The organism is Paenibacillus ferrarius (assembly GCF_002027705.1).
Classification (GTDB): Bacteria; Bacillota; Bacilli; order Paenibacillales; family NBRC-103111; genus Paenibacillus_E; species Paenibacillus_E ferrarius.
Genome location: NZ_MBTG01000043.1, coordinates 1 through 44,741 on the forward strand (window position 1 = coordinate 1; position 44,741 = coordinate 44,741).

37 protein-coding genes and 1 pseudogene are annotated in these 44,741 nt (G+C 45.4%); 21 read left to right on the top strand and 17 right to left on the bottom strand.

Annotated elements, in window-relative coordinates; translation table 11 throughout:
• Positions 1–199 (top strand): hypothetical protein (locus BC351_RS43055; RefSeq protein WP_208629714.1); only part of this gene is annotated, 199 nt, incomplete at its 5' end.
• Here the strand turns inward: BC351_RS43055 and BC351_RS31955 are convergent.
• Together BC351_RS31955 and BC351_RS31960 are read right to left on the bottom strand one after the other, a co-directional pair.
• Positions 167–1,489 (bottom strand): IS4 family transposase, encoded by a 1,323-nt coding sequence (locus BC351_RS31955; protein WP_079412048.1) that lies wholly within the window; start codon positions 1,487–1,489, stop codon positions 167–169. The genes BC351_RS43055 and BC351_RS31955 overlap by 33 nt on opposite strands.
• Before the next feature lie 638 nt (positions 1,490–2,127).
• Positions 2,128–2,685: a hypothetical protein gene (locus BC351_RS31960; protein ID WP_079418696.1), complete on the bottom strand. Its 558-nt coding sequence runs from the start codon at positions 2,683–2,685 to the stop codon at positions 2,128–2,130.
• Positions 2,686–3,015: 330 nt separating this feature from the next.
• Between BC351_RS31960 and BC351_RS31965 the strand changes: the two genes are divergently transcribed.
• From BC351_RS31965 to BC351_RS31985, 5 genes are read left to right on the top strand one after another with little or no spacing between them, the layout of a single operon-like run.
• Complete coding sequence (locus tag BC351_RS31965) at positions 3,016–3,681, top strand: Crp/Fnr family transcriptional regulator (RefSeq protein ID WP_158082302.1); 666 nt, start codon at positions 3,016–3,018, stop codon at positions 3,679–3,681.
• A gap of 24 nt (positions 3,682–3,705) precedes the next feature.
• On the top strand, positions 3,706–4,545 hold the full coding sequence (locus tag BC351_RS31970; RefSeq protein ID WP_079418700.1) for an ABC transporter ATP-binding protein: 840 nt from the start codon (positions 3,706–3,708) through the stop codon (positions 4,543–4,545).
• Positions 4,478–5,233 (top strand): ABC transporter permease, encoded by a 756-nt coding sequence (locus BC351_RS31975; protein ID WP_079418702.1) that lies wholly within the window; start codon positions 4,478–4,480, stop codon positions 5,231–5,233. The genes BC351_RS31970 and BC351_RS31975 overlap by 68 nt, the downstream gene beginning before the upstream one ends.
• 24 nt (positions 5,234–5,257) lie before the next feature.
• The gene (locus BC351_RS31980; RefSeq protein WP_079418704.1) at positions 5,258–6,292 is read left to right on the top strand and encodes an ABC transporter substrate-binding protein; all 1,035 of its coding nucleotides are present in this window, start codon (positions 5,258–5,260) and stop codon (positions 6,290–6,292) included.
• 41 nt (positions 6,293–6,333) lie between these two features.
• The gene (locus BC351_RS31985) at positions 6,334–7,251 is read left to right on the top strand and encodes an MBL fold metallo-hydrolase (protein ID WP_079418706.1); all 918 of its coding nucleotides are present in this window, start codon (positions 6,334–6,336) and stop codon (positions 7,249–7,251) included.
• On the opposite strand, the gene BC351_RS31990 is transcribed toward BC351_RS31985, so the two are convergent.
• Positions 7,248–7,862, bottom strand: a complete 615-nt coding sequence (locus BC351_RS31990; RefSeq protein ID WP_244209246.1) for an SCO family protein — start codon at positions 7,860–7,862, stop codon at positions 7,248–7,250. The two genes, BC351_RS31985 and BC351_RS31990, sit on opposite strands and share 4 nt — an antisense overlap.
• A 14-nt stretch (positions 7,863–7,876) precedes the next feature.
• The gene (locus BC351_RS31995) at positions 7,877–8,287 is read right to left on the bottom strand and encodes a FixH family protein (protein ID WP_079418710.1); all 411 of its coding nucleotides are present in this window, start codon (positions 8,285–8,287) and stop codon (positions 7,877–7,879) included.
• A gap of 224 nt (positions 8,288–8,511) precedes the next feature.
• On the opposite strand from BC351_RS31995, the gene BC351_RS32000 reads away from it, so the two are divergent.
• Positions 8,512–9,171 (top strand): response regulator, encoded by a 660-nt coding sequence (locus BC351_RS32000; RefSeq protein ID WP_079418712.1) that lies wholly within the window; start codon positions 8,512–8,514, stop codon positions 9,169–9,171.
• 17 nt (positions 9,172–9,188) lie between these two features.
• Positions 9,189–9,566 carry a c-type cytochrome gene (locus BC351_RS32005; protein ID WP_079418714.1) on the top strand — a complete coding sequence of 126 codons (378 nt, stop codon included), beginning with the start codon at positions 9,189–9,191 and terminating at the stop codon, positions 9,564–9,566.
• Between the two features lie 625 nt (positions 9,567–10,191).
• Here the strand turns inward: BC351_RS32005 and BC351_RS32010 are convergent.
• Positions 10,192–11,880 carry a DUF2339 domain-containing protein gene (locus BC351_RS32010; protein WP_158082303.1) on the bottom strand — a complete coding sequence of 563 codons (1,689 nt, stop codon included), beginning with the start codon at positions 11,878–11,880 and terminating at the stop codon, positions 10,192–10,194.
• 157 nt (positions 11,881–12,037) lie between these two features.
• Between BC351_RS32010 and BC351_RS32015 the strand changes: the two genes are divergently transcribed.
• Positions 12,038–12,316, top strand: coding sequence for a hypothetical protein (locus BC351_RS32015; RefSeq protein ID WP_079418718.1), 279 nt, complete (start codon positions 12,038–12,040; stop codon positions 12,314–12,316).
• A 57-nt stretch (positions 12,317–12,373) separates the two neighbouring features.
• Here BC351_RS32015 and BC351_RS32020 read toward each other — a convergent pair whose 3' ends face one another.
• From BC351_RS32020 to BC351_RS32035, 4 genes are all read right to left on the bottom strand, one after another.
• Positions 12,374–13,249: a carbohydrate ABC transporter permease gene (locus BC351_RS32020; protein ID WP_079418720.1), complete on the bottom strand. Its 876-nt coding sequence runs from the start codon at positions 13,247–13,249 to the stop codon at positions 12,374–12,376.
• 16 nt (positions 13,250–13,265) lie between these two features.
• The gene (locus tag BC351_RS32025; RefSeq protein WP_079418722.1) at positions 13,266–14,195 is read right to left on the bottom strand and encodes an ABC transporter permease; all 930 of its coding nucleotides are present in this window, start codon (positions 14,193–14,195) and stop codon (positions 13,266–13,268) included.
• Positions 14,196–14,267: 72 nt separating this feature from the next.
• Entirely contained in the window at positions 14,268–15,917 is a 1,650-nt protein-coding gene (locus BC351_RS32030; RefSeq protein WP_079418724.1) for an extracellular solute-binding protein, read from the bottom strand.
• A 277-nt stretch (positions 15,918–16,194) separates the two neighbouring features.
• Complete coding sequence (locus BC351_RS32035; RefSeq protein ID WP_079418726.1) at positions 16,195–17,571, bottom strand: hypothetical protein; 1,377 nt, start codon at positions 17,569–17,571, stop codon at positions 16,195–16,197.
• Between the two features lie 89 nt (positions 17,572–17,660).
• Between BC351_RS32035 and BC351_RS44475 the strand changes: the two are divergent.
• Positions 17,661–17,768, top strand: a pseudogene (locus BC351_RS44475) (transposase); the annotation flags it as partial.
• Positions 17,769–17,912: 144 nt separating this feature from the next.
• On the opposite strand, the gene BC351_RS32045 reads toward BC351_RS44475, so the two are convergent.
• Both BC351_RS32045 and BC351_RS32050 read right to left on the bottom strand, forming a co-directional pair.
• Positions 17,913–20,282 (bottom strand): helix-turn-helix domain-containing protein, encoded by a 2,370-nt coding sequence (locus BC351_RS32045; protein WP_158082304.1) that lies wholly within the window; start codon positions 20,280–20,282, stop codon positions 17,913–17,915.
• A gap of 118 nt (positions 20,283–20,400) precedes the next feature.
• Complete coding sequence (locus tag BC351_RS32050; RefSeq protein WP_482811868.1) at positions 20,401–21,816, bottom strand: MFS transporter; 1,416 nt, start codon at positions 21,814–21,816, stop codon at positions 20,401–20,403.
• Between the two features lie 7 nt (positions 21,817–21,823).
• Between BC351_RS32050 and BC351_RS32055 the strand changes: the two genes are divergently transcribed.
• From BC351_RS32055 to BC351_RS32065, 3 genes are all read left to right on the top strand, one after another.
• Positions 21,824–22,057 carry a cold-inducible protein YdjO-related protein gene (locus BC351_RS32055; RefSeq protein WP_079418734.1) on the top strand — a complete coding sequence of 78 codons (234 nt, stop codon included), beginning with the start codon at positions 21,824–21,826 and terminating at the stop codon, positions 22,055–22,057.
• A 130-nt stretch (positions 22,058–22,187) separates the two neighbouring features.
• On the top strand, positions 22,188–22,634 hold the full coding sequence (locus BC351_RS32060) for a DUF2663 family protein (protein ID WP_079418736.1): 447 nt from the start codon (positions 22,188–22,190) through the stop codon (positions 22,632–22,634).
• A gap of 17 nt (positions 22,635–22,651) precedes the next feature.
• Positions 22,652–23,260 carry a carbohydrate-binding family 9-like protein gene (locus BC351_RS32065; protein ID WP_158082305.1) on the top strand — a complete coding sequence of 203 codons (609 nt, stop codon included), beginning with the start codon at positions 22,652–22,654 and terminating at the stop codon, positions 23,258–23,260.
• A 187-nt stretch (positions 23,261–23,447) separates the two neighbouring features.
• Here the strand turns inward: BC351_RS32065 and BC351_RS32070 are convergent, their stop codons facing one another.
• Positions 23,448–23,789 (bottom strand): hypothetical protein, encoded by a 342-nt coding sequence (locus BC351_RS32070; RefSeq protein ID WP_144028590.1) that lies wholly within the window; start codon positions 23,787–23,789, stop codon positions 23,448–23,450.
• A 444-nt stretch (positions 23,790–24,233) separates the two neighbouring features.
• Complete coding sequence (locus tag BC351_RS32080) at positions 24,234–25,436, bottom strand: ornithine--oxo-acid transaminase (RefSeq protein ID WP_079418742.1); 1,203 nt, start codon at positions 25,434–25,436, stop codon at positions 24,234–24,236.
• A 358-nt stretch (positions 25,437–25,794) separates the two neighbouring features.
• Between BC351_RS32080 and aspA the strand changes: the two genes are divergently transcribed.
• Complete coding sequence (aspA, locus tag BC351_RS32085) at positions 25,795–27,213, top strand: aspartate ammonia-lyase (protein ID WP_079418744.1); 1,419 nt, start codon at positions 25,795–25,797, stop codon at positions 27,211–27,213.
• Positions 27,214–27,359: 146 nt separating this feature from the next.
• Here the strand turns inward: aspA and BC351_RS32090 are convergent, their stop codons facing one another.
• Together BC351_RS32090 and rocF are read right to left on the bottom strand one after the other, a co-directional pair.
• The gene (locus BC351_RS32090) at positions 27,360–28,049 is read right to left on the bottom strand and encodes a DUF1361 domain-containing protein (RefSeq protein WP_079418746.1); all 690 of its coding nucleotides are present in this window, start codon (positions 28,047–28,049) and stop codon (positions 27,360–27,362) included.
• 712 nt (positions 28,050–28,761) lie between these two features.
• The gene (gene rocF / locus BC351_RS32100) at positions 28,762–29,679 is read right to left on the bottom strand and encodes an arginase (RefSeq protein WP_208629876.1); all 918 of its coding nucleotides are present in this window, start codon (positions 29,677–29,679) and stop codon (positions 28,762–28,764) included.
• Positions 29,680–29,905: 226 nt separating this feature from the next.
• Here rocF and BC351_RS32105 point away from each other — a divergent pair, with 226 nt between their 5' ends.
• The 4 genes from BC351_RS32105 to BC351_RS32120 all read left to right on the top strand — a co-directional run bounded on the left by BC351_RS32105 (position 29,906) and on the right by BC351_RS32120 (position 34,686).
• Complete coding sequence (locus tag BC351_RS32105; protein WP_158082306.1) at positions 29,906–31,564, top strand: AraC family transcriptional regulator; 1,659 nt, start codon at positions 29,906–29,908, stop codon at positions 31,562–31,564.
• A 120-nt stretch (positions 31,565–31,684) separates the two neighbouring features.
• On the top strand, positions 31,685–32,701 hold the full coding sequence (locus BC351_RS32110) for a FecCD family ABC transporter permease (protein ID WP_079418752.1): 1,017 nt from the start codon (positions 31,685–31,687) through the stop codon (positions 32,699–32,701).
• A gap of 66 nt (positions 32,702–32,767) precedes the next feature.
• Entirely contained in the window at positions 32,768–33,721 is a 954-nt protein-coding gene (locus tag BC351_RS32115) for a FecCD family ABC transporter permease (protein ID WP_079418766.1), read from the top strand.
• 20 nt (positions 33,722–33,741) lie between these two features.
• Positions 33,742–34,686 (top strand): iron-hydroxamate ABC transporter substrate-binding protein, encoded by a 945-nt coding sequence (locus tag BC351_RS32120; RefSeq protein ID WP_425270955.1) that lies wholly within the window; start codon positions 33,742–33,744, stop codon positions 34,684–34,686.
• Between the two features lie 72 nt (positions 34,687–34,758).
• Here BC351_RS32120 and BC351_RS32125 read toward each other — a convergent pair whose 3' ends face one another.
• Both BC351_RS32125 and BC351_RS32130 read right to left on the bottom strand, forming a co-directional pair.
• Positions 34,759–35,991: an aminopeptidase gene (locus tag BC351_RS32125; RefSeq protein ID WP_079418756.1), complete on the bottom strand. Its 1,233-nt coding sequence runs from the start codon at positions 35,989–35,991 to the stop codon at positions 34,759–34,761.
• Positions 35,992–36,059: 68 nt separating this feature from the next.
• The gene (locus tag BC351_RS32130) at positions 36,060–36,839 is read right to left on the bottom strand and encodes a helix-turn-helix domain-containing protein (RefSeq protein ID WP_079418758.1); all 780 of its coding nucleotides are present in this window, start codon (positions 36,837–36,839) and stop codon (positions 36,060–36,062) included.
• 161 nt (positions 36,840–37,000) lie between these two features.
• Between BC351_RS32130 and BC351_RS32135 the strand changes: the two genes are divergently transcribed.
• The 3 genes from BC351_RS32135 to BC351_RS32145 all read left to right on the top strand — a co-directional run.
• A complete protein-coding gene (locus BC351_RS32135) occupies positions 37,001–37,810 on the top strand; it encodes a phytanoyl-CoA dioxygenase family protein (RefSeq protein ID WP_079418760.1) in 810 nt (269 codons plus the stop codon).
• A gap of 299 nt (positions 37,811–38,109) precedes the next feature.
• Complete coding sequence (locus BC351_RS32140) at positions 38,110–41,421, top strand: S8 family peptidase (protein ID WP_079418762.1); 3,312 nt, start codon at positions 38,110–38,112, stop codon at positions 41,419–41,421.
• 21 nt (positions 41,422–41,442) lie between these two features.
• On the top strand, positions 41,443–44,741 hold a 3,299-nt coding region (locus tag BC351_RS32145; protein ID WP_482811869.1), incomplete at its 3' end, for an RHS repeat domain-containing protein.

Sequence of the window (44,741 nt, forward strand, 5' to 3'; positions counted from 1 at the left end):
CAATGTCATTAAGATAAGTTCAAAGACAAAATACGGAATAAAGATGAATCCGAAAACGGCATGGGAAAAATCCCTGTGCCGTTTGTTTTTTATGCAAACAAGGAAAAAAGCGCACAGCAAACAAACGGATGGAATATCCGCTAAAAAAATGGTCTTGTTAAACGATTTATGCTACTCTGTAGACGAAGCTAACAGCTGATTTATAGCGGATTTTGCGCGTATTCTGCTGTCCTGGGCGGATGGGTCGAATCGGCAAAATGTTTTTGTGAATCAACGCTTCAACATCGGGCGGGGGTTCATCATCTTTTGAACGCAGGAAATATCTACAAACGTGAACGGCAACCGTGAAGTTGACTTGGTAGTGGTGCCGTTTATCCATTTGGGAAATGACGACGTGTGAGGTCATCATTTCAGCGAAATTGTACATGATCATTCTTGCGAAAATCTCTTGGATGATGGACTCTTGTTTCTTTGCGTGAAAACTCGTCAATCCGACGGTGTATTTCAACGCTCTGAAAGAGGTTTCAATGCCCCATCGCATGTTATAAATGGACTCCAGTTCATCGGGTGGGAAATCTGCGGCAGAAAGATTCGTGATGACAGTTTCATAGGCGCCACTTGGCAGGACGAAACGAACAACCCGAAAGGAAATCGGGTAATACAAGTTTTCATGCAAATCCAAAAAATCAAATGTTGACTTGGAAGGGATGAACTTGTAAATCTCGGGATGAGCCTTGACCTCTTTGGTTTGTTTTTTTGTGAGTGTCAGATGAACTTCAATATCAAACGAACCGCTAGAGGGCAAACGCAAGCCCGAAAGAATACCATTGGAATCCAAATCCTTTACCCGTATGACGTAGTTCCATCCTTTGCGCTCAATATGCGCGAAATTGTTGTAACTTTCATAGCCTCGATCGGAAATAACAATGATTTTACCTTTGATGGGGGAACGATCAACCATAGCTGCAAGTGCTCTTCCCTCGCTACTCAATCTTCGCGGCTGAACAATGGCATCCACGTAAAGTCTGTTGCAGAGGTCATAGGCTGCGTTCAAATGCAAAAGGTTGTAGCCTTTCGTGTTCGGTTGACTTTGAAAATAGGTGTCCGTGTTGGCAGGGTCCGTTGCGATATGTAAATCCGAACCGTCAATCGCAAGTAATCGATACCCGTGGTAGTCTTTGATATCCGTATGCGATTGAGTAAATTCGTGAAACAGGAATTCCACAGCAGACGGCAGGATTTTATTCCTCTGCTGAACAAAAGCAGAAGTGGTTGCGGTGTTTACATCATAGCCCTGCGACTCCAAGAGTTCCTTATAGATGCTGTTACCGCCCATCGAGATCAGGAGTTGCATAACCGTTTCAAAGGGCAGCTTTTTCTTTCGGGTAAAATCTCTTTCGGGGTTTTTGACATATGGTGCGGGTAGCGCTGACATTTCTCGTATGAGAGATGTCAGCGTTTCTTTTAGCGAATTCGCGTACTCATTCATTGGCGTAACCTCCTCGTTTTTCAAGGGGCTTCGCCACACACTTTCAACTGCTTGTCAAGTTCTTTTTTTCTTTTTCATGCAAAAAAAGAGCGGGCTATCTTTTCAGATAACCTGCTCTTTTTTTGATTTTAACCCTGCGCCTTAACTTAATGACATTGGGCTGTTGCCGGATTCTTTTTTTAAAAGTTCTGTCATATAGATGATTAATTTGTCATCAAAAAGAAATATAGAATTCATCTCTAGTTAACAAAACTTTCGTATAATAAAACTCGACCCCCTTTAAAATAGAATTACTTTAAGACCCTCGGCCCGTTGCCGTGGGTCTCTTTTTGTGCAATGAGGACAAGGTGGCTGCCGGAGGGGCAAAAAAACCTCGCAAACCACTTAGCCAAGTGGAATTGGAGGCTCCTATGCACTTTATATGTCTGAAAGGGAACTGAGATCCGCTAAATGTGGATCAACAGAGGAAATCAGCAGTGAGAAGGAACTATGGTACGTTATTTGTTCAAAAAAACACGTTCCAAGGTGAAACGTAAGCAAATAGCGTACCGTAGTTCCGTTTGAACTGGAAATCAACCATTTTCAAGCAAATAACGTATCCTAGTTCCGTCTCACGCACAAAAGCTAGGTCGACTCGCTTATTTCTTCACTGCATCTGCAAGCACAAATTTGTCATTCACTTTTTTGGCTGTATAAGTAACGCCATCTTTGGTTGTAAAAGCAACCTGATCTTTGGTATTCGCGGCATCAAAAGTGATGTCTTGTTTCTGGGTGTTTAGCAAATTCCCAGGGAAGAACGGCGCTGTATTCGTGATGATAGCTCCATCTGCTTTTTGATCGGTCAAGTAATGGGTCGCTACTTTATCGGCCAATGCCGCATCGAAATAGCTGGACAGGAATTTTACGGCTTTCTCTTTGCTGTCCGCAGCTACGGGGTTAAGAATCAGCTTGCCGTCTTTGGACTTGGCTTCCGCGAAGAGGAAGTCGATTTTCTCTTGCGAGATTCTTGCAGCAATATAACCTTTCAAATTCAAAGCATCTTGACTCTCAGCCGTTGGCGTTGCTTGTGGCGCTGCCGTAGCGGCTGTTGTTGGTGCTGGGCTGGTTGCTGCTTGTTTCGGCTCGGAGGAGCATGCGGCTGCGGTTAGCATCATGGAAAGCAGGATCACGCCTGCTGTCGTTTTTTTCAATGTCATAAAAGTTGATCTCTCCTTGAATTCGTGTATTTATTTGTAAATATGACCAGATTTAGATGTATATATCAACTAGCAAGATTTGAATATATCGCATATGAGCATTGAAATCAATGATTTCAAAGAAAGTTCACATTCATGGAAAAGACTTCTGCATGTGCGGCAGAGGTCTATTTCTGATTCGATTTGCTGGAAACGTTGCAATTATTTTTTTGATTTTGTCGGGAATCCGACATTTTAACCTAGATTCATGTGATAATATATTTATAACACATCGGAATACTCGACATTAAATCATGTGATATGGGAATTAATAAAAAGGGGATTCATCCTATGGACCAATTCAATGAGCTTGCCGATTTGCAAGAGAAAGATCCAACCAAGGAAGTTATGATAGAGGCTTTCCGGAAACATGGGACGCTGCAAAGCTATAAAAAAAATGAGTTTGTTTTTCAAGAAAATGATCAGCCGAGCGGTGCCTATTATGTGGAAGCGGGCTTAATCAAAATCTCCCAATCCTCGGAAGAAGGGCAGGGCATCACGTTGTTTCTTCGCTATGAGGGGGAAATCTTCGGAAATGCGGAAATTTTGACCCACATCCCACGGAAACGATATGCCAGATGCTTGGTAGACAGCCAACTTATTACGCTCGATGCCCGCAAGTTTCTTGAGCTGGCTAAGGAAAACGCGGAGTTTGCCTACTCGCTTGCGGTTCTTGGCGCGCGGCGGCTTTTGCAGACGCAGCAAATGGTCGAAACCTTGATCTGCCGCCCTGTCGCATGGCGTTTGGCGTGGTTTCTCTTGCAGCTTGGCAAACCAACGGATCAAGGCTTGGAGATTCAAGTGCCGCTGAGCCATGAAGAAATCTCTTACGTCATCGGATGCAGCCGGCAAACCGTAACAGAAACGCTGAACAAGTGGCGAGAGCAAGCGCTCATTGATTACTCGAAAAAGAAAATCGTGATCCTTCGTCCGAATCAATTTTTCGCTAGTGTGTAGACATCGTCAGACAGGAGGTGACCCATGATTGCTATCAACAAAGTGAGCAAAAGGTATACTCAGCGGAAAGGAAGCACCTATACAGCTTTGGACGAAGTCTCTTTGACTATACAAAAAGGGGAGTTCGTTTCCATCGTTGGCCCATCCGGATGCGGCAAGTCAACGTTGCTGAATTTAATTGCCGGCTTCGAGCAGGCAAGCAGCGGAAGCATTGCGGTGAATGGTCAGAAGCTGACTGGACCCGGAGCCGATCGCATTGTTGTTTTCCAAGAGCACGGCTTGTTTCCGTGGTTGACGGTGCTGGATAACGTAGCCTTTGGCTTGAAGCAAAAGGGCTTAGCGAAGAAAGCTCGCTATGACCTCGCGCTGGAACAAATTAAAGCGGTGCATTTAAGTAAATTTGTAGATCGTTATCCTCATGAGCTCTCTGGGGGAATGAAACAAAGAGTAGCGATCGCCAGAGCGCTTGTGATGGATCCCGATATTCTTTTGATGGATGAGCCTTTTGCAGCTTTAGATGAGCAAACGCGGATCATTTTACTCAAGGATTTGGAAGAAATATGGCTGAAAACGGGGAAAACGATACTATTCATTACGCACAACATTCGCGAAGCCGTCATGTTATCGGATCGGGTTCTGGTTATGGCGACACAGCCCGGGAAAATCAAGAAGGAGTTTGCCGTGCAGGCGGCAAGACCTCATGAAATGGGCGATCCGCTGATACATGCGCTGGAGAACAAGATTATGGAAGCTCTGACCGACGAGCTCGAGAAGGTAGTCAGAGAGGAGCTTGGCTATGAATACAGCCTTAAGAAGAACGCTATTTCTACTTCTTCTGCTGATCATATGGGAGTTGGGATTTAGAATATTTCAGTGGGGCTGGAAATTCCCTTCACCGCTGCAAACAGTGGAAGCCTTCTATGATGGATTGACACAGGGTCATCTCCTCGGCGCGATAGGAGCGAGCCTTCGCCGCCTGCTCATATCCTTTGCGATTTCGATCGGCATTGGGACGATACTTGGCTATCTTTTCGCACGTTATCGGTATCTGGACGAGACTTTCGGCTTTGTGGTTGTTGCGCTTCAGACCGTTCCGAGCATTGCTTGGCTGCCATTTGCCATCATCTGGTTCGGGCTGAGCGATACGGCGGTTATCTTCATAACGACGATTGGCGCAACTTGGACGATGTCGATGGCCAGCCGAACGGGGATCATGAATATTTCGCCGATTCACCTGCGGGCAGCGCAAATGCTGGGAACAGGCAGCGGCTACCGGTTATTTTTTCAAGTGCAGCTGCCGGCGGCATTTCCGCATTGGATCACGGGCATCCGTGTCGCCTGGGCTTTCGCTTGGCGGGCCCTTGTCGCCGGAGAGCTAATCGCCAAAGGCGTCGGCTTGGGGCAGATGCTTCAGGATGGACGCGGTTTAGGAGACACGGCTACGATTCTATGTGTTGTCATTATTATTGCGGTCATTGGGACGATTTCAGACCATTTTTGCTTTAAACAGCTGGAGGATCGTATTGTTCTTCGCTTTCAGTTAAAGAAATAATAGGTTATTTAAGGGGGATTTTAGATGAAAAGATGGGGTTGGGTCATGAGTTTGGCCATCATCAGCGGATTGGTTCTATCGGCATGCGGACAAAGCAAAGAAGCTGCGGTATCTACTAGTGCGGCCAATATAACTGTGAAAATCGGGATTTTGAAAAATGTGACGCATGCGCCAGGGTTTATCGCGTTGCAAAATAACTACTTCCAGCAAGCCTTTGGTCCAAATGCCAAAATAGAAGTTACCTCTTTTGATAATGGGGCTGATTTTGCAACGGCGATGGCTACGGATCAGCTTGATCTTGGGTACGTAGGTCCGGGTCCGGTTATCAATCAATATTTGAAAAGCAAAAATATCCGAGTGATTTCTGGTGTGAACAACGGCGGAGCTGTTCTGGTCGCGAGGAAGGATGCAGGCATCCGAACCGTGAAGGACCTCGTCGGCAAAACGGTTGCTGTTGCGGCTAAAGGCGGAACCCCGGATCTCTCGCTTCGTTCGCTGCTTCAGCAAGAAGGCTTGAAGGTTTCCACCGATGCCTCCGGCGTGCAAATTGTAACACGTGCTCCCGCAGACACCTTGGTGGCGATTCGGCAGAAAGAAGTGGATGCTACTTTAATTGCCGAGCCGTGGGGCACGCAAATCATTCAAGAAGGAACGGGAACGATTCTAGTGGATTGGAATAAAATCCCGCCGAAGGATGGCAATTATCCGCTAACCATTCTCGTTGCCAATGATAAATTTCTGAAAGATCATCGTGATTTGGCGAAGAAGGCTGTGAAAGCCAACAAGCAAGGCATTGATTTCATTCAGCAAAATCCGGACAAAGCCTATGAATTAATCAGCAGCGAATTGAAGGTTCTGACAGGCAAAGGAATGGAGCCTGCGCTGATCAAAGCGGCAATCGATCATTTGAAGCTTACCCAGGATATCACGTTGGCAGATATTAATGAGCAGGCGAAGATCTCTTATGATGCCGGCTATCTGAAAGTAAAAGCGGAGGAACTGGATTTCAGCAAATTTTTGGACACCTCGCTCTTGGATGAACTGAAGAAAGAAAAATAAAGCAAGACAAATAATTGTTCTGAACGAAGGAGGCTTTTCCCTTGTATTTACAACCACAAGAAAACCTTTTGCCTGATTTCCATGAGCAGATCAAAGCCGTGATACTTGGCACGGGTACACCAAGAGCCTTTTATGGAAGGGCCAAAGCAGGCGTCGCGATTCTTGCCGGAGATAAGACCTTTCTCTTCGATTGCGGCGGTGCGACGGTGGATCAATTGATTAAAGCGGGGATCATGCCACAGCGTATTTCTGACGTATTTTTCACCCATCATCATAGTGATCATAATTCCGGGTTTTTCGATGTATTTATTACAAGCTGGCGTACGCATGTTATTGCGGATCGCGTTTTTGAGGGGCGTAAAGGACCTATGAACGTATATGGTCCCCAAACGACGGAAGCGATTATAGGTAAAATGAGGGATTCCTTCGACTTCGATGTGAACCTTCGAGTGAATTACAATTTCTCCGCCGAAGACGGGCAGGATATTGTCTATCACGAAAGCAATGAGGGCATCGTATATGAGCGGGACGGCGTGAAAATAACGGCTTTCGAAGTGGATCATCGACCTGTATATCCTGCCATCGCGTATAAAATTGAATACAACGGCAAGTCCGTTGTTATTTCAGGAGATACCATCCCGGTTGAGAATATGGTCACACATAGCCGTGGCATTGATTTGCTGATCCATGAATCTTACAACAAGTCATGGCTCGACACACTGATTGCCAAGTTCCCAGAGCAAAAGGTCGGTCTCTCCAATCCGGCCAAGTATCACTCGACCACGCTGGAGGTAGCCGAGATAGCCCGGAAGGCTGGCGTCGCGCATCTGGTGCTGACTCACCATATCCCGGCCCCAGCAGCGAATGAAGAGGCAGAGGGGGCTTACATCGAAGGGATGAGTGACATCTACAAAGGTCCGATCACCATGGCCAGAGATTTAATGGCGTTTGATCTTTAACGCAGAAGCTGGCGGATAGATTTCTCAATCGTTTCGTTATCCATGCTTGCCCCCATTTCAAATATGCTGCGGATATATCCGTTCTGATCAATCAGAAACAAGGATTTGATCGAATGAGCAAATTGCCCATCCTTTTGCTTAACAGCCATGATGCCATAATCATTGGTGGTTTGCAGAACCTGCTGCTCGCTTCCTCTGAGCAATTGCCATCCAGCTCCCTGATCAATGCCCAGCGCCTTAGCATATTTCTCCAGAGCTTCCGGTGTATCGCGCAGCGGGTCGAAAGTGATGCTTAGAAATTCAACCTTATCTCCGAATATCTTTTTTTCCTTGAGGTTATTTTGCATCAAAACCATGTTGGAAGTCGTCGCCGGGCAAATATCCACGCAATTGCCGAAAAAGAACTCTACGATCCTTACTTTTCCGCTGGAATCGCTTAATTGAACCGGCTCCCCCTTTAAGTTCTGGAGTGTGAACTCCGGAGCTTTTTTGATCATGGGCAGCGCTGTATCTTGCCGATACCATAGGACCAAGAATAGACCTACAAGAGCAAGTAAGGCGACAGCTGCGTAACGATAAACCATTTTTTTGGTATGTGTTTGTACGGACACCTTCATTAACCCCCTTAATTACCTGAAATCTGGAATTGCTTGTTGGGCATTGCATGGAAGCCAGATGCCGTTGTATGAGCAGTCACATTGTAGGTGCCGGCTGTTGGGAACTTCTTTTCTACCACATACACGCCTGCTTCTTTTTTGGCTGCCTTGACCTTGATATGCTCGCTGGTCTGGTCTTCTTTCCATATTTCAAAAGTTATGTCACTTACCTTTTTGACCCTCTTTCCATCCTGTGAAATGGTAGCTTGCAGCGTCACACATTCGTCGGTTTTTGGTAATTCAGGATTTACTTGCAGATCGACGTCGATCATTTTCATATCGTTAGGATTCATTGCCATGTCATCCATACTGGAGCTTTGGCATGCCGTCAATAGCAAGAGTCCCGCTAGAACAAGCCCTGCTGATGCTTTCTTCATCATGTCCTCCCTTTCATTTTTCCTTTTTACTTGTCTCTCTGGTTGCCATTATACCTGCTTGGATGAAAGATGCCATGACTAGAAAGGGCTATTTCATGCACCGATGTCGAAGAGATGTCACGAAATGCACCCCAAATAAAGCAATAATAGCTCTTCTGAGTCATTTTGAAATCTGAATTATTGCGTATAGTTAGAAGGGAGTTGAGTTTTAATAAGGAGGCCGACGGATGAGCCAGCCCTTCCGTATTCTGATTGTTGATGACCACTCCCATGCCCGGGAAGGCATTCGATCCATTTTGAAAAAAGACCCCTCGTTTGAGATTGTGGCAGAAGGCAAGAACGGTGTAGAAGCGATGATCCTTATGGAGGAATGGATGCCTGATTTAATTTTGATGGACATCCATATGCCCAAAATGGACGGTTTGGAAGCAACCAAACAAATTAAAGAGAAGTATCCGTATGTGAAAATCGTGATGATCACGGTGTCCGACGATATTACCAACTTGTTCGAGGCGATTAAGAAAGGCGCGCAAGGCTACCTTCTCAAAAATCTAAGCGCAGATTCCTGGCATGAATATTTAAAAGCTGTTGCTGTGGACGAGGCGCCCATGTCCCGTGAGCTGGCTTTGCGGTTTCTTCAGGAATTCTCGCACAAAGAGAAGCAGGCTGTGCCTGTGAACACATCGATCACGGCAAGGGAAAATGAGATTTTGAAATGGGTGGCAAGCGGCAAGTCCAATCGCGAAATTTCTGAAGGGTTGTCGATTTCGGAGCATACCGTGAAAAATCACTTGAAAAATATGATGCAGAAGCTAAGCATGGACAATCGGGTTCAGCTTACCCGTTATGTGTATGAGCAGGGATGGATGTCAGATAGATCTAGATAGGAGCTGTATGGGGCTGTATGAGTATGAGTATGAGTATGAAAATGAAACTGAAACTGAATGGGGCAGCAGGTTTGTTGATTCTGCTTTTAGCGTTGTTATCTGGGTGCGGGACTGCAACCCAGGCGCCTAAGCCGGGAGGAGATCAAGCAGCTTCAAGCCCTGCGATAAGTGCAAACAAGCCTGAAGCGTTGTACAAGAGCAATTGCATGACCTGCCATGGCAGCAATTTGCAAGGAAAAATTGGACCTTCGCTGGCAAAGGTTGGCGGAATAAGAAGCCAAGAGCAGATTGCGGACAAGATTCAGAATGGGAAAGGCGGCATGCCTGCCTTTAAATCCATTTTGCAGGAAGAGGACATAAAGAGCTTATCCGAATGGCTGGCTGACAAGAAATAGTATTCGTACGATTCAAAGGCTGAAATTCATCCAAAATGGACAGTAGAAGCTCAGGTGTGGATTGCGAAACCGTGACTAGTATGGCAGAGTGGGCGGTGGATGACCAGAGCGGATTGCGAAACCGTGGCTAGTATGGCAGAGTGAGCGGTGGATGACCAGAGCAGATTGCAAAACCGTGACTAGTATGACGAAAAGGAACTGTGGTCCGCTAATTGGCGGAGAACGGGGTAAAAACAGCATGAGAAGGAACTATGGTACGCTAATTGGCGGAGAACAGGGTAAATGCAGCATGAGAAGGAACTGTGTCCGCTAATAGGCGGAGAACGGGGTAAAAGTAGCATGAGAAGGAACTGTGGTCCGCTAATTGGCGGAGAACAGGGTAAAAACAGCATGAGAGGGAACTATGGTACGCTATTTCGGCGAAAAGCGGTGATTCCGAGTAGGAAATGCTGAATTAGCGGATCATAGTTCCCTTTGGCGTGAGATTAGGCGGTTTTCAGCCATATAGCGGATCACAGTTCCCTTTGGGACTAGGTAATGGCACCGTAAGTGGTGGATGACCAAGATGAGCCTCCCCAAAAGGGAGGCTCAGCGGTGTGTCGTCTATTTAGCGTCTTCACCTGCCCTACTCTTTGCGCCTATAAAACAACCGCGAGATCCCAACCCCGATAGCTCCAAGTCCGATAAACAGAACAGCACGGATCGCTGTAGATACATCAGGCAGGTCGATGAAGATGATTTTGAGTAAAGTAATGAATAAGAAAATGATGCCGACCAGTCGGGCCTTGGGCTTGTGAATCAGATGACCTATGACGATGAGGAGTATCGCATAAACAGCCCAAACCGCGGAAAGGACCGAATGCTGGTAGTCAAAATCAAGTGAGCGAGTTAGCGCATTCGTCAACTGTGTGAGATAAACAAGTAGAAGGACTAACGCCAACCATACGAGCGACAGGCTGAGTTGAACCCGGACAAGTCCTTGCTGAACTTTGAAGCGGAAGTAAGCGTACATGCCAAAGATAGAGGCTACAAGGATAAGCCACGCCAAAGATTCCTCGGACAATACGTCATGCAAGGGATGAGCGAATACAAACAGCATGCCGATGAAAAAGGTAACCGCACCGCTGATTTGCTGCAGCTTGCTTTGGAAGGCGACCCCGAGGCATAACGCCAATGCGCCTTCGACCACAATAGCGGAGCCTGCTTCATTCCCATGAAGCACATAAATGATCCAGTGCAGAGCGCTGAACGTTGCGATGGATGCCTGCGCGGAAAAGGTATTCTTTTGCCGATGAAGCCAGAAAGATGTACTGCCATAAAGCAAGAACCCAATGACCAGCAGCCATTCATAGACACTACTATGGTTAGAGCTGCCGTAAAGCCCGTATGACCAGGCGGCAAGCAAGCCGAAACTTAAAAACAGCAGGATTCGCTGCCCAATTCGCGGTTCCTTGGCGCGGACTACGGAGATCGTAAAGATCAGCAAATGCTGCAGGATAACGATCGTTAGAAGGGCTGCCCGGTCATTGGTGCCATAGTCAAATAGGGCAACAATCAGCAATGGAAGATGCAGAACCCAAAAGGCGGTAAAATAAGCGCCCCGAAACGAGTAGCGTAACGACAACACCATCATTGACATCGAAAATAATCCCTCATAGCCAGCGAAAACCCATATATGGGGGTTGATGGAGTCAACGAGGAAGGGAACCAGATACCCGGCAAGCAGGGTGATGATCATGAGTGCTTGTGAGCGATGGCGAACAGCAGAGTAGACGCTAAGCGCAATTGTGATAATGTACAAAATAAAAGCCCAGCTTGATGGAATCAGTTCGTAAAGCATATGAGCGGCGAACAAGGATAAAATCAGAACCCCCATGGCTCCGCCTAGGAGTACTTGCCCGAGCGCGGCATGCTTATGGCGAATTTGCTTTTCTCCTTGCCAGATCATGAAGCATGCTGCTGCAGCGCCGAGCATACAACGCACAGGTTCTGTAAGGATGCCAGCACTAACAGCTGCAGTGAAACCCCAGAGGACGCCTAGCAGAAAGACGACGATGAAGATGCGTGGCAGCCATACACGGGCAATCAAATGCTCCCAATCTCTAGGAGGCATGGTTTTCTCAACCGGTGGGCGAGCCTCCTGTGGAGGGGGTTGTATGTCCGGCGGTATTGGTTCTGAAAGTGGCGGTGTTCGTTCAGCTTGATTTGGCTCCGATGTGGTGTGGTGCGGTTGATTTCGGAGCAGCTCGCCTACTTGTCGTTCGAGTTCCTTTACTTTCTTTTCCAACTCAGCAACACGTGATGTTAATTCCATAAAGCCTCCTTCTGCCATTGCTTGATATAAGGAATGTTTTTCCATTAGCTCTATGTTAACATGACTTGCTTCCTTGGTGGGAGGAATATGAGAAATAGACAAGAAGGACAACTATGCTACAATAGGCTTAAAGAAGATGAGGAGTTGACCTGAGTACATGAGTGGGCAAGTAAACGAGCAAGAGCTTTTACAATTTATTGTTGCGAAAGTGAAGTTAGACCCGAAGCAAGTTCAACTGGTTTTGAAATACGAAAAAGCATTTATTGCCAAGGCTGAGGCAAGTGCCAAGGGACAAGCGGATATCGACAGCGATGAGCTGATTGATCATATTTTGAGCAGACCTGATGTGAAATTGACGGAACTTGATGTCGATACGATTCTGGAAGTAGAGATGGATTATTTAATGAAAAATGGCTTTGCCGGCTATATCGATTAAGTTGATGCCAAAAAACCTCCAAAACCACTACTCAAGTGGGAATGGAGGTTTTTCAGTTTATCCTTTCACAGCGCCAATCATGACGCCTTTGACGAAATACTTTTGCACGAACGGGTACAAGATCAAGATCGGCACGGAAGCTACCATTATGGTCGCATATTTCAGCGTTTCCCCGATCTGGAATTGCTCGGCTGCATTCGCGCCTGCGGACATGCCGTCCGTATTGTTGGCAATCAGAATTTCGCGCAGCGTAAGCTGGAGCGGGTAGAGCTCGCGATTCCGCAAGAAGATGGAAGCATAGAACCAGCCATTCCATTTCTCCACAGCATAATACAGAATCATCACGGCAATGACAGGCATGGAAAGGGGGATAATAATTCGAAACAGAATGACCAAGTGGTTGGCGCCATCTATTTTGGCAGATTCCTCCAAGCTTTCGGGAACGGCCATGAATGCGGTACGCATAATGATCAGATTGAAAGTGTTAATGGTAAAAGGAAAGATGGTCGCCCAGAGGGAGTCCAGCAAGCCGACGCCTTTGACCACGAGATAGAGCGGAATCAGTCCCCCGCTGAAGAACATCGTCAAGACGACCATGAAGATAAAGACGCGGTTCCACATCACATTTTTACGTGAAAGCACATAAGCACCCAAGGACGTGACAACCAGATTCGTGATGACGCCAAATACGAGAATAAAAAGTGTATTCCGATAGCCTTTCAGAATGGCGGGGTTGTGAAACACGCTTTTGTAAGCTTCCAAACTAAAGCCCAGTGGCTTGAATAGAAATCCTTTGTGCGTAATCAAGAGGCTGCCGTCACTAAGTGAGGCGAAGGTGACATATAGGAGCGGGTACAAGGTAATGACGACGAGCAGCAGCAGTAAGATATGAATAATCGTAACGAATAATTTGTCGGATGGACTTGTTCTCACTTCAGCACCTCCTCTCCTACCATAAACTGTTTTCGCTGACGCGTTTGCTTATTTTATTAGCCGTAACGAGCAAGGCAAGATTAATAACCGAGTTGAACAAGCCAACTGCCGAGCTGTAGCTCCACCCGAATTCAAGCAGCCCTTTCCGATAGACAAAGGAGGAGATGACATCTGCGGTATCATAGGTGCTGGGATTATAGAGCAGAATAATTTTCTCGAAGCCCACGTTTAATAAATTTCCCATCCGCAGGATGAACATGATCGCAATCGTAGGCAAAATGCCGGGCAATGTGATATGCCAAATCTGTTTCCACCTGTTGGCGCCGTCAATTTTGGACGCTTCATATTGCTCCTGATCGATACTCATCAAGGCAGCAAGATAAATAATGGATTCCCACCCGATCTTCTGCCAAATCTCAGATAAAATATAGATCGTACGGAACATTTCCGGCTTTTGCAGCATGGCTGTATCATTAAAACCGACATGTGTGAGCAGGTTGTTGATCAAACCGCCGCTGTTCGTGAAGTCCTTCACCATCCCGGCAATGACGATAAGCGAAATGAAATAAGGCATGTAGGTAACCGTTTGAACGAAACGCTGAAACTTTTTATTGGCAAGCTCATTAATCATAATGGCCAAAATAATCGGCGCAGGGAATTCAAAGCATAGCGAGTAAAGGGAGATAATGACGGTATTCTTGAGAATTCGCCAGAAATAGTAGCTGCCAAAAAATTCCTGGAAATGCTGGAGGCCAACCCATTCGCTGCCTAGAATACCCTTGTTAGGCGTATATTCTTTAAAGGCGATCAGTGCCCCGTACATGGGTGCATAATGGAAGATCAAGTAATAAGCCACTACAGGAACCATCATCAAATATAAATATTTATTCAGCAAAAAATCGCGCCTAAAGCGTGTCGGGAAGGTAGCTTCAGTTCCTTTACGCATATAATCTCTCCTTTCGCCGCTTCGGTTTCTTCCTAAATAGGGAGAGCGGACGCCCTCCCCATGCCATATTCGTTATCTTTTGTTATAACGATCCAGTGAAGCCTTCTTAATTTCGAGCGCTCGGCTTAACTTCACGGATTTAAATTTTTCTAAGTATTTATCAAAACTGTCGACCGATTCTGTGCCTAAAATGATTTTGAGTGTCATCTCATCCACTAAAGTATTGATATCGGTCATAATCTTGGCAAGCTCCGTACTTTCTTCCGGTGTAGCTGTAATTGGAGGCAGCTTGTGCTTATCCACGTCCGTCTTCTGCCAAGTCGACACGGCATCCCGCTGTGTTTGCAAAGCTAAATACTGCTCGATATAGCGTTTATCCTGGACGAAAGGACCGTTGTAATTTCCACGGATATAGAGAGACAAGGCTTGAGCCGGTGCGAGCTTATCCGGATTTTTCATGAGCAGATCGGTGTATTTCGGATAGCCGTTTTCCATTTTGTAAGAAACGCCTTCGGTGCCGAAGTTGAAGTACATATGCCCTTCATCCGAATAGCCGTAGTCCAGCAGCTTTGTTGCTGTATCAATGTTTTTGGAAGAGGTAGTGATCGCGACGGAACCGCCTGGAGCGTTAGCCGGGTCCTTCTGACTGTACATGGCGATATCGCCTTTTTTCAGAACCGGATACGGAGCTCCGATCAACACCGCTTTAGGATCTTTGGCTACAACAAGCGGCTGCCACTTCCCGATGCCACCGCCGGCATTCTGAACAGTAACGCCTGTTGCTCCAGAGGCGATATTGGCATCCAAAGCTTTGCTGTCCGCTGTCGCGAAATTTTTATCAATAAGACCTTCTTCGTACCATTTGTGGAAAGTAGCGAGGAAGTCTTTGTAGCCTTTTTCAGCAGGTCCAAATTTAATCGTGCCGTTATCAATGAAGAAATCACGCGTCACTCCAAAAGCGCTGGCAAAGGCGCCGTTGGCAAGCTCATTAAAGGGTCTTGGAACGCTTACAACGGAGAAGCCAGCCGTCGCTCCTTTTTTCTCCTTGAAAGCTTTGAGCGTTGTATACCAATCATCAATGGTCTCAGGAACGGGAAGGCCAAGCTCATCCAGCCAATCCTTGCGAACAATAGGGCCTTGGAACACACGGAGATAGTCATCGCCACGGATGAAAGGAAACGCATAATAACTGCCGTTATCTGTCTTTACTTGTTTATCTACTTCAGGATGTTCTTTGAGGAATTTCTTGAGGTTTGGTGCAAATTTATCAATCGTATCATTTAATTTCAGAATATAGCCGTCTTTGATCGCTTTCTCCGGCCCGCCTGGGAAGGCGCTTTGCCAATCAAATTCAATCATATCCGGCAAGTCGCCGGATGCGAGCATGACGTTAAGTGCTTGAGCTGCTTGGTTCGTTGGAGGCGCGATGAACTTTAAATTCACGCCGGTTTTCTTCTGCCAGTCCTGAAAAAAAGGAATATCCGTATGAGCTGATTTCACACCAACCACATTGCCTGTGAGCTCTCCCCAATACGTTAAGGTTTTGTCTGATTTGATCGGATAAGTGACAGCTGCACTTGGCGCTGTTGTTCCACCGGAGGTAGCTTTGGGACTAGCAGTATTGACAGCTGTTGGGGGATTAGATGTACAAGCGACCGTTAAGCTTCCCATTAAGGATGTTGCCACCAGCACTGTGAACATGTTTCTTTTGTTCTTTTTCATACGTTGACCTCCTAAGAGTTTTCGTTGGGGTAGGGTGCTTGATGTCTTACCTCAACTATATGGTAACGCTTACAATTTCACTATCTGCAAAATATCCAATTACCTCGTGATTTCTGTTTCTATGTTATACAAAATATCCAATTTCGTCTTGAAAAAGGCCAATTGTAGCGCGTGAAATCACGCTATTTGGCTCATTTCGAAGAGGGCTGTCTCAAAAAGTCTGGTAGAGGGAAGACCGGATTTATACAATCTGTTGCTCGCTATTTGAACAACATTTTTAATGTATAGTCAATAGATGCCAAGTTTGATTTGTATTCACTAAATGTATGCTATTGCCCTTATTCACGAGATAAGTATTTCCTTTCGCATCCATGTAGGCAGAATTGGAGGAGAGATCCGTTAGTTTTTGGATTGAGAAATTCGTGTCTACGGAATAAAACCCGTCAGTTTCTTTAGCTATATTTGTTCCAAATCGGTTGTTAAATGATTTTACGATGATTTTCTTTTCCTGAAGTGAGACAATTTCAACGTCGAGACTATTGAATTTCACATTGAGACCATGAACTTCCCCACTCGATTCAATGAGCCCGATTTGCGATCGTGGATTCGTGGGTTTGGACAAATTAATATCAGCATCACTAACAAGCCAAACTGAACGATCGGATGTTATGATGAAACGAGTTGGCCGTTGCGTTAACCCAGGCACGATTTTGGCCGTATGGTCTTTTAGCACATAGGTGTAATATATGGGGAGTGTGGTCCACCACTTTTCTGGATCGCTGTCATCTTTTTTGGCTCCCACTACAACAAGATCTACATCGTCGGCAATTTTGGTCACAAAACCTACTGGATCGTTACTTACAGACTTTACAGCAGCAAGGTCCATAATGTCAGTACCTCGATAACGAATCGTATTGCCCACCCGTTCGAAATGTTCGTTCATTTCACCTTCCAAGGAAATGACCGTAGCTCTACTGGAATTGAGAGCTGCACGTTTAATTGATTCGGCTTCACTATTATCTACTGTAATCGGATCACTCTGCAGGTCCTTGGCAATTTTTAAAATAGTCGAATTCGTTGTATCCAGGTAGAGATAGGAATCATCTTCATACAATATATTGTTTAGAATTTGTTTCTTATCAGTTTCAATTCGAAGTCCTTCTGTGCTGTTCCATTGCGTTTCCCACCCAAATTCGTCATGAACGAATCTCCAGGTCAATGGGAAGTAAGTAATATCTTTATACACCAATATAGGATAAGGTTCATTAGCGTTGTCGATGGGCTTACCGTTTACTGTGATAGGGAAAGTGGGCATAGCTGCATTTTGTAATTGTTCAACTTGAGAAGCAGTCTCCGGTTTGACCGCAATCCCTTTTGGAGGTAATTTGGTAATCGCAAGACCGGTTTCTTGGCTCCAGTAAACTTGCAGTGCAAGTGATTGGCTATAATCCCACGTCATTGGAACATAAGTGATGTCCTTAAAAAGCAATAGGGGGTATTGTGCAGTTTGGTTGTCAATGGTAACGCCATTAAATTGAACCGGAAAGGGGGCCTTTGTAACAGGAAAGGAACTTGTCGCGGCTGCAATTGTTGTAGATATCAATGTTAAACTACCAGTCATAGCTAGGGCGATGACTTTCATCATAATTCTCATTTTGTTTCCTCCTAATAATCCTTGTATACTATAGACGAAAAATGATATGGAATAGTTTAAATTTAATGGGATATAATTACAATATTTTCATGAAAAACAACCGTGGTTTTAAAAAGTTTCTGCTTCGAGGCTTATCAAAAGTAAGTTTGGAGGTCGGGTGGCTTTCCCTTGCCCACAATCTGCTCAAGAAAGCAGCAGTGGGTGCCAAAAACAAAGAAGCTAAGCAGATACAAGCTACAAGCCGCTTAGCTCCTTTTTCATTCAAATATTACCTTTTCCAACGATTGAGCCTGTTCTGACTATTGATAATAGTTACTTTTGAGACAGCCCCCGCTAGTAAGTTATTTATCTATCAGTTCCTTATATTTGCCTGGCGTAATGCCTTCGACTTTTTTGAAAACACGAATGAAGGCATTAATATCATTAAAACCTACCCCATAAGCGGCATCTCCGACAGATTGCTCCTGCTGTCTGAGCAGCTGCTTCGACTTGTTGATTCTCACTTTGTTAATGCGGTCGAGCAGCCCTTCTCCGGCGTAATCCTTAAAGAGCTTGGAAAGATAAGTGGCTTTCCGGTCGAAATGGCTGCCGATCATGGTGACGTTCAAATTGGCATCGGTATAATTGTGTTCAATGAAAGTGGACACTTCTTCGACTAGCTGCTGCATCGCCTTTTGCCGTGTTTGCGAAATAGTAATCTGCCGCTTGGCTGCTGTGTACGTACAGACTTGCGCAAGCATATCATTCAGCTGCTTTTGCATATCTTGAACAGTTTTGCTGCCCAGCAAACGATCGATGAGTTGCGGGTTGCGAATAAAAAAGCTCTCTTGAATATCGCCGGTTTCGCTGATGCTTTTCATCATCGTAGTGATAAGGCCTAGCATGAGGCATTTGGCCAGAGAAACAGAGATATCGCGGCATTCAAAATTTCGGTGCATGATATCGGATAAAATCTGCTGCGCTTCGGCCAGCTCGCCAAGCTTGAGAGTATACAGAAATTGTTGCTCAACCTGCTGGGGATAATCATATCCCGTGTTCGTTTCACTAATGACATTGGTCTGTAAATCATCATAAGCGAGAATTTCACGTCCTCCCATAACCATCTTGAAGGCCATGGAATCAAGCGCTTCAAGGAAAGCCTGCGGAACATCAGCCAATTGTTCATGAATGCTGCTTATCGCTATGGTAAGGTGAATGTTGTATGTCGCTGAAAGGAAAGCCTGTGCTTCCTCGGCAATGCGAAGCAGTTCCTCTTTGGAACTTCTCTCATTGTCGGTGGTTAGATTGACTAAACAAGTCAGGGTATCGTCGATTTCCGCTGCATAGCCGCGGTGCTGCCCAGCCAATAGCTCCTCTACCACATTCATTACAATGAACTGAAGAAATTTCCAAGATTCTTCTTCCGACAAATGAGTGATGCGTTCCGTGAACGTCTCGCTTTTATCCACAACGAACAGCATAACGGCATAATCACGCCGATCCAGCTTCATTTCGAACGTTGTTAAAGCTTCATGTATCGGAATCTGACTGTTCAGTTTACCTTTGAGCAGCTTTTCAATAAAGTGGGAGCGGACAATTCGGCGCTGCTGCTCCATTTTCGTTTTGGAATCGGCGACTTCAATCAAGGTTCTGTCTACAGCTTCTTGGATGAAATGAAATTCATTGAATCGCTGGTGAGACGTGTTGTTCTGTTTCATAGAGAAGGCGTGAACAAGGCGGCGAACAGGATGATAATTCCTTCGTAAAAAGATATACGTCAGAATGCCTCCCCCAAGCAAGCTAATCGCCATGCTGATATAGGTCAGATTGCGGACATGCGCCGCTTTTTGCCAATAGATCACGCTGGGCATGATCGAAACGTATTTTAATTTGGAACGAGGGGATTGGATATTGAAGACTTCATATTTCTCCCCGTTTGAGCCGGTGTAATAGAACTGCGTTGATCGGGCTAATTCCTCAAAAGGAAAACCGGAAGGCAGTGTATCCGTCGAATTGGAGGCAAGAATTTGATTTTCTTCGTTGAGAATAAGAACATGACCTTTGTTGAAAATTTCCATATTCTGAATGGCGCCAAGAATACGTGATTGATCCACCATAATGACATTAGTGGCAACAGGGTTATTATGCTCCATCGGATAAGTGCTGATATATGCGACTGTTTTGAGCAGCTTGTTTTCACTGCCGATGCGGTACATGGGAATGAAGCCTTTGAAATTGCTGCGATTGAGTGTGGATTGCCAGGAAGTGTAGCTAAACGCCTCGCTTTTGTGCAAGGTATCGTAAGCAAAGCTGCTTGTTCGAACGGTAGCAGGAAGAATCACAGATTGATCCTTATTCAGATAGACATAGAAGGAATCGATGAGTGGGTAAGAGGTCTGATATAGGCTGAGGCTGCGGGCAATCTGGTACAGATCATACCTGTATTCTTTGGGATAAGCGTCATATTTATTGGAATAGAGCAGCTCCTGCATGTTCACATTCCAGGTCATTTCGAAATTCAGCTGCTCCATCGCTTTGAATTGATTGTCCATAACTTCGCGTACTTGCTTCAATAAGGAATCATTCGCTTGTTGAATTTCTTCTTTCAGCGTTCGATTCGATTCCACATACAATAATAAGCCAATGGCTACAGGTAAAAGGAGAATCACGATATAGGAGATCATCCAGGGTAAGACAATACTTTGTCTATTGATGATGACTTTATTCCGCATGACAGGTACCCCCTTATAACCGTTACAAGAAAATGAGCATAAAGCTTCGCAAATGAATGCGCTGTCATTCCATTGTATGGCCTTTCCATCGTTGAAGTCAACGACGGAAAGAACCATTTTAACTGGATTCATCCACAGGTTTAAAGCGATTTTTGCCGAAAAAGAAATAAAACAAATAGGAAATAAGGGAGTAGACGACAGCTGTGATGCAGAAAGCATACGCATAGCCATAGTAAGAGCCGTAACGGAACACGAGGCCTGTACTCACCGGAGAAGCAAGAAACCAGCCCAGATTAAATACGGCTTCGCCTGAACTGGAGGCTAGTCCGCGGAGCGAACGGTGAACATAACTCATTTTGATCGAATTGTAAAAAGGGTTGGCTGCGTTCATTAAAGCTTGTCTGAACAAGTAACCGCCTGACGATAAGTAGAAGTTAGCTGAGAAAGCCGTCAGCAGCAGGAATGGGATGGAGCTTAGCTGCAAATAAACGACAGATTTCACTTCCCCATAGCGCTTAACGATCATAGGCCCAATGAGAAAAGCGATAGCCGTAGCTCCTTGTCCTAACGCCACCACGATACCGATTGCTGATTTGGACGCTTCAAACCGATCCTCAAAGTAGACATTCAAATAAGGAACGACCATTCCGCCAGCTGTCGAGGACAAAAGCCCCAGCAAGCAAAAAATACCAATGACTTGAATCGACGTTTTGTGGGAACTCCATAGCTCTTTAACGTGCAGCTTTTCGCGTTTTGGCTGAATTTCCTGTTCGCTTTTGTCAAAAAGAGCCATTGGAATGACGCCAAGCGCGGCGATCCCAACGCCAATCAGCAAGGTATATCGCAAGCTGTGTATTTCGTCAAACCCAATCATGAATTGAAAAAAGTCGCAAAGCACACCGCCAAGCGCAATGCCGATGACATTGGCAAGCATGACCAAAGCCATATTGAAGCTGAACAAGTGAACCCGCTGCTGGGGTGTAGAGTTGTTCGCCATAAAAGGCAAAATCGTTGCAGAGACCACAGCAAGAGCCAGACCGCCGAAGAAAGCGCTGACGAGCATCCCCTGTTGGCCTTCAATTAAGGAGCGGGCCGTCAATGCGGCTAAAGTGAAAATAAGTCCAAACGTAATGACGCGCTTCGGTCCGAGCCGATCGTTCATAATGCCGGCAGGTATTAGAATGAGTGCGGAGGCAAGAGCTGTCATGCCAACGATACTTCCTACGGTCGTCTGCTCATAGCCCAAACTTTTCACATAGAGATTATAAACGAGACCAAACATGCCCAAACCTAAATTCCAAACAAAATTAAACCAAAAGAATAGCAAAATATTGCGACTGTACCCGCTAAATTGCGTCTTCCACTCCTGAAGTAAATGTGTCATGAGTTGTTCCTGCCTTTGGATTCTGTGTCTAATTTGTAACCGCCTTATCCATTCTACCACCGGTAAATAATTTTGAACACGGGAAAGACTTGATATTCGAACTGATCTGTATAATAATAAGTAGTCTAATCTACGAAACAGGGAGAACATAACTGAAATGTCTACATCAACGAGTGCCGTGACGGAAGAACAGAAGCCAGAAGTCGAACAAATTGAGATTTGGAAATGTAAGGAGACGGATTGTAAAGCATGGGTTCGCAAAGAATTCGTTACGGAAGCTTTACCGTCTTGTCCATTATGTAAAAATCCGATGGTGCGCAGCTATAAGCATGTGCCTGTGGCGGCTAAAAAAGGAAATAAAAAGTTTTTAGTAGGAAAAAAACGGTTCTAATTTGATTTTTTCCAAAGCATACATAGACCCAAGCATCTTCGACCTAACTTGAAGAGTGATGCTTGTGGTCTTTTTTTTATGGCAAGAATCCTTGAGGGCAAGCATACGCTGATAGAGAGGGGGAGTGTCTATGCAAAAATGGCCCGAACTTAATCTAAGCGACGATGCCAGCAAGCTGCTTGTGGAGCTGAGGGACAGGAAAAATAAATGGGACAAGCTCAAAGCCACTCAGCCCATCTATGCCATACTGACGGCAGTGTTCATTCTCTATTTTCTCATTACCTTCTATCGGAAAGTGCTGCTGCCCTCCGGCGGCAATGCGCTGTCCATTCTCGATTTGGTCATCTCCAACTCGCTTCTCTCCGGCTCGCTGCTGGCTTGTATATCGCTTTTCCTGTTCACAAGGAATCGTGTCATGCAAATTGAAAAAGCGAAGACGAAATATGAAAATTTACGCATCGAAACGATCGAAAAGCTGGACACGTCCTGGCTCAAGGATGTAAAGTCGGAAGCAAGGGATCAGATTTCAAGCTTTTTATATGACGAATATGATATTAATATTGTGTTTAAGAGCTAGAGATGGGAGACAAATTGATGACTAGGATGAACTATGAATGCGGCTTTATCGAGGTTTTGAATATTCCTTGGGAGAAAATACAGGCTCATTCGCTGAGCGAAGTTGTGACAGGGCAGAAACCTAGACTTGCGACGCAATTTCGAGCTTGTTGGACCAAGGAAGCCTTGCATGTTCGTTTCGAATGCGAGGATGATCATGTGGTGGCGACGATGGAGCGTCGGGATGATCCGCTTTATTTGGAGGATGTCGTTGAGGTGTTCATCGATACCGTCGGTACGGGCAGTGTCTACTATGAGTTCGAGGTGAGTCCTCGGAACGTAGTCTTTGACGCGCTGATCCACAACGATTTGGTTGGGGACAAAGAGGTTGATGTGTCATGGGATGCGCTAGGTTTCCATACGGAAGTATGGCTGAGAGAGGACGGCTGGCGGATTTACGATCTGCGCTTCCCTTTTGCGGATCTGGGACAGCCTACGCCAAATCCCGGTGCTGAGTGGGGCTGGAACCTTTATCGGATTGATGACGATGTGGAAGGGCAGCGGCACTATGCCGCGTGGTCTCCAACGGGTGAAGTCAACTTTCATATTCCTCAGCGATTTGGAACGCTGACATTTGTGAAGGGATAACGAGACAAAGACAGGAATGAAGTAATATAGACAAGAGGATACGAACGTGCTCGGCCTTAGAGCCTCTTTTGATGTAAAGTTGAAGAAATGATCGCATTTCAAAAAATTAAGAGGCCTGTGGGATTGAATGAGGCTCAGCCAAAGCCATCGTTAGCGATGCGCCGCCTTTATAGACGGAATCCGCGGCTCATTGATTTCGAAAAGCCTGCAAAAGTGCAGGCTTTTTCAGCGAAATCGGGTGAAAAATGAAAATACCTGCGATTATGCAGGTATTTTCGGCCTTTCCATCCAGCAATGCTGAAATAGCTTCAAAAGGATGCATAATCGCAGGCTTTTCCCTATTTTCCCCATATCCATACCGAAAAGGATGCATAATTGCAGGAATTACGTGAAATAGGCAGACGGGCCAGCGGCCATCTGCCTGCATGAGCAAACTCAAGCGACTCAAGCTACCCAAGCTACCCAAGCTACCCAAGCTACCCAAGCTACCCAAGCTACCCAAGCTACCCCAGCTACTCAAGCGACTCAAGTTACTTAAGCGACTCCAGCTACCCAAGCAACTCCAGCTACTCAAGCTACCCAAGCTACCCCAGCTACTCCAGCTACCCAAGCGACCCAAGCTAATCCAAGCGACCCAAGCGGGCCAAGCTACCCATGCTACTCCAGCTACTCAAGCTACTCAAGCTACCCCAGCCAACTCCACCAACTCCACCAACTCAACAAACTCAACAAACTGAAGCTACTTAAGCCAATCCACCATGAAAGTGTGTATAAACAGAAAGACAGGTATAACCCTATTGCCAACTGTTTTCCGAAATACAAGGGTATCCGTGTATGAACGATTCCTCAGCAACATGCAAAAACGCCTCCAAAACCGCTGCACAAGAGTGGAAGGAGGCGTTTTTTGATAGGTTCAAAAATGATTTTTACGACAGCCGCTTTCCGGCCTTGCTGGCGGCAAGAGGTGATCTGCTTATTCGGCCTGATGAAGGACATCGGCTACTTGCTGCCAAGCCCAGTCCAGTTCCTCTTTAGTAATCGTCAATGGAGGGGCGAGACGTATAATATGCTCGTGAGTTTCTTTGCATAGAAGCCCCTTGGCTTTTAAAGCTTCGCAGTAGGGACGAGCGGCAACTGTAAGATCAATACCGATGAACAGACCGCGGCCGCGCACTTCGGCGATAAGAGGCAGCTTGATTTCCTGCAGCCGCTTCAGGAAATAAGTGCCAAGCTCATCCGAACGCTCTGCCAGCCGTTCGTTCTCAAGCACTTCAAGTGCTGCGATGGCGACGGCGCAGCCGAGCGGATTGCCCCCGAACGTTGAGCCATGCGAGCCAGGCTCGAAAACTTCAAGGACCTCCCGATCACCGGCGACGGCCGATATTGGAAACACCCCGCCGCCAAGCGCTTTGCCCATGATGTACAGGTTCGGCGTTACGCCTTCCCAATCGCTGGCAAAGCGGCGGCCAGTGCGGCCGAATCCTGTTTGGATTTCGTCCGCTACGAACAGGACATTATTCGCTTGGCATAGCTCATAGCAGGACCGCAGGTAGCCTTCCTGCGGAATAACAATGCCGGCCTCGCCTTGGATGGGCTCGAACAGAAACGCAGCCGTACTGGGCCCTATGGCAGCTCTAAGAGCCTCGATATCGCCATAGGGGACGATGCGGAAACCTGGAGTAAACGGCCCGAAGCCCCGTTGATATTCAGGTGACGAAGAGAAGGAAGTGATCGTCACAGTCCGACCGTGGAAATTCCCCGTGCAAACAATAATTTCAGCTTGATCAGCTTCAATGCCTTTCACCTCGTAGCCCCATCGGCGGACAGCCTTAATCGCTGTTTCAACAGCTTCAGCTCCTGTATTCATGGGGAGAATCATCGGTTTCCCCGTATAAAGGGCTAATTTTTCATAGAATGCTCCTAAGGTCTCACTGTGAAAAGCTCTGGATGTCAAGGTAACCTTCTCGGCCTGCTCATACAGCGCCTTGAGAATATGGGGGTGACGATGTCCTTGATTCAAAGCGGAATATGCGCTTAGCATATCCATATAGCGATTGCCTTCCGGATCCTCGACCCAAACGCCTTCAGCTTTTGAAATTACAATCGGTAGTGGATGGTAGTTGTGTGCTCCGTATTTTTCGGTTTGTTTGATAATGTTGGAACTCTTCGTGTCCATAACCTATTCCTCCTTGGTCAGATTACTCCGGTGGCGAGCAGCTGGAAGTAACCTGATCACAACATGAGCGTATAATGCATTGTATTCCCCGCGTACAATCAGTGCCATTAACCTTCTATTATGGGAATTTCATATAAAAAAATTGGAACGCATATCCTCGGCAATTAAGCTAAAAATAACCATGTTCATAGCTTTAGCCGCTGCCACTATTGGTATTCGTCCCAAAAAAATAATTACTCACCGAGCTGTCCGCATACGAAAGTTGAGACTAACAATTGAAAAATATAACAGATGATGTTAGATTTGAAGAGTCAACAAGAGAAGTATACTTTATCCAGACAAAGGAACGGTGTGTACGATGACATCTCGCATTGAGAAAGATTTTTTAGGTGAAAAGCAAGTTCCAGCCCAGGCTTATTATGGCATTCAAACGATGCGTGCCGTAGAGAACTTCCCCATTACCGGTGTGAAAATTCACGCAGAACTCATCACGGCACTTGCCGAAGTAAAGAGAGCGGCTGCACTGGCCAACATGGATACGCATATGCTCCCAAGGAAAATTGGCGAACAACTGGTCAAAGCGGCTGAAGAAGTGCGGGAAGGTCAGTTGCTTGAGGAATTTATTGTTGATTCGATTCAAGGCGGAGCAGGTACTTCGATTAATATGAACATGAATGAAGTGCTGTCCAATCGCACGTTAGAGCTTCTGGGCGAGGAAAAAGGCAATTATTTTCACTGTAATCCGAACAATCACGTGAACATGTCGCAATCCACCAACGACGTTATTCCTACAGCCATCAAAATTGCGGCTTATCGGTTATCCGAGCAGTTGATAGAGGCACTCAGTTCATTGCAGAGCGCTTTTGCGCGTAAGGAAACGGAATTTGATGATGTTATTAAAATGGGGCGTACCCACCTTCAGGATGCGGTTCCGATTCGACTAGGTCAAGAATTTGGCGCATATGCGCGTGTTTTGCAGCGTGATGTTAACCGGATTCGACAGGCTTCACAAGGGCTGCTCACTGTGAATATGGGGGCAACTGCCGTAGGAACGGGACTTAATGCCAAGCCGGAGTATGTAGAGCGAGTCATGTTTCATCTGAAAGGACAAGTAGGCATCCCGATCGTACTGGCGGAGCATTTGGTTGATGGCACTCAGAATATGGATGCCTATACGGAGCTTTCTGCATCGCTCAAAGTATGCGCGGTTAATCTTTCGAAGATCTGCAATGATATTCGAATGATGGCTTCAGGCCCGCGCGCGGGTCTAGGCGAGCTCAAGCTGCCGCCAAGACAGCCAGGGTCATCCATCATGCCGGGGAAAGTGAACCCGGTAATGCCTGAGGTTGTGAATCAAGTGGCATTCCAAGTCATCGGAAACGACCACACAATTTGCTTGGCGTGCGAAGCTGGACAATTCGAACTTAACGTCATGGGGCCTGTTCTCGCTTTCAACCTGCTGCAATCGCTGAAAATCCTGCGCAACGCAGCAGGCGTCTTCGAGCGCTTCGCCATCGAAGGCTTGGAGGCCGACCGTGAACGCTGCGCGAACTATGTGGAGCAGAGCTTCGGCATCGTCACTGCGTTGAATCCGCATCTCGGCTACGAGGTCGCCGCGCAGTTGGTCAAAGAAGCGGTGCGCACCGGCATGACGCTCAAAGAGCTAATCTTAGAGCGCGGGCTGCTCACCCAAGAGGAGATTGAAGAAATCCTCAATCCAATTCAAATGACGACGCCCGGCATTGCCGGAGAAAGACTGCTGCAGCTTACAGACTAAGCGCATACACTTATAGAATGAGCTGCCTCACTAGGTTAATCACCTAGAGGGCAGCTCTTTCTTGCTTGCCTGCAACCTAGCGGCGGCGGAAGCCAAAAAATGAGCTAAGCAGGTATAAGCCGCTTAGCTCATTTTCTTTTCCAATATCAGTGGTGCTGATCGGATCTTGCGTTTGTTCCTAGGCCATTGATGATGAAATAGAAGGTTGCATAAACCAGCAAAACAACAAGGCCCACTACGAAACAGAAGAGGAAGGATTCTCTGCTCAAGGTCATTCGCAATACACCCCAAATGTTAGTGTCCAACAAGGCATCCCAGCTGTTCAAACGATATTTTCTGCCTAATAGAATCCCATACCCGCACAGGAGTGAAGTCACTCCGATTCCGATCCATGACAGTAAAGCATTGAACATTCTTCTGGCGATAAGATGCATGATGTACATGGAACTGCAGCCCAGCAAGAGGCCATTCCAGGCAAATAAAAAGATGGTATAAAAATCATACCAATAGCGATAAGTGAGAGTGCCGTTCTGTGCATACGTATGTTTCATAATCGTTAAGTGGATAAAATCTGTCAACACATAAGGCGAGTTGGGCAGAAACAACAACCAGCCAAGCGCGACAACCAACAAGAGGCTGACTTGCAAAATCGTAGATTTTTGCTTGTGGATGTAATAGGCTGCCAAAGCAAACAGATAAGGAATCCAAGCAAGAAATAGATTCCAGATCAGAAATTCATAGTACGTTTTATCCTTGAAAAATTCGTATACACTTACTGTAATGATCGAAAATAAACCTAAAAATATAAATAAGTTTCTGTTATTCAAAGTTTTCATCGTAGACTCCAAAGTGTAATTATTCCTATATGTTAGTGTAATTCCCTCTATAGTTTACCTGTATTTTCCATATTCAGCAAGTCGGAAAAATCCCCCGGTGTGCAGGAAGTCAGCATCCCCGCATATGTAAGCTGTGACAACCCAATAGGCATTGCGACTGCCTATTCAAGTGCAACCCCAACCCCAACCCCAACCCCAACCCCAACCCCAACCCCAACCCCAACCCCAACCCCAACCCCAAACTGTTGGCAAATTCCACTGGAATTACTACAGTGTTGTTGGGTTAAGGAGGAGGAAATGCTACTTTGACTGGAGTTCATCCAGTGAAATGCAAGAAAATCGCCTTCCTAGAGGCCGCAAGCCCCAATTCCACTGGAATTACTACAGTGTTATCGGGTTAAGGAGGTTGAAATGCTACTTTGACTGGAGTATATCCAGTGAAATGCGAAAAAATCACTTTCCAAGAGGCTACAAGCAAGAGGCTGTATCAAAAGTCTGAAAGACCTAAGAGAATAATAAAAAGAAATCTCTCTTTGGCAAAATGGGGGTACCACCCAACCATTTGAACAAAAGGAGAGATTCCTCAGAATGAAGCGAATGTAATCGGTATACGTTGTTATTCCAATATGCCGCTGTCTAACGATTGAAACTGATCAACAATGTTACTTGAGACAGCCTCTTTCAGCGGCGTTGCATGCAGCGGACTATAATCTTATAGAATCTGCTTGCCTAACAAGGAGCTAATTAAGCCTACAGCCAAATGGGACGTTTTGTTATTATCATCCAGAAGCGGATTTACTTCGACGAATTCAGCGGAAGTTACAATGCCTGCTTCAGCGAGCATCTCTACAGCCAGATGAGCTTCGCGGAAATGGAGGCCGCCTTTGACTGTCGTTCCTGTGCCCGGAGCTTCCAATGGATCAAGCGAATCTACATCATAACTAAGATGAACGCCGTCTGTTTTGGTACTTATATAATCAATGGCTTCCTGCATGACATGTGCCATGCCTTTGCGATCAATATCATACATGGTGAAGCATTTGATTCCGAGGGAACGAATGAGTTTCTTCTCGCCTTCATCCAATGAGCGCGATCCGATGAGGACGATATTTTCTGGTTTGAGTTTAGGCTGCTTGTTTTGGATCTCTGTTAATAGCGGGTGTCCCATGCCTAGACTAACGGCTAACGACATCCCGTGGATATTGCCCGAAGGGCTCGTTTCCGCTGTATTCAGATCAGAGTGAGCATCAATCCAGATGACGCCCAAGTTCGTGTAATGCTCGGATAATCCAGCTATCGTTCCAATAGCTATACTATGATCGCCACCTAGAATAAGTGGAAAATGTCCTTGCTGAACGACCTTGGAAACTTCCTTCGCCAGTCTTGTGTTCACCTCAACCACTTCTGCCAAATACTTGAGATTGGTATGATCCACTTCAGCAGCTAAGGGAGTGGCTTGGTCATCAGGCAGCTTAATTTCACCTGTATGCTCGGCAGTGATGCCCATCTGCTGCAAACCGCGCAACAATCCAGCTTGCAGGATGGTTTTGGGTCCTTTACTGGCTCCGCGTCGGCCTGCCCCTAGATCAAATGGCACGCTAATCGCACTAATTTTCGGTATGGTACTCATACGATCAACTCCTCTTGACTAAGATTCCCAGTAAACAAAAAATCATGCTGTCTTATCGCTATTAGATTACCAGCTATTTCGTGAGTACGTATATGTTTCATTATATGTAAGGCTGCCTGCATTGGTTATTTGAATTCAATTTGTTTTTGTAACAGCCAACCTGGTTCCGATATGTTATACTATTATGAGAATGGTTATCACTGATTCGGTGAAGGTGGGATTTGACTTGAATAGCGATTTAAACCAAGAAACGTATCTAGCGGGTACCTTGCTGGAGCTGAGCAAACTTGAAGTGATCACCTATACAGCTAATTGGAAATTTGAAGTAGAAAAGGCTGATAAACATATATTGCTTTTTTTCGTAAAAACAAGAGGTCAGCTTCTTATGAATCAGGAAGAAATCCCGATTTACGGTAAAACGCTCTGTTTGCTGCTGCCTGGAATGAGCGCGCAGACGTTGAATTTGTCGGGCAATGAACACAGCTTGATCTATCAGCTTGAATTCGAACTATTTCGCATCGGGGAGATAACGAATTTGCGCAAGGTCTTTGACCGTGTGCTCGATTTCCCGGTGCAGGGCTTGCTGCAAGCGGATTTGCTGTTGTTTCAGCGTAAAATACAATTGCTTGCATCCGCTTATGGCGTATCAAGTGTTAGAGAACATTTGCGTCAGCAATATGTCTATGAATTGCTGGAGCTGATTCTTAAAGAACAACCGCCAGAAATTACCGCGCCTAAGGATGCGGATGCCTCGATCCAGCTGACTATTCAATATATGCAGGACGCTTATGCAACAGATTTGAACTTGGACAAGCTTGCTGAGCTTGCAGGGATGCATCCAGCTTACTATTCGCAGCGGTTCAAGCAAAAGATGAATAAAACGCCGATTGAATTCCTTACGCAAGTCCGGATGAATAAGGCGAAGGAAATTTTGCTTGTCTCAGCACCGAAGATTAAAGATTTAGCCGGACTTGTCGGATATCGCGATGAGTTTTATTTCAGTCGGCGATTCAAGGAGAATGCTGGTTCTGCGCCTACGCAATATGCCAATGAGCCTTTGGCGAGTATCGTCTCTTTGTCTTATCCCTATACAGATCATTTGCAAACGTTAGGCATTGTTCCAACGGCCGCGCAATTTCATCGTGCACCTTATTTGCCTGTGAATGCAACCTCCTTATCGCTGCCGCTTCATGCCAAGGATGCCTGGGAAATCGGAAGACAGGCCTTCCTGGAAGTCAAGCCAAATCTGATTATATGCAAAGATAATGTTGTGCTGAAAGCGAGAGAGCATATCAGTGATATTGCACCTATTATTTCAATTCCGTGGGCGACGCAGGATGTATTCGATCATCTGGAAGCAATCGGGCAGCTTGTGGGCCGTAGAGAAGCCGCGAAGGAATGGATTGAACGTCATGCGTATAAATCGGAGCTGGCCTGGAAGCGGGTTCAGAAAACGCTCGGAAGCCCATCAATAACGATTTGCAGAATGACACGCAGTGGTTTGAGAATATATGGGGCCCGGAATGTGGGACATATTTTCTATCGTTCTTTGGAATTAACGCCACCGGATCGACTGGCCCATGAGATGAGTCAGCACCGCGCGGGTACGAATTTCAATTGGTTGACGGTTAACCCAGAGGATATGAATCAGTATGAGTCGGACTATATTCTTTTCTTCACTTCATCTGAACAAGCGGCGGGTCAACTACGCCAGCAGCTGCGGACAGATCCCGTTTGGCTGCGTCTGCCGACGATCAGACAGGGGCGCTACTTTCTTTTGCCATGGGAAGAATGGATGGTGTATGCGCCTCAAGCGATTGAGCAGCTTCTGGAGAAAGCGATATCGTTGTTGTCTAACGCGACATTATCGAATCGCCATATCTAGATCCAAAAATAATCCAAGGATAATATCTTTGAATATGTCATGGACGAAATCACGAGAGATTTCTATAATTACTTTATTGATAATGATTATCAATATTAATGAGAGGTACGGATTCTATCCATGAAGTTGAGTCGTGCAAACATGAATGGTCTTACTAATGGAGGGATAGGTCTCCTAACGATCATCGCTTTACTATTCATAATGTTCATCGCGATTTCTTACGGGGCTAAGGATTTGACGCTCAGTACCGTATGGTCTGCGGTTTTTCATTATAATCCGGAGCTGACCACACATCAGATTATTCATGAATTACGACTGCCTCGGGTCCTCGGTGCGGCGATTATCGGAGCAGGCTTTGCGGTAGCAGGCGCTTTGATGCAAGGCATTACGCGCAATCCGTTAGCAGATTCGGGAATCTTAGGGATTAATGCAGGTGCAACGTTCATGGTTGCGTTAAGCTTCGCTTTCTTCCCGGATATGCCTTATTCCATGCTGATGTTGGTCTCATTCCTCGGCGCTGTGCTCAGTACGGCATTTATTTTCTTGCTGGGTGCCTCTACACCAGGCGGTTTGACGCCTCTAAGGTTGACCTTGGCAGGATCGGTTGTAGCTGCACTGCTGCATTCACTTAGCTCAGGCATTGCCATCTATTATAACCTGAACCAAGATCTTGCCTTTTGGTATGCGGGCGGGGTGGCTGGAGTGAAATGGCAGCATCTGAAGCTGCTTGTCCCAATGATTCTACTGGCTATCGTGGGTGCTGTGCTGATAAGCCGTTCTGTTTCCTTGATTTCTTTGGGGGAAGAGGTTTCTGTTGGTTTGGGGGTTAAAACAAAGCGGATTCGCCTGCTTGGTATCCTATTGGCCGTTATTCTTGCAGGTGTCGGGGTGTCTGCTGTGGGATCCATAGGTTTCGTGGGACTTGTTATCCCGCATATTGCAAGAAGGATTGTTGGCGTGGATTATCGTTATATTATCCCGTTATCCGGATTGTTAGGAGCTGTTTTGCTGGTGCTTGCTGATTTGGGCGCACGTATGGTTCATCCTCCCAAAGAACTGGCGATTAGCTTGATGGTCGCGTTGGTGGGCGTACCTTTCTTTCTGTATTTGGCTCGGAAAGAAAGGAGGGGATTGTAAGTGTTTTCCCACAAACAGTTTGATCGCAGGAACAAAAGCGTCATTGTTGGCATTTGCCTGCTGCTAATGAGCGTGGCGGTCGTTATGATCAGCCTGAATACAGGTTCCATTCGGTTATCGCCGCTGGAAGTATGGCAGACGTTCCTAGGGCAGGGAAGCCCGGATAGTCAGTTGGTTTTGTTTGAATATCGTTTGCCCCGAATTCTCATTACGATGCTCGCCGGCCTTGGTCTTGGCGTTTCCGGTGCCATTCTGCAAGGCATTACCCGCAATGGTCTCGCAGATCCTGGAATTCTTGGCCTTCATGCAGGAGCTGCTTTTGGTTTAATAGTTTTCGTTAGCTTCTTTCATTCCATGAAGGGGATGCCATCGATGCTTATTCCCATCTTTGCCTTTGCTGGCGGCATCCTAACCGCTATTCTAATCGTGATGTTGGCATTTGACCGTCAAAAGGGGATTATCCCCATACGGCTAATTCTCGTAGGTATTGCAATTGCCGCAGGGTTTGGTGCGGTAACGCTCTTCCTCTCCTTGCGCTTGGATGAAGCTACGTACAGCTTTACCTCCAGATGGCTGCTTGGCAACGTGTGGGGAAGAGATTGGGTTCATGTTTATGCGCTTGTGCCATGGATTGTTGTTTTCTTTCCGTATGTTTTCTCCAAATGGAAGGTTCTGAACGCCTTTTCGCTGGGTGATGAGGTTACATCAGGCATGGGGGTTGCTGTCAATCGCGAAAGGCTGATGCTTCTCATGAGCGCAGTCGCTTTATCCTGTGCGAGTGTGGCCATGGCCGGAGGCATTGGCTTCCTGGGACTGGTCGCGCCGCATCTGGCAAGGCGTCTGGTCGGTCCCATGCATCAGTATTTGCTGCCGACGGCCGGTCTGATCGGACTAGTCATCTTAGTTGCAGCGGATACGATCGGTCGTTCGATCTTTCAGCCGAATGCGATACCTGCGGGCGTAGTTGTAGCGGCAGTCGGGGCGCCGTATTTCTTATATTTATTAGTTAGATCCAAATAATGAGGCAGAGGGGTTTTATTGTGAAAAAGAAAAACATAGCATTGACGGGTATTATCAGTTCCTTATTTCTACTGGCTGCTTGCGGGCAGGCTGCGGCACCGAAACAAGCAGCTACGCAAGCACCAGCAGCATCAGCCTCGCCTGCAGTGACAAGCACGGCAAAACCTGTGGAGAAAGAGCCTCGTGTGGCCTCCATGTCGATTCATTTGACGAATGATCTGCTTGCACTGGGCATTACGCCTGTCGGATCTGTGATGGGGGGAGATCTGAAAGCATTTCTTCCGCATGTTGCCGATCGTCTGCAGAACACCAAGAAGCTGGGTGTCGTAGCTGAGCCTGATATGGAAGCCTTGCTGGCATTGAAGCCCGACGTAATCTATTTAGATCAACAGTATGCGGGCAAAGATGTTTCCAAATATGAAAAAATCGCCAAATCAGAAGTGTTCAATCTGGATGAAGGCACATGGCGCGACCATTTGAAGAAAATCGGCAAACTGGTCAACCGCGAGCAGCAAGCGGACACGTACATCAAGGATTACGAGACACAGGTGACGAAAGTAAAAGGGCTTATTAACGCCAAAATCGGAGACGGCAAAGTGATGGCGATCCGCGTGACGGCCAAAGAGCTGCGTGTCATGGGAATGAAGCGACCACTAGGACCGATTCTGTTTACGGATTTGGGCTTGAAGCCTGCCAACGGTGTTGAGAAGATTGATAAAGCGTACGAAACGATTTCCCAAGAGGTTCTTCCTGACTATGATGCGGATGCGATTTTCGTCATAGTGAACAACGAGGATTCGGCTAAAAAGTTGTTTGAGCAATTGTCCTCCAATCCGATTTGGAAAGGGCTTAAGGCCGTTAAAGCCGGTCATATTTATCCGATTGCCGATCAACCTTGGCTCGATTATTCAGCCATCGGCAATAAGATGTCGCTAGATGCCGCTGAAAAGCTGTTTGCCAAATAAATAAAACCTTTCTACTACATAACAAGAGGCTGCCCTTGAAGTCAATGACTTCGGAGCAGCCTCTTTGTGGTATTAAAATGCCCAGTTTCCTTTGCGGAAAATTGGCTCAATGCGGCCGTCTGCATGTTCACCGTCAATATCCATGTCAGCGGAGCCAATCATGAAGTCAACGTGAATCAGACTATCGTTAAGTCCTGCTTGAATTTGCTCTTCTTTGGTCAGGGACGTTCCACCCTCGATGCAGGTAGAGAAAGCTCTGCCCAAAGCCAAATGATTCGAAGCATTTTCATCATACAGCGTATTAAAGAAGATCAAATTAGAACTAGAAATCGGTGAAACATGCGGCACAAGTGCGATTTCTCCCAAGTAATGCGCGCCATCATCAATTTCAATCATTGCTTTGAGCGATTCATAGCCTTCTTCAGCCGTATAATCGACGATGCGCCCGTTTTCAAAGGTGAGCGAGAAATTGTTAATCAATTTGCCTTGATAACTTAATGGTTTAGTACTGCGCACGACGCCTTGGGTTCCCAAGCGATGCGGTGAAAGGAAAACTTCCTCTGTCGGAATATTAGGATTGAAATCAAAGCCTCCCCTTCCGTTCGTTGCGGAACCGCCACGCCATATATGATGGGGAGGAAGCTCAACGGTGAGTTCTGTCCCTGGAGCGCGGTAATGAATCTTATGGAAGTTCTTCGCGTTCAGTTGCTCTCTTTTGCTGCGAAGAACAGCATTATGCTCGTGCCACGTTTGCACAGGGTCAGCCTGATCTACACGTGTCGCATGGAAGATCGCATCCCATAAAGCATGAATAGCTGCTTCCCCATCCAGATGAGGGAAGACCTTTTGTGCCCAAGCCTCGGAAGGAGCGGCAACGATCGACCATGTCATTGTATAAGCGGACATATGCTCTCTCCACTTGAGCAATTTTGGGCCGGCCGCTTTGGAATTGGCCGAAATGCGAGCAGGATCAATATCCTTGAGCAGCTCTGGGTTATCCGCATCAATCCATAAATAGGCGCCGTTATTTTCGGCTAATTCCGTAAGCGCTTGAGCTCTCCAGGAGGGATACTCGTTGAAAGCTTCATCTGGCGCGCAGGCATATCTAATTTGGGTAGAAATTTCATCCTGCCATTCTATATGTACATGTTTGGCTCCGGCTTCATAGGCTTTGCGAGAGATAAGGCGCACAAGATCTGGGTGGAGAATAGGGGCGTTGATCCATAGCGTTTGACCAGACTGGATGTTCAGGGCAACACGGACGATAAGCTCCGCATATTTATTAAGATGATGTTCAAAAGTCATAGGAATCCTCCTCTTTTTGTTATCTTGCTAGCAGTTTATCCTGCAATTAACCGACTGTCAAATAAATTTTACCGTTGATTTTTCATATAAGTACTTGGGGTCATCCCATGCCATTTGCGGAATTGATTCGTGAAGTGATTATAGTTTTGGAAACCGACATCATAACATACCTCCGAAGCGCTTCGGCCGTTATGCTCCAGCATCAGAACCGCTTGTTGGATGCGCATCCGATTCAGTGTATCGATAATGGAATGGCCTGTGCCGGCTTTGAAGAGATGGGACAATCTCGAAGGAGAGAGCCCGACAGACCGCGCTAAATCCTCAATTCGAATCGGTTCGCGCATGAACCGCGAGAGCAAGTGAAGGACTTCCTCAATCCGCGGGTCCATCTTGCGTCTGGTTTTCTGCGCCATGAGGAGCAGTATCTCCCTTAGCGAGCTGCTGCACAGATCAAACCAATATTCGCCGCGCTCGCGAGAATCAGCCAATATGCGGTTGAAGGCTTGAGAAACGCGATCTCGAATGGATTCATGCTCAAAAGTCAGAAAAAACTGTTCAGCCTGAGGAAGCAGACTGGTTTCTGTGAAAATGGGAGGGAAATGCGACCAGAGGAACTCCCAGGTATGGGCTGGCTGCGTGCCATAGTGATGGGGAGTACCGGGAGCCAACAGGATCAGGTCTCCTGCTTTGCACGTTTGCGCCTCACCGTTTCGCTGTACATAACCTTCACCTGCCAGTGTAAACATGACCAGCCAATCACTCCGGCCTTGAGGCCGTTTGACGACATACGTATCTGGTTCATGATAATGTCCTGCAAACAACTCAGTAAATTGATATTCCAATGTCATCTTCTTCGTGTTCCTTTCGAGTCAATGCTGAGAAATTATTTTAAGTATATCAAGAAACAGCAGGATTGTATGACTATTTAGCAACATTCTTACTTCTATGCAAACTGCGAATTCGATATGCTGAAGTTAGGAAATACATGATGATTCAGGGGGGAATGAACATGCCGCAATCACCGTTCAGGTTGACGAAGCAGCAGAAGCAGCATTTTGATACAGAAGGTTATGTTATCGTGAAAGGGCTATTCTCAGAGCAGAATCTGAAGGAGATCGATGAAACCTTTGAGGCAATAAGCCACCAAATCATACCTGGCTATTTCGAGCCTGATCTCCATTCGGACCTTGTAGATCCATTGAAGCGATATCCGCGTGTGATGCATCCGCATAGGTTTAATGAGACGGCGAAGTCCTACATGCTGCATCAGCCTATTATGGAAGTGCTAGCAGATTTGTATGAGGAAGAAGCGTTGGCTGCGCAAAGCATGTTTTATTACAAACCGCCGGGTTCCCGCGGGCAAGCCCTTCATCAGGATAACTTCTATCTACAGGTGGAGCCGGGCAACTGCATAGCAGCATGGACGGCTATCGACCCAGCCGATGAGGAGAATGGAGGTTTGCTCGTAGTTCCCAAGACGAATACGCTTGACCTCTCATGTCCGGATCTGGCCGATGCGAAGGAATCGTTTACAACACATTATGTGAAGCCGCCTAGAGATGAGAAGGCAATGCCGGTCATCATGGAGCGAGGCGATGTGCTCTTTTTCAATGGCAATCTGATTCATGGTTCTTATCGGAATAAAACGAAGGACCGCTTCCGCCGGGCATTCATTTGTCATTACGCCAATGCATCAGCAACGCATATAAGCAATCATTATCGCCCTTTGTACCGGCAGAACGGCCAGCCCGTCTCGCTTGAGGTAAATCCGAACGGAGGTCCGTGCGGCGAAGAGTTTGAGATTGTTTATCCGCATTAATTCGGAAATAAACAAAATGAGAAGGATCGCAGCTAAGGCCGATGGAGTGGCTGGTGTGCGGTCTTTTTTTTTGTGGTGATAGACGGCTTCATCCATTCAAAAAATGGAAATGAGCCGTCTTTTTATTTAATTATGGAAGTTTCACCTAATAAGTTACTTACAATTATGTCTATATTAACCATATTTTTGGCATTCTTTATTGAAATTTGAGTCTATTCGACAAAATAGCCCGATGTTTATCCCTTATTTTTCCTTTATATTAGTAATTATTACCATAATATGTCGAGAGGAGCAATTTTATGAAAACCTTGCTTAAGGGCAAGTCAGTGGTTTCTAGTTTGTTGGCAGGAGTGCTGCTGTTTTCAATTTCTTCAATTGGAGGGGTTGAGGCAGCAACGTTAAAAGGTAATGAGGAAGTTATTAGTGCAGGATTAGGCATCGGTAATTCTAAGCTTAATTTAATCCAAGATAGCCCAGTATCGGTAGCTGCAGTGAGTGATAGTGAACAACGTGTCATTGTAACATTTAAAGATAAGAAGAAAGTTAACAAGTCACTAATCCAGAAGGGGAGAATAAAGAGAGAGGGCAAACATGCACCGTCATTAACGGTCACCATGCCATCTAATGAAGTTGAAAAACTGAAAAGTGATCCCAATGTGGCGTCTGTTGAACCAGATATTCAGTTGCAAGCGGCAGGTCAGATCGCAGACTGGGGGGTTACGGCTACTCAAGCTACATACGGATGGAACAATGGTTACACCGGAAAAGGTGTCAAGGTTGCCGTATTAGATACGGGTATTTCATTAAATCATGAGGATTTAGTGGTTGAAGGTGGTACATCTTTCGTAGACTATACGACATCTTACAACGATGATTCCGGTCATGGTACTCACGTAGCGGGTATTATCGGAGCAAAGAACAATGATATAGGTACCATAGGAATGGCGCCAGATGCATCGTTATATGCAGTAAAAGTTCTTGATTCGCATGGAACGGGTTATTTATCCGATGTAATCGCTGGCATCGATTGGGCAGTTGAACACAAAATGGATATTGTAAATCTTAGTATGACAACAAGTGTTGACTCTCAGGCACTTCATAATGCTGTAGATAATGCCTACAATAGTGGATTGCTAGTAGTGGCAGCCGCTGGTAATGCAGGCACTTCGGATGGAAGCGGAGATACGATTCAATTCCCTGCTAAATATAGCTCAGTAATTTCGGTTGGAGCAGTAGATCAGAACAAACAGCGTGCTGTGTCTTCATCGACAGGGAGTAAACTTGAGATAGTTGCTCCAGGAGTCGGTATAAATAGTACTTATATAAATAATGGATATATGACTAAGAGTGGAACTTCAATGGCAGCGGCTTTTGTTTCGGGTGAATTGGCTCAACTAAAACAGCAAAGTCCAACGTCCACTGCTAGCCTGTTGCGTATCGCTTTAGACCAGCACATTATTGATTTAGGGAGTGGGGGGAGAGATACTACCTTTGGTTATGGTCTACTCAATGTCTCTAGTAGTATAGTTAATAATTTTAATAATCTACCGAATCCAACTGTTACTAGTTCCGTTTATAACAGTGTCTATGCAAACATGCTTGTTAATAGCGCTGGATTGGGCCCCTCAGTTACAAGGCAATATGTAGATTATACAGATGGAGCTCATTGGGTTGTAAGGGACGAAACCCAGTATTGGCCCAATCTACAAAATGCAAAATCCATTAGTTATGTTAGGAACGATAGCAATGGACGCGAGGAGTACATTGTTCTTTATAGCAACAATACGGTTGTAAGACAATATGTAGATTATACAGATGGAGCTCATTGGGTTGTAAGGGACGAAACCCAGTATTGGCCGAATCTGCAAAATGCAAAATCCATTAGCTATTCTAGAAACGATAGTAATGGACGTGAACAGTACATTGTTCTATATAGTAACAATACGGTAAAAAGGCAATATGTAGATTATACAAATGGAGCTCATTGGGTTATAAGTGACGAAACCCAGTATTGGCCGAATCTGCAAAATGCAAAATCCATTAGCTATGTTAGAAACGATAGCAATGGACGTGAACAGTACATTGTTCTATATAATAACAATACGGTAGTAAGACAATATGTCGATTGGTCAATTGGTAATTGGGTTGTAAAGGACGAAACCCAGTACTGGCCAAATCTACAAAATGTAAATTCAATTAGCTATGCTAGGAACGATCAAGATGGACGAGAACAGTACACTGTCGCTAGATTAGATGTAAATCCTGTGTTTAATTCTATTAATTATAATAGTCAAGTAGTTTATAAGAGTGTTTCAGGAAATGTTATTACATTAACGGGTACAATCAGTGACTGGAATAATGACAATGTGACTGTAAGTGCTTCAATTGCAGGGGTTACTAAATCCACTATAGTTTCAAATACAAGTTCGCCACAAACATGGATGTTACAGTGGAATGTTCTTTCAGACAACATTCCGGCTGGTTCCTACAGTAATATACTTATTACAGCAAACGATGGACTTTGGGGAACAGGAAGCACAATGTATACGAGCGCTATTACCGTGGACAATATTCCGAACATTCCAGGCAGCCTTACTCCGGGTAACCAATCGGCTTCGACTCCAACCCTTGTTGCAGGTATAACACCGGTCTTAAATTGGTCCTTCTCCGACCCTGATGCTGGCGATACGCAATCTGCTTATGATGTTCAGATATACAATTCAGCGGGGACAACTCTAATAAGCGACTCCGGATGGATTACATCTTCTTCTACGTCTTATACGATTCCATCTAATATTTTAACTAGGGGTACGACATACGGTTGGAGAGTCGCAGTTAGAGATAATAAAGGAGGCACCTCTGCCTTCTCAACGATATATTATTTGAAACCCAATAGAATTCCTACTTTAACACTTACCTCCTATACAGACGGTCAACAAGTGAGTGACAATGTTCTTACTTTTGCATGGACGTATGCGGATGTTGACGGACAAACTCAAACGAATTACCGTGTTCAAGGATCAAAAGACAATTGGGCTTCGGTGGGGTATGATTCAGGAGTACTAAGCGGAAGTTCCGCCACACACACGACCTCGGCTATACCCGATGGAACGTGGAACTTTAGGGTAACTGCCTACGACGGAATGGAATGGTCGGCTGTTGCTACACGTTCAAACTTGAATATCCCTAACGCCTATGAACCAAATAATACAAATGCTCAAGCTTTTGCAATTAATTACAATACCATGTATACATCGGCTATTAGCTCTGCTACAGATGTAGATTTCTTTAAGTATACCGCTCCAACAACCGGTATTGATCGGGTTACATTTACGATGCCTGCTGACAAAAATTTTGATATTTACATTTACGATTCGAATATGAATTTCATTGTTGCTGGGGTAACAAGCGGAGTAGGTGTGGCGGAGAACATCATATTCCCAGTGACTGCAGGTGCCGTTTATTATGTGAAAATCATTGGAGCCAATGGAGATTTTAGCCCCACAACTCCTTATACACTTAAGGTCAGTAAATATACGCTTAATTACAATACTGGCTATCAGTACGATGCTAACGGAAATATAATCGGTAAACAAACGAATAGTAACTAGGAGGGGACAGCATTGAAAACAATGACTAAAAGAATATTGTTACTGACCCTCGTTGTATTGTGTATCGTTAGCGCACTTCCACTGTCTAACATCTACGAGGTTTCTTATGCGGCGGAAAGCCAACAGCAGGTATGGAATAAAATAACGGATCCAACAAAGGGTTCAAATCAGTCATTGAAAAGGATCATTGAAGTTTATTCAGCTACACATGAAGACATTCAAAATCTGTTGAATCGTGGATATTCACTAGAAGAAATTGAACAAGCCTACCAGAAACAAGCTGCTTCTAATATGGATATAAAGTCCAGCATAGAAACAGTAAAACCGCAAGCCGTAAATAATTCGGTATATGCGGAAAGCAAAATTCGGAGTGAAGTAGGGGAGAAAGATTTTAGTGCAGCAGAAGCAAGCTTGGTACAAGCTGCCGATACGACAACGCCCATCGAACCCGATTATTCGTATGTCAACTTAAAGCCGGATGATGCCCCTTATTCAATTGGGCTGAATCAAGAAAATGTATCCACATTGTCAGGCGGACTTACGGTTCAAGAAAATGAGTTTACGCTGCCAGGTCGTAACGGACTTTCTTTTACCCTAAGTCGAACTTATGATTCCTCTGATTCTGTATTATCGAGTATGACAATTAAGGATAGTCATGACTATCCGGATACACCTTACAATGAGAAAAAGTATCCAATCGGCAAAGGGTGGAGTTGGAATACTTCATCCATTGAATACAACATCGAGAGCAATAAATATTTAAGAAGGTACCTTCATTTAGCTGGATCTGGCGTATATAAAATTGATGACAATAACAATCTGGTTGGATATCCGTGGAAAGATCTCACATTTTCTTCAGATCCTAGCACAGTAACTGTCAATGGAGTAAAATCTGCCTCTGTCTTAAAGTCCATTCATGGTACGAATCAATATTTTTCATCTTTGGGCCAACTCATTCAAATATCTGATACTTATAACAATCAGATACAATTTCTTTATGAGAGTGCTGCACCTTACAGACTAATTGCTATTTCTGATAACATAGGTAACACTATTTCTATTACTTACACTCAGGATAACAGTGTTTTGATAACAAAAGGAAATCAAACGAATACTTACAGATTTTCTTGGCCAAATGGCAAACGGGTACTTGCTTCAGTTACCGATGCCATAGGCAGAGTAACCACTTACGATTATGAAATTAAAGGCAGTAAGTACAATTTGCAAGGTACTACTGCTGAAATGGATAACGCTTATGCGTTACTGACTGGAGTGACTCATCCGACTGGTGCTAAAAGTGTATATACCTATGAAGACACACCAGTTACTCGATATATGCAGATTAAAAGAACGAATGCTGATGGCAGTATTTATATTACTCATGGCATGAATCAGTTCTACCGCGTGAAATCGCGAGAGGATCAGGTGTTTTACTCCGATGGATCATCAAGAACCTACAACCGTAAAGACATCTCTTATATTGGAGATATGGGAAGTACTGATGCTGCTGACATCCTTAGTTTTTCAGCGACAATTGATGATGGACGGGTCCAATCTACATTTACAAACAAGAAGCATTATATTGACGTTGATACGCCCGATGTGTTTTACAACATGAACGTCACTGCTGTTGCCAAAGATCAAAACAATGCCATCTACACGAACTCAACCGACTATACCTACGATGAAACTCGGCGTCTCCCTTCTCCGGATATAACGAAGGTGACGAAATCGAAGCAAGGTGTTTCAAAAACATTTGTAGCACAAACATGGAATATCTTCGATGATTATGGCAACGTGAAGCAATCTACGGATCCAGCAGGCATTACAACCACAAATAGCTACGATGCTAATCATCTATTGATAAGTGTATCCAAGCCGATCTATGCTGGGAAAACGCAATACACGTTAATAACGCGGGATACGGCTCACCCCACAAAAATTATTTCACAGAAGGTTTATGACGGTAGTCCATCTGGTGCTTTGCTAATGGAAACAGATTACGAAAATATTGACACTTCGACTGGAAATGTCGGTCAGATTCGAGTGAAAAACGGAACAGTCAACGATACATTGACACAAATACAATATTCGCTGGCGTATCAGGGAGCATTCCCGACTCAGACAACAACGACGGTACATGATGCGGCTAATAACGCATCAACGATTCTAAGGCAATATGAATATGATCCATCTACCGGAAAATTGACCAAGTATATAGATGGAAATTACTATCACACTTCGTATCAATACGATGCTTTGGGACGCGTTACTTTGGCTACCCATCCGGATGGCAGTAAAATATCGATTCAATATGACGACTTGAACAATTTTATTAGAATCACCGATGAAACTGGCGTCCAGTCCTATACCAAATGGAACCCGATTGGTTTAAAAGAAGCGGTAGGCTTTAATGATCAGCTTATTAAAGCGACATACCATTATGATACGCACAGTCGGATGGATTGGAGTCAGGATGCACGAGGGGTTAAGACCAATTATGGCTACGACCATTGGAGTCGCCAGAGTACAGTAACAACGGAGGACGGATCAATTTCTTCTGTGCTATATGACGACATCAATAATATTAAAGTGGGTACGGACGCCGAGGGATATATAACTGGTGAGTACCTGGATATTCTTGGTCGTACGATGACAAAAGAGGAAACAAAAGTTGTAAATGGCGTAACAACAAAAAATGTGCTGGCTACGATGGATTACAACTACGTTGGCAATATGCGCACATTAACTGAAAATGTGACTCCTCCAAATATAACTAACTTTGAATATGACGTCGTTGGAAGATTAACGAGTGTCAAGAATGCAAAAAATGAGACAACAGGGTACCGATACAATCCAATAGGAAAGCTAACACTAACAACTTTTCCTGATGGGAAAACCAAAGCCAACACGTATGATGAGATTGGCCGACTCATCCAAACGTTAGACGCTACAGGTAAAATCGAGAAAATGTACTACGATGCGAACGGGAATCAGACCAGCATTGAAGATCGCAATGGAACCCGATTCAAAAATACGCATGATAGCCGAAACTTCTTGCGTCAATCAGATATTTTAGATCCATCAGGTAACCCCATTCCTGCAGAGGCTGTTACGTACGGTTACGATCTAGCAGGACGACGCATGAGTATGACAGATAGTACTGGAACTACGAGCAATGCCTACGATCCGATACTTGGAACTTTGAATAAAATGACATATCCCGATGGGCGGACGCTGCAATATGGTTATGACATGCAAGGTAATGTTACAAATCTAAGTGATCCATTCGGTTCGAACTTGTATTATGGTTATGATTC

What these genes read in the sequence shown, in the direction of transcription:
- BC351_RS31955 (WP_079412048.1), bottom strand. Translation starts at nt 1,489, where the DNA reads ATGAATGAGTACGCGAATTCGCTAAAAGAAACGCTGACATCTCTCATA.
- BC351_RS31960 (WP_079418696.1), bottom strand. Translation starts at nt 2,685, where the DNA reads ATGACATTGAAAAAAACGACAGCAGGCGTGATCCTGCTTTCCATGATG.
- BC351_RS31965 (WP_158082302.1), top strand. Translation starts at nt 3,016, where the DNA reads ATGGACCAATTCAATGAGCTTGCCGATTTGCAAGAGAAAGATCCAACC.
- BC351_RS31970 (WP_079418700.1), top strand. Translation starts at nt 3,706, where the DNA reads ATGATTGCTATCAACAAAGTGAGCAAAAGGTATACTCAGCGGAAAGGA.
- BC351_RS31975 (WP_079418702.1), top strand. Translation starts at nt 4,478, where the DNA reads ATGAATACAGCCTTAAGAAGAACGCTATTTCTACTTCTTCTGCTGATC.
- BC351_RS31980 (WP_079418704.1), top strand. Translation starts at nt 5,258, where the DNA reads ATGAAAAGATGGGGTTGGGTCATGAGTTTGGCCATCATCAGCGGATTG.
- BC351_RS31995 (WP_079418710.1), bottom strand. Translation starts at nt 8,287, where the DNA reads ATGATGAAGAAAGCATCAGCAGGGCTTGTTCTAGCGGGACTCTTGCTA.
- BC351_RS32000 (WP_079418712.1), top strand. Translation starts at nt 8,512, where the DNA reads ATGAGCCAGCCCTTCCGTATTCTGATTGTTGATGACCACTCCCATGCC.
- BC351_RS32005 (WP_079418714.1), top strand. Translation starts at nt 9,189, where the DNA reads ATGAGTATGAGTATGAGTATGAAAATGAAACTGAAACTGAATGGGGCA.
- BC351_RS32010 (WP_158082303.1), bottom strand. Translation starts at nt 11,880, where the DNA reads ATGGAATTAACATCACGTGTTGCTGAGTTGGAAAAGAAAGTAAAGGAA.
- BC351_RS32015 (WP_079418718.1), top strand. Translation starts at nt 12,038, where the DNA reads ATGAGTGGGCAAGTAAACGAGCAAGAGCTTTTACAATTTATTGTTGCG.
- BC351_RS32025 (WP_079418722.1), bottom strand. Translation starts at nt 14,195, where the DNA reads ATGCGTAAAGGAACTGAAGCTACCTTCCCGACACGCTTTAGGCGCGAT.
- BC351_RS32030 (WP_079418724.1), bottom strand. Translation starts at nt 15,917, where the DNA reads ATGAAAAAGAACAAAAGAAACATGTTCACAGTGCTGGTGGCAACATCC.
- BC351_RS32035 (WP_079418726.1), bottom strand. Translation starts at nt 17,571, where the DNA reads ATGAGAATTATGATGAAAGTCATCGCCCTAGCTATGACTGGTAGTTTA.
- BC351_RS32045 (WP_158082304.1), bottom strand. Translation starts at nt 20,282, where the DNA reads ATGCGGAATAAAGTCATCATCAATAGACAAAGTATTGTCTTACCCTGG.
- BC351_RS32050 (WP_482811868.1), bottom strand. Translation starts at nt 21,816, where the DNA reads ATGTTCTCCCTGTTTCGTAGATTAGACTACTTATTATTATACAGATCA.
- BC351_RS32055 (WP_079418734.1), top strand. Translation starts at nt 21,824, where the DNA reads ATGTCTACATCAACGAGTGCCGTGACGGAAGAACAGAAGCCAGAAGTC.
- BC351_RS32060 (WP_079418736.1), top strand. Translation starts at nt 22,188, where the DNA reads ATGCAAAAATGGCCCGAACTTAATCTAAGCGACGATGCCAGCAAGCTG.
- BC351_RS32065 (WP_158082305.1), top strand. Translation starts at nt 22,652, where the DNA reads ATGACTAGGATGAACTATGAATGCGGCTTTATCGAGGTTTTGAATATT.
- BC351_RS32080 (WP_079418742.1), bottom strand. Translation starts at nt 25,436, where the DNA reads ATGGACACGAAGAGTTCCAACATTATCAAACAAACCGAAAAATACGGA.
- aspA (WP_079418744.1), top strand. Translation starts at nt 25,795, where the DNA reads ATGACATCTCGCATTGAGAAAGATTTTTTAGGTGAAAAGCAAGTTCCA.
- BC351_RS32090 (WP_079418746.1), bottom strand. Translation starts at nt 28,049, where the DNA reads ATGAAAACTTTGAATAACAGAAACTTATTTATATTTTTAGGTTTATTT.
- rocF (WP_208629876.1), bottom strand. Translation starts at nt 29,679, where the DNA reads ATGAGTACCATACCGAAAATTAGTGCGATTAGCGTGCCATTTGATCTA.
- BC351_RS32110 (WP_079418752.1), top strand. Translation starts at nt 31,685, where the DNA reads ATGAAGTTGAGTCGTGCAAACATGAATGGTCTTACTAATGGAGGGATA.
- BC351_RS32115 (WP_079418766.1), top strand. Translation starts at nt 32,768, where the DNA reads ATGAGCGTGGCGGTCGTTATGATCAGCCTGAATACAGGTTCCATTCGG.
- BC351_RS32125 (WP_079418756.1), bottom strand. Translation starts at nt 35,991, where the DNA reads ATGACTTTTGAACATCATCTTAATAAATATGCGGAGCTTATCGTCCGT.
- BC351_RS32130 (WP_079418758.1), bottom strand. Translation starts at nt 36,839, where the DNA reads ATGACATTGGAATATCAATTTACTGAGTTGTTTGCAGGACATTATCAT.
- BC351_RS32135 (WP_079418760.1), top strand. Translation starts at nt 37,001, where the DNA reads ATGCCGCAATCACCGTTCAGGTTGACGAAGCAGCAGAAGCAGCATTTT.
- BC351_RS32140 (WP_079418762.1), top strand. Translation starts at nt 38,110, where the DNA reads ATGAAAACCTTGCTTAAGGGCAAGTCAGTGGTTTCTAGTTTGTTGGCA.